53 protein-coding genes, 1 tRNA gene, 1 pseudogene and 2 riboswitches (2 of these 57 cut by a window edge) are annotated in these 57,671 nt (G+C 30.9%); of the genes and pseudogenes, 11 read left to right on the forward strand and 44 right to left on the reverse strand.

The window, feature by feature from the left end; translation table 11 throughout:
* The 6 genes from J2Z76_RS13810 to J2Z76_RS13835 form a co-directional block, all read right to left on the reverse strand.
* Positions 1 to 634: the 5' portion of a tRNA1(Val) (adenine(37)-N6)-methyltransferase gene (locus tag J2Z76_RS13810; RefSeq protein ID WP_209512778.1), read on the reverse strand. The gene continues 104 nt to the left of window position 1, outside the view; 634 of the gene's 738 nt are visible here — the first part of the coding sequence; its start codon is at positions 632 to 634; the stop codon falls past the left edge of the window.
* A 102-nt stretch (positions 635 to 736) separates the two neighbouring features.
* On the reverse strand, positions 737 to 1,540 hold the full coding sequence (locus tag J2Z76_RS13815) for an ABC transporter ATP-binding protein (protein ID WP_209512662.1): 804 nt from the start codon (positions 1,538 to 1,540) through the stop codon (positions 737 to 739).
* A gap of 25 nt (positions 1,541 to 1,565) precedes the next feature.
* The gene (locus tag J2Z76_RS13820) at positions 1,566 to 2,516 is read right to left on the reverse strand and encodes an ABC transporter ATP-binding protein (RefSeq protein ID WP_209512663.1); all 951 of its coding nucleotides are present in this window, start codon (positions 2,514 to 2,516) and stop codon (positions 1,566 to 1,568) included.
* A gap of 5 nt (positions 2,517 to 2,521) precedes the next feature.
* Positions 2,522 to 3,355, reverse strand: coding sequence for an ABC transporter permease (locus J2Z76_RS13825; RefSeq protein ID WP_209512664.1), 834 nt, complete (start codon positions 3,353 to 3,355; stop codon positions 2,522 to 2,524).
* A 3-nt stretch (positions 3,356 to 3,358) separates the two neighbouring features.
* Entirely contained in the window at positions 3,359 to 4,315 is a 957-nt protein-coding gene (locus J2Z76_RS13830; RefSeq protein ID WP_209512665.1) for an ABC transporter permease, read from the reverse strand.
* 18 nt (positions 4,316 to 4,333) lie between these two features.
* Entirely contained in the window at positions 4,334 to 5,845 is a 1,512-nt protein-coding gene (locus J2Z76_RS13835) for an ABC transporter substrate-binding protein (RefSeq protein ID WP_209512666.1), read from the reverse strand.
* A 393-nt stretch (positions 5,846 to 6,238) separates the two neighbouring features.
* Between J2Z76_RS13835 and J2Z76_RS13840 the strand changes: the two genes are divergently transcribed.
* Complete coding sequence (locus J2Z76_RS13840) at positions 6,239 to 7,957, forward strand: ABC transporter ATP-binding protein (protein ID WP_209512667.1); 1,719 nt, start codon at positions 6,239 to 6,241, stop codon at positions 7,955 to 7,957.
* 19 nt (positions 7,958 to 7,976) lie between these two features.
* Positions 7,977 to 8,708 (forward strand): MBL fold metallo-hydrolase, encoded by a 732-nt coding sequence (locus J2Z76_RS13845; protein WP_209512668.1) that lies wholly within the window; start codon positions 7,977 to 7,979, stop codon positions 8,706 to 8,708.
* A gap of 66 nt (positions 8,709 to 8,774) precedes the next feature.
* Here J2Z76_RS13845 and J2Z76_RS13850 read toward each other — a convergent pair whose 3' ends face one another.
* Both J2Z76_RS13850 and J2Z76_RS13855 read right to left on the reverse strand, forming a co-directional pair.
* Complete coding sequence (locus J2Z76_RS13850; protein ID WP_209512669.1) at positions 8,775 to 9,743, reverse strand: C39 family peptidase; 969 nt, start codon at positions 9,741 to 9,743, stop codon at positions 8,775 to 8,777.
* 16 nt (positions 9,744 to 9,759) lie between these two features.
* On the reverse strand, positions 9,760 to 10,206 hold the full coding sequence (locus J2Z76_RS13855) for a hypothetical protein (RefSeq protein ID WP_209512670.1): 447 nt from the start codon (positions 10,204 to 10,206) through the stop codon (positions 9,760 to 9,762).
* A 181-nt stretch (positions 10,207 to 10,387) separates the two neighbouring features.
* Here J2Z76_RS13855 and J2Z76_RS13860 point away from each other — a divergent pair, with 181 nt between their 5' ends.
* The gene (locus J2Z76_RS13860) at positions 10,388 to 10,606 is read left to right on the forward strand and encodes a hypothetical protein (RefSeq protein ID WP_209512671.1); all 219 of its coding nucleotides are present in this window, start codon (positions 10,388 to 10,390) and stop codon (positions 10,604 to 10,606) included.
* 113 nt (positions 10,607 to 10,719) lie between these two features.
* Here J2Z76_RS13860 and J2Z76_RS13865 read toward each other — a convergent pair whose 3' ends face one another.
* From J2Z76_RS13865 to J2Z76_RS13925, 13 genes are all read right to left on the reverse strand, one after another.
* A complete protein-coding gene (locus tag J2Z76_RS13865; protein WP_209512672.1) occupies positions 10,720 to 11,511 on the reverse strand; it encodes an ABC transporter ATP-binding protein in 792 nt (263 codons plus the stop codon).
* On the reverse strand, positions 11,511 to 12,404 hold the full coding sequence (locus tag J2Z76_RS13870; RefSeq protein WP_209512673.1) for an ABC transporter permease: 894 nt from the start codon (positions 12,402 to 12,404) through the stop codon (positions 11,511 to 11,513). The genes J2Z76_RS13865 and J2Z76_RS13870 overlap by 1 nt, the downstream gene beginning before the upstream one ends.
* A 34-nt stretch (positions 12,405 to 12,438) precedes the next feature.
* Positions 12,439 to 13,467: an ABC transporter substrate-binding protein gene (locus J2Z76_RS13875; protein WP_209512674.1), complete on the reverse strand. Its 1,029-nt coding sequence runs from the start codon at positions 13,465 to 13,467 to the stop codon at positions 12,439 to 12,441.
* Between the two features lie 41 nt (positions 13,468 to 13,508).
* Positions 13,509 to 14,495 (reverse strand): ABC transporter substrate-binding protein, encoded by a 987-nt coding sequence (locus tag J2Z76_RS13880; protein WP_209512675.1) that lies wholly within the window; start codon positions 14,493 to 14,495, stop codon positions 13,509 to 13,511.
* 330 nt (positions 14,496 to 14,825) lie between these two features.
* Positions 14,826 to 16,181: a CCA tRNA nucleotidyltransferase gene (locus J2Z76_RS13885; protein WP_209512676.1), complete on the reverse strand. Its 1,356-nt coding sequence runs from the start codon at positions 16,179 to 16,181 to the stop codon at positions 14,826 to 14,828.
* A 76-nt stretch (positions 16,182 to 16,257) separates the two neighbouring features.
* A complete protein-coding gene (locus J2Z76_RS13890; RefSeq protein ID WP_209512677.1) occupies positions 16,258 to 17,094 on the reverse strand; it encodes a DUF6544 family protein in 837 nt (278 codons plus the stop codon).
* A 7-nt stretch (positions 17,095 to 17,101) separates the two neighbouring features.
* The gene (locus J2Z76_RS13895; RefSeq protein WP_209512678.1) at positions 17,102 to 17,566 is read right to left on the reverse strand and encodes a MarR family winged helix-turn-helix transcriptional regulator; all 465 of its coding nucleotides are present in this window, start codon (positions 17,564 to 17,566) and stop codon (positions 17,102 to 17,104) included.
* A gap of 147 nt (positions 17,567 to 17,713) precedes the next feature.
* Positions 17,714 to 17,803: transfer RNA gene (locus J2Z76_RS13900), tRNA-Ser, on the reverse strand.
* A gap of 132 nt (positions 17,804 to 17,935) precedes the next feature.
* The gene (locus tag J2Z76_RS13905; RefSeq protein WP_209512679.1) at positions 17,936 to 18,295 is read right to left on the reverse strand and encodes a DUF3870 domain-containing protein; all 360 of its coding nucleotides are present in this window, start codon (positions 18,293 to 18,295) and stop codon (positions 17,936 to 17,938) included.
* Between the two features lie 248 nt (positions 18,296 to 18,543).
* Positions 18,544 to 19,362: a beta-keto acid cleavage family enzyme gene (locus J2Z76_RS13910; RefSeq protein ID WP_209512680.1), complete on the reverse strand. Its 819-nt coding sequence runs from the start codon at positions 19,360 to 19,362 to the stop codon at positions 18,544 to 18,546.
* A 23-nt stretch (positions 19,363 to 19,385) separates the two neighbouring features.
* On the reverse strand, positions 19,386 to 20,744 hold the full coding sequence (locus tag J2Z76_RS13915) for an aminotransferase family protein (RefSeq protein WP_209512681.1): 1,359 nt from the start codon (positions 20,742 to 20,744) through the stop codon (positions 19,386 to 19,388).
* 28 nt (positions 20,745 to 20,772) lie between these two features.
* Positions 20,773 to 22,053 carry a dicarboxylate/amino acid:cation symporter gene (locus tag J2Z76_RS13920; RefSeq protein WP_209512682.1) on the reverse strand — a complete coding sequence of 427 codons (1,281 nt, stop codon included), beginning with the start codon at positions 22,051 to 22,053 and terminating at the stop codon, positions 20,773 to 20,775.
* A 340-nt stretch (positions 22,054 to 22,393) separates the two neighbouring features.
* Positions 22,394 to 23,635 carry a hypothetical protein gene (locus J2Z76_RS13925; RefSeq protein WP_245210471.1) on the reverse strand — a complete coding sequence of 414 codons (1,242 nt, stop codon included), beginning with the start codon at positions 23,633 to 23,635 and terminating at the stop codon, positions 22,394 to 22,396.
* Between the two features lie 295 nt (positions 23,636 to 23,930).
* Here J2Z76_RS13925 and J2Z76_RS13930 point away from each other — a divergent pair, with 295 nt between their 5' ends.
* Positions 23,931 to 24,485 (forward strand): NADPH-dependent FMN reductase, encoded by a 555-nt coding sequence (locus J2Z76_RS13930; protein ID WP_209512779.1) that lies wholly within the window; start codon positions 23,931 to 23,933, stop codon positions 24,483 to 24,485.
* A 55-nt stretch (positions 24,486 to 24,540) separates the two neighbouring features.
* On the opposite strand, the gene J2Z76_RS13935 is transcribed toward J2Z76_RS13930, so the two are convergent.
* Positions 24,541 to 26,490: an HD domain-containing phosphohydrolase gene (locus J2Z76_RS13935; RefSeq protein WP_209512684.1), complete on the reverse strand. Its 1,950-nt coding sequence runs from the start codon at positions 26,488 to 26,490 to the stop codon at positions 24,541 to 24,543.
* Between the two features lie 428 nt (positions 26,491 to 26,918).
* Between J2Z76_RS13935 and J2Z76_RS13940 the strand changes: the two genes are divergently transcribed.
* Together J2Z76_RS13940 and J2Z76_RS13945 are read left to right on the forward strand one after the other, a co-directional pair.
* Entirely contained in the window at positions 26,919 to 28,082 is a 1,164-nt protein-coding gene (locus tag J2Z76_RS13940) for a pyridoxal phosphate-dependent aminotransferase (protein ID WP_209512685.1), read from the forward strand.
* An 11-nt stretch (positions 28,083 to 28,093) separates the two neighbouring features.
* Positions 28,094 to 29,452: a YjiH family protein gene (locus tag J2Z76_RS13945; RefSeq protein ID WP_209512686.1), complete on the forward strand. Its 1,359-nt coding sequence runs from the start codon at positions 28,094 to 28,096 to the stop codon at positions 29,450 to 29,452.
* A gap of 67 nt (positions 29,453 to 29,519) precedes the next feature.
* Here the strand turns inward: J2Z76_RS13945 and J2Z76_RS13950 are convergent, their stop codons facing one another.
* A complete protein-coding gene (locus J2Z76_RS13950; RefSeq protein WP_209512687.1) occupies positions 29,520 to 30,215 on the reverse strand; it encodes a FadR/GntR family transcriptional regulator in 696 nt (231 codons plus the stop codon).
* Between the two features lie 247 nt (positions 30,216 to 30,462).
* Here J2Z76_RS13950 and J2Z76_RS13955 point away from each other — a divergent pair, with 247 nt between their 5' ends.
* Genes J2Z76_RS13955 through J2Z76_RS13965 form a run of 3 tightly spaced genes read left to right on the forward strand, consistent with a single transcriptional unit; the run spans position 30,463 to position 33,634 of the window.
* On the forward strand, positions 30,463 to 31,263 hold the full coding sequence (locus tag J2Z76_RS13955; RefSeq protein WP_209512688.1) for an electron transfer flavoprotein subunit beta/FixA family protein: 801 nt from the start codon (positions 30,463 to 30,465) through the stop codon (positions 31,261 to 31,263).
* 4 nt (positions 31,264 to 31,267) lie between these two features.
* Positions 31,268 to 32,236, forward strand: a complete 969-nt coding sequence (locus tag J2Z76_RS13960) for an electron transfer flavoprotein subunit alpha/FixB family protein (RefSeq protein WP_209512689.1) — start codon at positions 31,268 to 31,270, stop codon at positions 32,234 to 32,236.
* A 12-nt stretch (positions 32,237 to 32,248) separates the two neighbouring features.
* Positions 32,249 to 33,634, forward strand: coding sequence for an FAD-binding oxidoreductase (locus tag J2Z76_RS13965; RefSeq protein WP_209512690.1), 1,386 nt, complete (start codon positions 32,249 to 32,251; stop codon positions 33,632 to 33,634).
* 176 nt (positions 33,635 to 33,810) lie between these two features.
* Here J2Z76_RS13965 and J2Z76_RS13970 read toward each other — a convergent pair whose 3' ends face one another.
* The 18 genes and pseudogenes from J2Z76_RS13970 to J2Z76_RS14055 all read right to left on the reverse strand — a co-directional run bounded on the left by J2Z76_RS13970 (position 33,811) and on the right by J2Z76_RS14055 (position 53,327).
* Entirely contained in the window at positions 33,811 to 34,482 is a 672-nt protein-coding gene (locus tag J2Z76_RS13970; protein WP_209512691.1) for a TetR/AcrR family transcriptional regulator, read from the reverse strand.
* 128 nt (positions 34,483 to 34,610) lie between these two features.
* Positions 34,611 to 35,810 carry an iron-containing alcohol dehydrogenase gene (locus tag J2Z76_RS13975; protein WP_209512692.1) on the reverse strand — a complete coding sequence of 400 codons (1,200 nt, stop codon included), beginning with the start codon at positions 35,808 to 35,810 and terminating at the stop codon, positions 34,611 to 34,613.
* Between the two features lie 65 nt (positions 35,811 to 35,875).
* Positions 35,876 to 37,102 carry an MFS transporter gene (locus tag J2Z76_RS13980; RefSeq protein WP_209512693.1) on the reverse strand — a complete coding sequence of 409 codons (1,227 nt, stop codon included), beginning with the start codon at positions 37,100 to 37,102 and terminating at the stop codon, positions 35,876 to 35,878.
* A 40-nt stretch (positions 37,103 to 37,142) separates the two neighbouring features.
* Positions 37,143 to 38,744, reverse strand: a complete 1,602-nt coding sequence (locus J2Z76_RS13985; RefSeq protein ID WP_209512694.1) for a xylulokinase — start codon at positions 38,742 to 38,744, stop codon at positions 37,143 to 37,145.
* Between the two features lie 26 nt (positions 38,745 to 38,770).
* Complete coding sequence (locus J2Z76_RS13990) at positions 38,771 to 39,973, reverse strand: class II aldolase/adducin family protein (RefSeq protein WP_209512695.1); 1,203 nt, start codon at positions 39,971 to 39,973, stop codon at positions 38,771 to 38,773.
* Positions 39,974 to 40,041: 68 nt separating this feature from the next.
* Positions 40,042 to 41,517: an aspartate aminotransferase family protein gene (locus J2Z76_RS13995; protein ID WP_209512696.1), complete on the reverse strand. Its 1,476-nt coding sequence runs from the start codon at positions 41,515 to 41,517 to the stop codon at positions 40,042 to 40,044.
* Between the two features lie 190 nt (positions 41,518 to 41,707).
* Complete coding sequence (locus J2Z76_RS14000; protein ID WP_209512697.1) at positions 41,708 to 42,256, reverse strand: NADH peroxidase; 549 nt, start codon at positions 42,254 to 42,256, stop codon at positions 41,708 to 41,710.
* A gap of 158 nt (positions 42,257 to 42,414) precedes the next feature.
* Positions 42,415 to 42,981 (reverse strand): annotated as a pseudogene (locus J2Z76_RS14005) (alanine:cation symporter family protein); the annotation flags it as partial.
* A gap of 65 nt (positions 42,982 to 43,046) precedes the next feature.
* The gene (locus J2Z76_RS14010) at positions 43,047 to 43,922 is read right to left on the reverse strand and encodes a MetQ/NlpA family ABC transporter substrate-binding protein (RefSeq protein ID WP_209512699.1); all 876 of its coding nucleotides are present in this window, start codon (positions 43,920 to 43,922) and stop codon (positions 43,047 to 43,049) included.
* A 79-nt stretch (positions 43,923 to 44,001) separates the two neighbouring features.
* The gene (locus tag J2Z76_RS14015; RefSeq protein WP_209512700.1) at positions 44,002 to 44,667 is read right to left on the reverse strand and encodes a methionine ABC transporter permease; all 666 of its coding nucleotides are present in this window, start codon (positions 44,665 to 44,667) and stop codon (positions 44,002 to 44,004) included.
* A complete protein-coding gene (locus J2Z76_RS14020; RefSeq protein ID WP_209512780.1) occupies positions 44,657 to 45,667 on the reverse strand; it encodes a methionine ABC transporter ATP-binding protein in 1,011 nt (336 codons plus the stop codon). The genes J2Z76_RS14015 and J2Z76_RS14020 overlap by 11 nt, the downstream gene beginning before the upstream one ends.
* A gap of 43 nt (positions 45,668 to 45,710) precedes the next feature.
* Positions 45,711 to 46,466 carry a tRNA threonylcarbamoyladenosine dehydratase gene (locus J2Z76_RS14025; protein ID WP_209512701.1) on the reverse strand — a complete coding sequence of 252 codons (756 nt, stop codon included), beginning with the start codon at positions 46,464 to 46,466 and terminating at the stop codon, positions 45,711 to 45,713.
* Positions 46,467 to 46,550: 84 nt separating this feature from the next.
* The gene (locus J2Z76_RS14030; protein WP_209512702.1) at positions 46,551 to 47,021 is read right to left on the reverse strand and encodes a YbaK/EbsC family protein; all 471 of its coding nucleotides are present in this window, start codon (positions 47,019 to 47,021) and stop codon (positions 46,551 to 46,553) included.
* A gap of 63 nt (positions 47,022 to 47,084) precedes the next feature.
* Positions 47,085 to 47,189, reverse strand: a riboswitch (SAM riboswitch).
* A gap of 229 nt (positions 47,190 to 47,418) precedes the next feature.
* On the reverse strand, positions 47,419 to 48,021 hold the full coding sequence (locus J2Z76_RS14035; RefSeq protein ID WP_209512703.1) for a bactofilin family protein: 603 nt from the start codon (positions 48,019 to 48,021) through the stop codon (positions 47,419 to 47,421).
* Between the two features lie 29 nt (positions 48,022 to 48,050).
* The gene (locus J2Z76_RS14040) at positions 48,051 to 48,992 is read right to left on the reverse strand and encodes a polysaccharide deacetylase family protein (RefSeq protein WP_209512704.1); all 942 of its coding nucleotides are present in this window, start codon (positions 48,990 to 48,992) and stop codon (positions 48,051 to 48,053) included.
* 220 nt (positions 48,993 to 49,212) lie between these two features.
* The gene (gene pflA, locus J2Z76_RS14045; RefSeq protein ID WP_209512705.1) at positions 49,213 to 49,938 is read right to left on the reverse strand and encodes a pyruvate formate-lyase-activating protein; all 726 of its coding nucleotides are present in this window, start codon (positions 49,936 to 49,938) and stop codon (positions 49,213 to 49,215) included.
* A 5-nt stretch (positions 49,939 to 49,943) separates the two neighbouring features.
* Positions 49,944 to 52,175, reverse strand: coding sequence for a formate C-acetyltransferase (gene pflB, locus J2Z76_RS14050; RefSeq protein ID WP_209512706.1), 2,232 nt, complete (start codon positions 52,173 to 52,175; stop codon positions 49,944 to 49,946).
* A gap of 46 nt (positions 52,176 to 52,221) precedes the next feature.
* A riboswitch (ZMP/ZTP riboswitch) is annotated at positions 52,222 to 52,305 on the reverse strand.
* Between the two features lie 83 nt (positions 52,306 to 52,388).
* On the reverse strand, positions 52,389 to 53,327 hold the full coding sequence (locus J2Z76_RS14055; protein ID WP_209512707.1) for a hypothetical protein: 939 nt from the start codon (positions 53,325 to 53,327) through the stop codon (positions 52,389 to 52,391).
* A gap of 234 nt (positions 53,328 to 53,561) precedes the next feature.
* Between J2Z76_RS14055 and J2Z76_RS14060 the strand changes: the two genes are divergently transcribed.
* The gene (locus J2Z76_RS14060; RefSeq protein ID WP_209512708.1) at positions 53,562 to 53,747 is read left to right on the forward strand and encodes a DUF1858 domain-containing protein; all 186 of its coding nucleotides are present in this window, start codon (positions 53,562 to 53,564) and stop codon (positions 53,745 to 53,747) included.
* Positions 53,748 to 53,945: 198 nt separating this feature from the next.
* Here J2Z76_RS14060 and J2Z76_RS14065 read toward each other — a convergent pair whose 3' ends face one another.
* Positions 53,946 to 55,019, reverse strand: a complete 1,074-nt coding sequence (locus tag J2Z76_RS14065; RefSeq protein ID WP_209512709.1) for a 1-aminocyclopropane-1-carboxylate deaminase/D-cysteine desulfhydrase — start codon at positions 55,017 to 55,019, stop codon at positions 53,946 to 53,948.
* 118 nt (positions 55,020 to 55,137) lie between these two features.
* Positions 55,138 to 55,362, reverse strand: a complete 225-nt coding sequence (locus J2Z76_RS14070) for a glutaredoxin family protein (RefSeq protein WP_209512710.1) — start codon at positions 55,360 to 55,362, stop codon at positions 55,138 to 55,140.
* 241 nt (positions 55,363 to 55,603) lie between these two features.
* Between J2Z76_RS14070 and J2Z76_RS14075 the strand changes: the two genes are divergently transcribed.
* Positions 55,604 to 56,479, forward strand: coding sequence for a hypothetical protein (locus tag J2Z76_RS14075; RefSeq protein ID WP_209512711.1), 876 nt, complete (start codon positions 55,604 to 55,606; stop codon positions 56,477 to 56,479).
* 28 nt (positions 56,480 to 56,507) lie between these two features.
* Here J2Z76_RS14075 and J2Z76_RS14080 read toward each other — a convergent pair whose 3' ends face one another.
* Positions 56,508 to 57,671: the 3' portion of an LTA synthase family protein gene (locus tag J2Z76_RS14080; RefSeq protein WP_209512712.1), read on the reverse strand. It continues 879 nt past the right edge of the window; only the last 1,164 of its 2,043 coding nucleotides appear in the window; its start codon lies off the right edge, out of view; it ends in the stop codon at positions 56,508 to 56,510.

A 57,671-nucleotide genomic window follows, 5' to 3' on the forward strand; every position in this document is an offset into this window, starting at 1 on the left:
CACGAATTAATACCATATTTGGCTTATCTCCAAATTTTGGGTGAACAAATCTAATTTGTTTCGGCTCTAGTTTATGTTTTCTTAACAAGCATATAATATCAACTAATCTATCTGGCCTATGAATCATATAAAACCTACCATATTGCTTTAACAATGACGATGCAACACTAATAACATCTTCTAGTGTGCATTTTATTTCATGCCTTGATATGGCCTTTTGATCGTTTGGATTAATTATTCCACTGTTATTCAGCTTATAAGGTGGATTAGATATTACAGCATCAAAAGAACCCTTTTCTAAATATTTAGTAGCTTCTTTTAAATCAATATTTAGTATTTTTATTTTTTTTTCAAGATTATTAAGCTCCACGCTTCTATTAGCCATTTCCGCAACTTCTTTCTGTATTTCAATTCCTACAGCTTCAGAAATATTTCTTTTACCACTTAGTAATATTGGTATAATTCCCGTTCCTGTACCTAAGTCAGCTACTCTAGAATTATTCTTTACATCACAATAATTTGTCAATAAAACTGCATCCATTCCAAAACAAAACCATTTTTTATTTTGTATTATTTTTAAACTCTTACATTGTAAATCTTCTATTTTCTCATTTTCTTTTAATATTATGTCTATCAATTTTTATTCTCTCCACAATAGGTAGTATATTTCTTGTTTTATAAAAAGCAAGATGCGAACTATATATAGTACTTAATAATATAACTATTCTAGCATCAACTATATGAATGAACTTTCAATTAGCTTCTTGGTATATTTTTCTTTAGAATTTGTCAAAATTTGTTTAGCTTCACCCATCTCAACTACATTTCCCATATTCATTACCATAATCTCATCAGCCATATAATTTACTACACCAATATCATGAGAAATGAATATATATGCTATATTATATTCTTTTTGAAGATCTTTTAATAAATTTAGTATTTGAGCTTGAATTGAAACATCAAGCGCTGAAACTGGTTCATCACATATTATAACGTGAGGTTTAACAACAAGTGCCCTGGCTATAGCAGCCCTCTGGCACTGTCCTCCACTCATTTCAAGCGGATATTTATTTTTAAAAGCGCTATCCAGCCCAACTTTTTCCAAAATATCATCTACCATTTTTTCAGCATCCCTACTATTTTTTGCATAATTCAAAATAAATAGTGGTTCTGAAATTATGTGTCCAATTTTATAATTAGGATCCATGGAACCTTTTGGGTCTTGAAAAATAAATTGCACATTTTTCCTATACTTTTTATATTCAGCATATGATAATTCTTCAATATTTCTTCCTCTGTAACAAACTTTACCAAAAGTAGGTTTAAGTAATCCACCAACAATTTCACCTGTTGTCGATTTTCCGCTGCCTGACTCTCCGACTATACCAATAGTTTTGCCTTGTATAACATTAAAACTAGAATTTTTTACTGCCACAACTTTATCGAGTGTTTTTCCAGTTATGAAATGTTTTTTTACAATAAACTCTTTTCTAATATTTACTGCTGAAAGTATTGAATTTTCGTTTTGACTATTCATATTATCCTCTTTCGCAAATGCAAAACTAACTTAAATTGCATTTGTAATAATGGTTATTTTCAATATTATTTTCTATAACTTTTTCCGAACATATATCCATCGCTTTGGGACATCTAAATCTAAAAACACAGCCTTTATTTCCTCTTCCAGTTTCTTGTACAAATCCAGGAATCTCAGAAAGACGTTCATTTTTTTTCATATTAAAGGTAGGTATTATTTTAATTAGCAACTGTGTGTATGGATGCTTTGGATTTTGAAATACATCATCAGAAAACCCAGATTCTACAATTTGTCCTGCATACATTACTGCGATTCTATTACTGTAATGCTTAACTAATGCTAAATCATGAGAAATTAGTATAATTGATATTCCTAATTCTTCATTAATTGTTTTGAATAAATCTATGACCTGCCTTTGTATTGTACTATCTAAAGCTGTCGTAGGCTCATCTGCAATAATAAGCTGTGGATCATTCATTAAGGCCATAGCGATGTTTACTCTCTGGCGCATTCCTCCGCTCAATTGCCAAGGATAATACTTCAAAATATCATCCGGATTTTCAAATCCAACTTTACTTAATAGCATTGACGCTTTTTCTAATGCCTCTTTTTTACTTTTATTCATATGATAAATATATCCATCACCTATTTGATTTTTTATTTTTATCATAGGATGCAGAAAAAAAATAGTGTTTTGTGGTATAAATCCAACATTTTTTCCTATTAGCTCTCTCTTTTCATTTTTAGTCATGTCAACAATATTTTTGCCAATAGTTTCTATTAAATCTACTTTATAATCCAAATTTTCTGGCAATAAATTAATTATTGATTTTGCTGTAAGGGTTTTACCAGATCCAGACTCGCCTACGAGTCCAAATATTTCTCCTTTTTCTATACTCAGAGAAACCCCATTAACCAAAATATTATTTTTATTATCATTTATAGTTAAATTTTTTATATTCACTATTTTATCCATTAATTTTAAGACCTCCTTTTAAGTAGGAAATCATTTAATCCATCACCAATTAGATTAAATCCTAGAACAGTTATTATTATAGCAATACCTGGAGCAACTGCTAAATAAGAATACTGTAAAAAAAACTGCCTAGCTTCACTTAACATTAAGCCCCAACTTGAATTTGGGGGTTGTATACCAAGTCCAAGGAATGATAGAGAGGTTTCTATCATAACAGCAGTACCAACAGCGGAACTAAATTGTGTGACTAACTTGGGAAGCATAGCAGGAACAAAATGCTTAATAAATATTTGCATGTTAGTGCTTCCATAACTCTTAGCTGCTTTAATATATAATAGGCTTTCAGTATCTAGCATCATTGAATTAACAAGCCTTGAAAATGTCGGTATCATAAAAATGCTAATTGCAATTATCGAACCAGCTATCCCCCTACCAACAACAGTTACAAGCATTAAAGCAAGCAAAATTCCTGGAAAGGCCATTAATCCATCTATAATCCTCATAATTGAAGATCCAACTACTTTCTTGAATTGAGCAGATATTGCGCCTAAAGTTATTCCAATCAATGCTCCAATAATTACCGAACTTATACTTACTAATAATACGGTCCTAGAACCCACCATTATTCTACTTAGTATATCTCGTCCAAAGTTATCAGTACCAAGTAGGTGTTCACGATCTGAATTAGGTTTAATAAACCTTTCTGATATATTCATTTCATTTGGAGCATATGGGATATGAATAAACGATAATATACATATAAACAAAATGAATAAAACAAGTATTATTCCTATCAACAAACTATAATTACTATATACAGAATTTTTCTTTTTCGACATTATTTATTCCCCACGTTCAAATGTTTTTATTCTAGGATTTATAAACATAATTAAAATATCAACTACTAGTGTTATTAGTATAACAAATGTAGTAATAAACATTACAAGTCCTTGTAAAAGAACTATATCTCGATGTTCTACAGCAGTTAATACTAACCTTCCTAAGCCTGGAAGTGCAAAAACTGTTTCAACAACAGTTGTACCACCTACAAGCTTAGCAAATTGCATTCCAATAATTGTTAAAGGGGCAACCATCGCACCTCTTAGAGCATATTTAAAATATATTGAAATTAAACTTAGCCCTTTAACTCTAGCCATTTCCATATAATCTTGACTAATTGATTCCTGCATAGAGCTTCTAACTATTCTAAGCAAAAGTCCAAACTCTCCTATAGCCAAAACAACAGAAGGCAATGTTATGCTTTTTAGAAATTTTATGAAATTTTCGCTAGCAGGCACATACCCTGATATTGGAAACCACTTTAGTCTAAGTCCAAAAAAAACTACAAAAACCATTCCTATCCAAAAGGAAGGAATGGCTGTTCCAAGCTGCATTATACTTCTTGAAAAATAATCTATAAAACTATCCTTTTTTACAGAGGACAATACTCCAAATATAAATGCTACTAATGTTGCAATAATCATGGAAAACAAAGCTATAGATAAAGTAACAGGCAAACAATTTAATATCAATAAAGAAACAGACTCTCCATATAAATATGATTCACCCATATCAAATCTTAAAAAATCTATTAACCAACTTCCATATTGCATATAATATGGCTTATCAAGCCCCATAGAAACATGAAGGTCTTTAACCATGTCCGGAGTAGCTTCTGTTCCAAGTATAAGCTGTGCAGGGTCTCCAGGTAGTATCATTAGTACCATAAATGTAATTATAGACACTAAAAATAATACTATGACTGCTCCCTTAATTCTATTTATTAAATAATTAAGCACAAAACCACCCCGTATATATTATTCAAAATATACATCCTTAAAATCATAAATGTCAATAGGGAATATATTCATTCCTTTTACATTATTTTGCATTCCTAGCATTGTATATGGCGTTTGAACATATATTGCTGGAAGTTTGCTAGCAAGTACTATTTGAATTTGTTTATAAATATCTTTTCTTTTATCGCCATCTAGTTCCTGTAATGCTTTATTTAATAGTTCATCTACTTCACCAGTTTTTAGGCTTATATAATCCTCGCTATCAGATTTGTATCTTGATAAGAATGCATATGAATCAAGTCTTCCTGTATGACCAACTACTGTCATTTCAAATTTTTTACCACTGTATACTTCACTTACCCATGTTCCCCACTCGACAAGTTCAATATTAACACGAATACCAATCTTACTCAGTTGGTCAGCTATTACTTGGCCAGCATCAACATGTATCTGATAATTCTTAGGAAGTGTTAACTTTATATCAAAACCATTTTCATAACCAGCTTCTTTTAATAACTCTTTTGCTCTTTCAGGATTATATTCCATAACATCATTAGTATCATAATAATCAGGAGACGTTGTAGGTAAATGTGAACCTATTTTATCACCATATCCAAACGATGATGCTTCTATTATTTCATCTTTGTTTATTGCCATAGACATTGCTTGTCTAACCTTCTCATTGGAAAGTATTTTATTGTCCGTATTTAACGACATAATTTGAACCGCATTCATAGGTTGTGCAAGAATACTATAATCTGTATTATCCTTAAGAGTTTTTACTTGATCTCCAGTCAATGGAATTATATCCAAATCACCAACCTGTAATCCGGCCATAAGAGATGTCGCATCTGGTATTAACTCAAGTTTTACAGTTTCAAGTTTTGGTTTAATTCCATAATAATTTTCATTTCTCTCTAAAATTATATGTTGCTGAGGAACCCATTCTTTTAATTCAAATGCTCCAGTTCCTACAGGTTTAGTTTTTAAATTTGCAACTTCCTCTTCAGGTACTATTGCAGCCCATGGATATGCAAAGTTTTTTAATAGCTCAACATCTAATTTTTCTGTAACAAATTTTATATTATAATCATCAATAATTTCTATCTTTTTTATGTTAGCATAATCTCTAGCTTTAGGACTTTCTTCATCTTTTAATCTGTTAAAAGAAAATTCTACATCTGAAGATTTTAATTGTCTGCCATTTTGAAAGAATACATCTTCTCTTATTTTAAATGTAACTTCCATCCCATCTTCTGAAATGTCCCATTTTTCAGCAAGTCTAGGTGTTATTTCCCAACCTTGTGTAACTCCAATAAGTGTGTCGTAAATATTGTTAGTTACTACAAATGTAGATGCCGCAGCAGTTCTTTGAGGGTCAAGACCTTCAGGGTCAGTTTGATATCCCATAGTCAATTCAGTTTTTTCATTTGAGATTTCGGATGGATTAGTTGGTTGTTCACCATTAGAACAAGCAGATAAGCTTAATAGCATAATAAATGCCATTAATAAAATTAAGAATTTTTTCATTTTAGTTTTTTCCTTTCAGTTAATAAAATTTTTTCTAATATCTTTTACTGAATATAGATAATAGTATATAGCATTTTCAAGCATTATAATCAAATCATATGTCTTTTATATTTATAACAAAGTATCTGTAATAACTTTTGAAAATAATATTATTATCTAAATTAAATTTAAACCCACCTATGTTTATCATAAATTCATTGCAATGTCAATAGATTTAAACAAAAAAAATAAATTAATTCGATTGCTTAATTTTATCTATACGGTTGCATATTAAAATTATTTGCTTTATAATATTTATATATTCAAAATTTTTATTACATAAAGTTTGTCAAACAACTTTTAATGTAATATAAAAAACAATAAAAGTTTAATAACAATTTAAGGAGTTAATAAATGATTAAAAGCTTTATAAGTTATTATAAACCCGTCAAAAAAATATTTTTCATTGACATGGTATGCGCACTAACTGTATCTATATGTGATTTATTTTATCCAATGATAACAAGAAATATAATAAATGATTATGTTCCCAATCAAAATCTTAATTTATTAATTACTTGGTTGTCTATATTAGGATTAATTTACATTGTTAAACTTGGACTAAATTTCTACATATCTTACTATGGTCACATAATGGGAGTTACAATGCAGGCAAATATGAGAAGTGATGTATTCGAGCATCTACAGGATCTACCTTTTGTTTTTTTTGACGAAAACAAAACAGGAACTCTTATGTCAAGAATTATAAATGATTTAATGGAAGTTTCAGAATTAGCACACCATGGACCTGAGGATTTATTCGTATCCGTTGTCATGATTGTTGGTTCATTTATTATGTTAAGCTCAATTAATTTACCTCTTTCACTCATCGTCTTTTCTGTTGTACCATTTCTAGTCGTTTTTGCCATGAAGCAAAGAATAAAGATGTCAGATGCTTTTATGGAAACTAGGGTTACAATAGGAGAAGTAAATGCAAGTCTAGAAAATAGTATATCTGGAATAAGGGTATCTAAAGCATTCAGCAATAAAGAAAATGAAATAGAAAAATTTGAAAAAAATAATAATGCCTTTCAAGTCGCTCGAAGGAAAGCATATAAAGTAATGGCATTGTTCTTTTCTGGCACATCATTTATCATGGATTTTTTAAATATTGTAGTTTTAAGTGCTGGTGGAATCTTTTTTTTCAAGGGAATAATAAATTTTGGAGATTTCGCTGCTTTTTTATTATACATAAGCATGTTTTTAAATCCTGTAAAAAAACTTACAAACTTTATAGAACAGTACCAATCTGGCATAACAGGCTTTCGAAGATTTACAGAACTAATGAATTCAGAATTAGAAACTGATGACCCAGATGCCAAAGATATTCCAACAGTTCAAGGTGATATCAAATTTGAAAATGTAACTTTTTCATACGATGACCACAAGCAAGTATTAAAAAATATTAACTTTAACATAGAAAAAGGAAAAACTATAGCTTTTGTTGGTCCATCTGGTGGAGGTAAAACTACACTTTGTCACTTGATACCTCGTTTCTATGAAGTTGAAGATGGAAATATTTTTATTGATAATATAAATATAAAAAACTTTACAAGAAAGTCACTTAGAAAAAACATTGGAATAGTTCAACAAGATGTATTTTTATTCACAGGCACTATTTATGATAATATATTGTGCGGAAAAATTGATGCCACAAAGGAAGAAGTTATCGCAGCTGCTAAAAAGGCAAATATTCATGATTTCATTATGACCATGCCAAAAGGATATGATACTTATGTAGGCGAAAGAGGGATTATGTTATCGGGAGGTCAAAAACAAAGAATTTCTATTGCAAGAGTATTTCTTAAGAATCCTCCTATACTAATATTAGACGAAGCAACTTCTGCATTAGATAATGCTACTGAATTATTAATTCAGCAATCATTAGAAGAATTATGCAAAGGTAGAACAACAGTTGTAGTAGCGCATAGACTATCTACCATAAAAAATGCTGATGAAATTATTGTAATTACAGCTAGTGGTATACATGAAAGAGGTAGCCATAATAAGTTAATTGAGTATAATGGCATTTATGCAGAACTTTATAACTCACAATTTAGAAGTATGAATTAAGAGAAATTGGAGGTATATTTTGAAAATTAATATAATAGGTCATTGGGGAGGATTTCCAAAGGTAGGAGAAGCAACTTCTGGCTATTTAATTGAACATGATGGTTTTAAATTGCTACTAGAATGCGGCAGTGGTGTTGTCAGTTCTTTACAAAAGAAAACAAATATATCAGATATTGATGCAGTTTTGATTTCTCATTATCATTATGATCATTTTTGTGACATTGGACCATTACAATATGCAAGATTGATAAAAACACAACTTGGTGAAATAAATAAAACACTCCCTATTTATGCTCCTAATAATAGTATGTATTTTGATGCTCTGTCACTTGAAAATTATACAAAGGGATATAAATATGATGACTCACAAATTTTAAATATAGGACCATTTAATATCACTTTTATTAAAAACATTCACCCTGTTGAAAGCTTTAGTATTAAAATTCAATGTGAAAATACGATATTTTCATATACATCCGATACATCTTATTTTGAAGAACTAAACGAATTTTTCAAAGGTTCAGATATATTATTATGCGAATGTAGCTTTTATGCAAATATGGACGGTTCAAATGCAGGTCATTTAAACAGTACTCAGGCAGGCATGATAGCTGAAAAATCAAACATTAAAAAACTAATTTTGACTCACCTTCCTCATTTTGGTGAAAAAGATAGATTAATAACTGAAGCAAAGGAATTTTTCAAGGGTGAAATAATACTAGCTGAATATTTATTAGAATTAAATATATAAAATAAAATGGTCGTATATCTTTTATAAAAGTTTACGACCATTGCTATATTCAAAATTAATTCTCATCTAGTATTTTGTTATTACATATATATAGTGTCTCCAAACATTAATCCATTGATCTAATTTATATTCTTTTCGAACTTCTTCATCACTATTTGCTGCAGGATCATTTACAACTATATATTCTACACCCTCATTAATAGTAAAACCAACTACGACCATTAAATGACCACTTGGAAAAGCTGAAATAGAACCATCTAAAGCTTCCTTTTCTTTTGATACAACAGATGCTACAACAGGTATACCTCTTGCAATAAAGTTTTTGACCACATTTATTGATGTACATTTCTTTGTATATGCTCTCATTCCTTGTTCACCTGCGTAGGCACAATTCTGAGGCCAATTTCCATATAGTTTGCTTCCTGTATCAAATGTTCCATTTGTAACATCATTTAATTCAACTGGTACTCCATAATATTTTAAAATCATAGTTACTGAGGTTGGGCTACATATAGAATGTGAATCCTTATGTCCACTTGCAATTTGCGATATCCTAGGTACATTATCTATTATTTGAAGATAATTATCTTCAACATCCTCTTCTTCACCTGAATCTGTAGTAAATGAAATTAACCGAAGTTTAGAACCATTACCCCTGAAGATAACCTTAAGCTGAACTGCTTCTGCATATTTATCATTAGATACAAAAATTCTATCTACAGTAACCTTAACTAAATCATCACTTTGTTCTTTATCTATTCCTATATTATTCCCATCCGTTGACCATATCCCGTAACTTATGTAACCAGTCCAATTTTCCCCTATTTTAATTCTTACTAAAAGCTCTATTGAACTGTCACTGGTTGTTTTCGAATTCCAAGATGGTGATATTTGAGTGAATTTAGGTACTTCAATTACAGGTGTAACTAAATAGCCTTCTTCACAATTTTGTGTTAACTTTAAATATTCACCACTCATAACTAGGTTTTGAATTTCATTTTCATACAAAGCTTTACCTTCGCAAAACCAATCCATAGTAACCTCCCATATGTCACTTTATTTTTCTATAAAACTTATGACTTATAACAGATATTATACCATATATAATGATTATAAAAATATCATATAATAAAATATTTGTTATACTAAACTCAATGTAATAACATGCAATTGCAATCAAAATAAAAAGTATTTGAGCAACTATATTTGCTGTTAAACATGCCTTATCTTTTAACAATTGATTGTGTTGATTGTTATTTTTTTCTTTACTCTCTTTAGTATTTTCATTATACCCTTTTAATAATAATCTCTTACTCAATTCTTTTAAACTAGTGCTGTGCATAATCAAACTAAACAAAATTACTGAAATCTCAATAGATAAGCCATCACTACCATACAAAAGAGAACATCCCTCAGTAAACAAAAAAATACCTGCCACCAATAGAGCATAGCTCCACCATGATTTTTTCATCATTGCTTTTACCTGCATTTTATTCATAGAAAACCTCATCATCTCTTGTTTTTAATTTCATGATATCATAATGTAGTATTATTTTCAATAACTACAAAAATAAATTAATTGCTTGATTATACTGATTATAAATATTATAATAAATAAGATTAACTAAGAGAATATAAACTATCCTACAAAATAGGATATATAGATAGGATGTGAAAAAGTGATAAAAGTTAAAGGAAGAAGAAAATGTTTAAAATGCGGGAAAAGATATAACTATTATTATGCAAAACAAGAAGAGGTAGGAAAAGTAAAATACAAAGGCAAAGAAGAAAATGCCAGTTTAGCTACAAATGTAAAAATCTTATCTATGTACAGCTATGAAGTAACCGTAAATTGCCCTGAATGTGGAGAAGAAGAAAAATTTATTTATACAGACTAGATAATAAAATAAAAATAAGGACAAATAATTTTTCATTATTTATCCTTATTTTTTACTAATCACTGTGTTCTCAGGAATAATTACAAATTCACTTCTAATGTTTCTATAGGTATTTACAAAAGTGCATTATCATCATCAAATTCCTTATTTTTAACTCTATTAAATTTAATTAATAAATCTTGTACAGACATATTTTTTCTTTCATCAGTATTGAGGTCTATGGCTATATCACCAGAGTCCATCATTATAGTTCGACTTCCCAAAGCTAAAGCTGAAGATATATTGTGAGTTATCATAAGCGTTGTAATATTGTTATCTAGTACGATTTTATTAGTTAAATCTAATACATTCTTAGCACTCAACGGATCTAGTGCTGCTGTATGTTCATCTAACAAAAGCAACTTAGGTTTAACAAGAGTTGCCATGGTAAGAGTGATTGCCTGCCTTTGACCACCAGATAGCAGTCCTATTTTTGTATTCATTCTGTCCTCTAAACCAAGACCAAGCTCAGCTAGATGTTCTCTAATAAACATCTTATCTTTTTTAGACGGATATTTCATAATGCTTTTTTTTGTGCTTCTCATATATGCAATAATTAAATTTTCACCTACTGTCATATTAGGTGCAGTACCCTTCATTGGATCTTGAAATATCCTACCTATAAAAAATGCCCTGCTATGTTCCGGCTCATATGTTATGTCTTCGCCCCCAAGTTCTATCATACCTGAGTCACAAAGCATAGATCCAGAAACAACATTAAATAATGTTGATTTACCTGCACCGTTTCCACCGATTATAGTTACAAACTCTCCTTCTGATACATTCAAGCTTAAGTTATCTAGACCTTTATGCTGGTCTGGAGTGTTTTTATTAAAAGTTTTACTTACAGAATTTATTTTTAGCATTATAACTTATACCCCTTTCTCATTTTACTAATTTCCATTTTTCTCTTAATATTTGGAAATGAAAGAGCTATAATTACTACTAAAGCTGAAATTAATTTTAAATATGAAGGAGGAAAGTTAGTAGTTAAAATCAATGCAATTATTAGTCTGTAAATTACTGAACCTAATATTACTGATAAAAGCCCAAGTGTTATATTTTTATTTTTTATTAATACACTACCGATAATTATGGATGCAAAACTTATTACAACCATTCCTGATCCCATGTTGATATCTGCTGATTGCTGCATCTGCGAAACTAATGCTCCAGATAGTGCTACTATAGCATTTGAAATAGCAAAACCTACTATCTTAATTGCATCAGTATCTATAGATGAGGCTCTACACATATCCTCATTATCACCTGTTGCTCTAACTGAAAGTCCAAGCTGTGTTCTAAAAAACCAACTCAAAATAGCAAATACTAACGATATAATAATAAGTAAAATAACTACTTTGTAAAATTTACCGCCGATTAAAGTTTCTGATAACGAAAAAATATTTGTTTTATTTAGCAAGGGTATGTTTGCCTTACCACTCATAACCATTAAATTAACAGAATATAATCCTGTCATGGTCAATATACCTGATAATATAGGCTGGATTCCTAGCTTAGTCTGCAATAGCGCTGTTACAATTCCCGCCAAAGCTCCCGACAAAATAGCCAATATTATGCCTGTATGTGGCATACCATTGTAAACGAAAACAGCAGACACTGCCGCTCCAAGTACAAAACTACCATCTACAGTTAAGTCAGCAATATTTAATATTCTAAATGATATAAATGATCCAAATGCTAGCAATGAATACACTAAACCCAATTCAATTGCGCCAATCAATGAAACTAAACTCAATTTTCTTCCTCCATATTCTATGTTATTACAAAAGTTACTCTATTATTTGAAAGTCTTTTAGTAATTCTTCTGGTATTTCAATTCCAATTTTATTTGCAGTAGTAGTATTAATTATTTTTGTATATTGGTTTAATACTTCTATAGGATTATCTGATATTTTTTCTCCATCGATAATTCTTTTTATTATAGAAGCTACCTGTCTACCCAAAATTTTATAATCAACTCCAACTGTTGCAAATCCACCATCTGCAACCATTGAATCTGCTCCTACAAACACCGGAATTTTTGCTTTGATTGCTTCTGCTGAAAGCACAGGCATTGCTGATGCTACAGTATTATCTGTAGGTGTAAATATTGCGTCCACCTTACTAACTAATGATTGTGATACTTGTAATAAATCACCTGAATTTGTAATAGTTGCTTCAGTGTATTTTAAACCTTTTGTATCACAGTATTCTTTAGCCTTTTCTATAGCTGCCACAGAGTTAACCTCTCCACTATTATAAACAAAACCAAAAGTTTTTATATTTGGTGTAAGTTTAAGTGCAAGATCTAATATCTCACCTACACCTATAGCATCTGACACCCCAGTTATGTTCCCTTCTGTTTTATCTAGCTGTTCTACCAAGCCTGCCTCAATCGGATAGCTTACTGCTGCAAATACTATTGGAATATCTTTTGTCGCTGCTGCTGCACTTTGAGCAGCTCCTGTAGCTATAGGAACTATTAAATCCATATCATCACCTACAAACTGTGATATGATTGTGTTTATATTTGAAGCGTCTCCTTGACCATCCTTATATGTTATTTCAACTTTATCTTTTAATCCTAGTTCTTCTAACCCTAATATAATATACTCTCTAATTTCATTTAATGAAGGATGCTCAACTGGTTGAACAATGCCTATTTTAATCATTTCGTTATTCTCAAGTTTTTGTTCTGCATTTTCGGATGGTGTACTTATTTCACCACTGTTTTTAGAATTTTCAGCATTTGTAGCACAACCTGTTAAAGATAATACAATCAACAACATAATTATAATTAATGAAACAATCTTTTTCATATAAATTCTCCTCATTATTTAATTTTTAAAATTTATAAAACTTATTCTATAATTTGAAAATCTTTTAAAGTTTCCTCATCAATATTAATACCCAAAGCTTTAGCAGTATTAATATTAATCATATTAGAATATTGATTAATAATTTCAACAGGATTATCTTTTATAGTTTCACCCTCCAAAATTCTCTTAGCCATTGCTGCAACCTGTCTTCCCAAAACTTTATAGTCTATTCCAACAGTTGCAAATCCACCATCCTTAACCATTGAATCTGCCCCAACATATACTGGTATACCTGCTTTAATCGCCTCTGATGACAACAATGACATTGCTGATGCCACGGTGTTATCATTTGGTGTAAATATAGCATCAACTTTCCCCACCAATGATTGAGTTGCTTGCAAAAGTTCACTAGAATTCGTTATAGTTGCTTCCACATATTTGTATCCTTTTTCATCACAATATGCTTTAGCCCTATCAATACCTGCTACAGCATTTACTTCACCTAAGTTGTATATAAACCCATATGTTTTAACATTTGGAGTTAACTTCTGAGAAAGTTCAAATATATCTTCTATAGCTATTGCATTTGATACACCCGTTATATTTTTATCTGTTACATTCATATCAGTAACCAACCCAGCTTTTACTGGATAACTAACTGCTGCAAACACTATAGGTATATCATTAGTAGCCGCCGCTGCAGACTGTGCAGCAGTTGTCGCTATTGGAATTATCATATCAATATTTTCTCCGACATACTGATTGATTATTGTATTAATATTTGCTGAATCACCCTGCGCATCCTTATAAATTACATCTACTTTATCTTTCATCCCTAGTTCTTCTAATCCTATAATTGTGTATTCTCTAATTTCATCTAGAGATGGATGATTCATAGTTTGAACTATTCCAATTCTTGCTTTTTCATCTGAAGTTGGTACCTTTTGAACTTCATTTTCTGATTTCGCGCCACATCCTGAAGCTAATAACATTGTTACTAAAGTTAAACTTGCAATTATTTTTTTCATTTTATTCTCCTTGTATTTCAAATGAATTATAATTACAAAAACAAAAAAACCCGTCCTATAAAAGGACAGGTTATAAATTCCTGCGGTACCACCTTAATTGATTGAACTAAATCAATCCTCTTAACAAAAATGCTAACACATTTTCTGCCTTGTAACGTAAGCACACGTTTCAGATACTCGGTTTTACCCTTTCACCTCACCCTCAGCGATCCATTTGCCATATTGCGTTCTGCAAGGCTCTCATCTTCCCTTGCTCTCTGTAAGTGCACATAGTGGTTTAATCTTCGCTTCAACAGTTTTGTTTTTGTATTATTGAAAGTTATACTAACACTATATTTTTATGTTGTCAAGATATTTTTTATTCATTACATAATTAGTGAGTACCTCTTTATTATTTTCTAACTCTTCATCTATTACTAAATCTAATAACTCATTTAATATAAGACCAATACATTTCCCCTTTGGCAAGCCAATTTCGATTAAGTCAGTACCGTTAACTTCTAAATCTCTTAAGTTATAACATTGATTATTTTCTATTATATTATTAAAAATAAACTCAATTTGTTTTATATCATATGATTTTTCATCTATTAAATTTTCTTGTAATTCTATATATGCTTTTTTTATTAACAATAATTTATTGAAAATCTCTATTCCAATTTTATTTAACCATCTCTTTATATCCTTTGATATTGGCTGTATTTTTGCATTATGATACAATACTAACATTCTTACAATCTCCACAGTTTCTCTATCATATTTCAAATTTTTCATAATATTAAAAGCTATATTCGAACTTTTTTTCGCATAATCTTCATTACAGGAGTAAATCTCTCTTTCATTGGTAGAATATTGAGTTATACCTATGCCATGAAACATCGTTGCAAGCCTCAAATGCAAATCATTTGTGACATTTGCCATAAAGTCTAATGTATTTTCCCACAAATCATATTCACTAGATATGCTTTTTTTATTATCATTAAATAATCTTTCAATCTCAGGTATAAATACTGCTAAAACATATCTATATTCATTCAATATATTTTTAAAATTATATCCTGTAATTAATTTATTCAACTCAATTACTATTCTTTCAGAAGAAATATTAGTTAACAAACTCTTATTTTTGTAAATGCTAGCTGATGTATTACATTCAATTTCAAACCCTAAAACAGAGGCAAATCTTAAAGCCCTAAGTATTCTAAGCCCATCTTCACTAAATCTTTTATCTGGCTTACCTACACATCTTATTGTTTTTAGCTCAATATCTTTTATTCCACCATATAAATCAACAAGCCCACTTTCATGATTATAAGCCATTGCATTTATGGTAAAATCTCTGCGTTCTAAATCATGTGCAATATCCGTCGTGAATTTAACATCCTCTGGTCTTCTATTATCCTTGTACTCACCATCAATTCTATATGTAGTGATTTCTAATATCATGTTACTTATTATTACAGTAACTGTACCATGCTTTATACCAGTTTCAATAACTTTGTAACCTTTAAAGCATTTTATGATGTCGTGTGGTTGAGCGGACGTGGCTATATCCCAATCCGATGGCTCAATTTCCAATATACTATCTCTGACACATCCACCTACTACATATGCATCAAAACAATTTATGTTTAATATATTTATTGCCGTTTCAACTTCAACTGGCATTTTTATCTTATATACCATACTCTACCTTCTTAATGTAACATGATTTTATATTTCAATTATATACTATATTGTAAACAGTTACAATATAACTATTCTAGTAGTATTCAATAGAAATACTAGCTTTATTTTCATTAAAATATATACTATCTCCTTCTTCATAATGCCATATCGATTGTAATTTATCTGGATATTTTAATCCATTTATTTCTTTATATTCACATATAATAGTCGACCATTCAGCTTCTCTGGTAAAACCATTCATATCTGTTGCAACTCTATCTTTAGTTCTAAAAGACAACATTGCTCCTTCTTCATTAAATGTAAATATCCCGCTAGCTGATATACCATAATAATTAATTGTTGCCTTTGCATGAGTGTCATCTATTGCTTCCCATTTTATATAGTCCTGTAATGCTATATTTGGAACTGCTAAGCATTCTGCAAGTATTGTTACAAGACATGCCTTATCCATTTCATCTCCTCTTTGATCAAATAATGTAACCACCTTGGCAATAGAACCTTTCATGCTTCCAACTCCATTATCATACGAATCAAATCCCTCAAATGGTATTCCATACAAAGATGAGTTGATAAGTGCAAATCTCTCTGGCTTTTCTACAAAATTATACTGTGTATAATCAATTTTTATAGTCTTATCTTTAGACATTTTAAAATCTACATCTTCAAAGGTTGCCTTCATATAAAACATTTTAGGTGTACCTATGTAACCACAAAATCTAAAATACCTTTGAACTGGCAATGGCATATCTTCAATATCCTTTTCTTCAAAAAAACCGGATTCACCTTTTGTATTTACAATATGTTGATTAATTACATTGCTAAACTCAGATACTGTCTTAGAATATGGTAACTTAAAAAAAATAACAACTAATACAACAATAATTAGTAAAACAAATAAAAATATCTCCATAATCTTTCTACTCCTTTTCTCTTTTATCATAATATCTCTCCATCTCTCCAATATTTTTTTCTAGTTTTGATATGCCTTTACATAAACTTTTTATTAAAGTGGAATCAAAGCCATCATACAACTGCTCAATAAATTTCAACTCCCTATTTTCCCTTTCTTCAAAATAACCTATACACTTTTCTGTAAGACTAATTCTTAAAATTCTTGCATCATCTTTGTCTTTTCTCACTGTTAAAAATTGTCGTTTTTCTAATATTGAAACCATTTTTTTTGCATTTTGCCTTGAACTCCCTATAATAGTTGCAACTTCACTAATCGTAGGCGAATCACTTCCACTATTACTAATACCCGCTAACAACAGCCATTGCTTTATAGTCAAATATTCATCAAATTTATCCCCCAAAATTTGTAACTTATTTGATAGTGTAAATATTGAGCCAAATATAAATGCTTTTTCATTTAAATCATCCATTTTTATCTCTCCTTTGTTATTAGACAACAAAACGTAACCGGTTACATTTATTATATGTAACTGGTTACGTTTTGTCAATATGATTTTTTAAAGATATTTTAAAAAATACACTTCTAATATAATATATTTAGAAGTGTATTTCAATTTTGGCGGAGAGATGGGGATTCGAACCCCAGATACAGTTCCCCGTATACACGCTTTCCAGGCGTGCTCCTTAAACCACTCGGACATCTCTCCGTATTGTGTTTTACGACAAAATACATTATAACCTGAAACAATTGGGATGTCAATGATTTTTTAAGGTAAGAAGAAAGCTGATTTACATTGCAAGTTATATTTATAAATATTATGCTAATCTGACAATAATATCTATTTTATATTATTGTCAACTTTCCACTTGTAGAATTTTTTATAAACATCTCTTAATATTGCAGCAATACATTTTTGTGATGCACCATAGAACCTTTTTTTTATTTTGTCAATTAATAATTCTATCCCATCACTTTCATAAATATTATATCCTCTTATTATATCTTTCAAGAACTTTTTTGCTTCATCAGTTACTAAAGTACAACTATTATCTTCAATTATACCAGTTTTATAGTTTATAATTAAACCAACACCAATATAACCATTAAACAATGCCGCTGGTATGTTTTCTGGAAGTCTCACGTATGATATAAAGTATACTGTATCTTCGCTATAATAAGTATCGTAATTTTCCTGCATATAAACCTCCAAAAGTTAATTATTTATAAGCTAATGATATATTTTTATACATGTTATGTCAAGATTTTAATTTAATTAAAACAAAGTTACAATAATTTTATTATTGTAACTTTGCATAATTATTTATTTTAAACTAAATAGAATGTATGTAAAGATTCTTATAATATACGATTACATAAGCAATGTTATAATTAGAGCGAGTATTGTAGATTAACTGCTTTGTTTAGCAATTTAATTTAACATAATTGTTAAACTAATCTCAATATTTTTCTTGCTTCATCCACAGTCGCTATTTCTCTACCTACTGCATTTGCAATATTTACTACTCTTTTAACAAGCATCTCATTTGTAGCTAAAGTATTTTTATCATATTTTATAACATCCTCAAGTCCAGTTCTTACATGTCCGCCCATAGCAATTGCCATAGTTATCATCTGTACCTGGGAGTTGCCTATGCCTGATATATTCCATGTAGCATCTTTAGGAAGGTTATCAACTAAGAACATTAAATTCTTAGGAGTAGCTGGCATAGAACCTTTAACATCTAATACAAAATTAAAATGAAGAGGTCCTTTTAATATTCCTTTTTTTTGATAGAACAAAGCTTGAAATAACATTGCTGTATCAAATACTTCAATTTCTGGTTTAATATTGTTATCTAGCATTTTCTTAGCTAATGCTTCCACCAAATCAAGTGAATTAGCATTTACTGCGCTGGGGAAATTTGATGAACCAGTTGATAAACTAGCCATATCAGCATTTGGCAAATCTAACATTTGGCTTCTCCACGCTATTGAGTTTTCTCCACCTCTAGCACCTGTCGACACTTGTTTAATTATATCTACCTTATCTTCATCAAGTGTATTTAGCACCTTTTCGAACAGCTTTCTATCACTTGTAGGCTTAAGGTTTTCATCTCTTACATGGATGTGTGCAACAGAGGCTCCTAAGTCCTTACACTTTTTTATATCTGCAACTATCTCTTCAACCGTCAATGGTGAACTTGGATTATTCTCTTTTGTTGGAACATTTCCAGTAGGTGCAATTGTAATAATTAGCTTATCCATAAGCCACCTCCTCAACTTTCTTTTTATAGTACTTCATCACAAGTTTTTTTAATAGCTGTTTCTAATCCGTCAAATAGTATGTCAACTTCTTCTTTTGTTATATTTATTGGTGGAGTTATTAATATATGATCTCCTCTAACTCCATCCACGGAACCTCCTCCAGGATATGGTACAATTCCTGCGTCTAAACAGTGATTAGTTATTTTACTATTTAATTTTACTTTCGTATCAAAAGGCTCCTTAGTAGCTTTATCTTTTACAAATTCTAAACCAATCATTAAGCCTTTTCCTCTAATATCGCCCACTATAGGATATTTGTACAAGTCTTGCATTTTATCAATTAGGTACTCTCCTTGTACAGCACTATTTTCAACATAGCCTTCTCTTTCAATAATGTTCATCACTTTCCACGCGATACCTGCTGACAATGGATTTCCAGCATATGTGTGTCCGTGATGAAAACTTCCAGAACCATTTATCATAATTGTATTAAAAATTTCATCCGTTACTGTTGCTGTTCCCATAGGCGTATAACCACAACTCATACCTTTAGCTGTACAAATAATATCAGGAACAACATTTCCAAAATGCTCAATAGCCATCTTTTTACCTGTTCTTCCACAGCCTGCCATAACCTCATCATCAATCCACAAAACATCGTACTTAGTACAAATTTTTCTAATCATCTCAAAATAAATTGGTGATGGATGAACTCCAGGTGCCGATGAGCCTACTACTGGTTCACTTATAAATGCCATTACATTTTCAGGTCCTTGTCTTAATATCTCTTCTTCTAATGCAAGTGCACATTTGATACTTGTTTCTTCTAAAGTGTCACATCCCCATTGGTTTCTGTAATGATAAAACTGAGGAATTTTAGGGAACTGTACTAAGATAGGATCATAAATTTTCTTTCTTCCAGTTATCCCAGTCATTGATAATGCTCCAATAGTATTGCCATGGAATGAATTCCACTTTGAAATTACTTTCCACTTGCTTGACTTGCCATCTCTTTCAACAAAATATTGTCTTGCAAGCTTTAGTGCTGATTCAGTTGCCTCCGAACCACCTGATACAAAATAAACATGATTCAAATCTCCAGGAGTCCATTCTGATAATTTTTGTGCACAATCTTCAATAGTGTCTACAGTCCATCTTGACAAGTGGGTAAAAGCTACCTTTTCCATTTGTTCTTTTGTATATTCTGCTATTTCTTTATTTCCATGACCAATGTTTGCTACTGCTGAACCTGAACATGCATCTAAATATTTTTTACCATTTTCTCCATAAAGGAAAACCCCATCTCCCTTTACAATTTTTGGATAGTTCCAATTTTGATTACGATAAAACACTTGGTTTTTTGGTGCTTTATTTAAACTCATAATATTTTCCTCCTAATTATGTATAATGCTATTGTGTGATATCAACTTTTTCCTTGTTAAATTGATTATAGTCAAATGTACCTTCAAGTTTTGAAACAACTGCTGCAACAATTAAATCTCCATGTGAATTTGTAGCAGTATGAATTTGGTCAACTATACGATAAATACCAGCAACCAATGCAATAGCTTCTAATGGAAGTCCCATGCTTTCAAGTAAAGTAATACTGATAACCAATCCAATAGATGGAACTGCTGCACAACCTACAGCAAGTAAAGTTGCTTGGAATACAAGCATAATTTGAGTTGCAATTGATAAGTTCATACCGTATAACTGACTTGCAAATACTACTATAATACCAAAGTAGATACAAGTACCATTCATGTTCATAGTTGCACCTAATGGAAGTACAAAGCTAGAATTCTCTTCAGGAATACCAATTTCTTTAGAAAGTTTCATTGATACAGGTAATGCAGCAGATGAAGTACATGTACTGAATGCAATTAACCACGGTTCAAAAGTCTTTTTAAAGAATTTAATTGGGTTTACTTTCACTATTAACCCTAAACATAAACCCCATAGTATTACAATAGTAAATATTATGGCTGATAAATAGTCAGTGATTATAAATTTAAGTATTGGTCCAAATATTTCGACACCAAATTGAGCAGTTGCATTTGCCATTAAACCAAAAACTCCATAAGGTGTAAATTTTACAACTATTTCAATTATTTTAAACATAGTCTCTGAGCAAATTTCGATAAATTCATTAACTGGTTTAGCTCTTTCTCCTACCATTATAAGTGCAATTCCAACAAATATCGAGAACGATATAACATGAAGCATCGTACCATCAGCCATAGAAGCTATTGGATTTTGAGGGAAGAAGTCTAAAAGCGAGTCAAGTATGCCAGGAAGTTCTTTCATTTCAACACTTCCAGCTGCAACAGTCCCTAAATCCATACCAGAACCTGGCTTAATAAGATTTGCTAATATTAATCCGATTGATACAGCTCCAGCTGAAGTAGCTAAAAACAAAGTAACTGTCCTTACACCTGTATTTGCCAATCTCTTTATATCACCTAAACTTATTACTCCACTAGTTATTGAGAAAAATACTAATGGTACAATACCCATTTTAATTAGTCTTAAAAATAAATTACCTACAAATACACAAACTTTTAAGATTTCTGCAATAATAGGGTTCTTAGGACCACCCATATTACTAAAAATGATTCCAACGATAACTCCTAAGATTAAGCCGATAAAAATTTTATGATACAATTTAAATTTAAAAACTTTCTTTTCCATAGAACCTCCAAATTTTTTATTTTATAAGCTTCTAAATAAAATTTTGTATGAACTATCCTCCTTTCCTTATTAATAGTGACAAGAAACAAAAACAAAAAACCAGCATAAATATGTCTAATTAATAGACCCATTTAGCTGGTTTACATTTGTTATATAATATTGTTGAAATTGCAATATTATCGCAAATAAAGCAGTCACATATTAATTTTTAACGTTTATTGTAAATGTTTTCATATAGATTTTATAATAAAAAATAATAGTTGTCAACATTTTTTTTAATGAATTAAATTAATAATGGTATTTTTAGAAATGTTTTATTTCAATTTGATATAATATTTCTTTACTTATTTAGAAATTTATTTATCTTAATCCATATCTCTTGTGTCTGAATAAATTGATTGTAGTGTTTTTCTACATTGCTATTATAGCGTTCCAATTCTTTTGAAATATTCATAAAGTCTTTTCTATTAAAATAAGCGCAAATTTTCGGAAGTGTAACTTGGAGTTGTTTTCTCATTTCTTCTATTTTAGTTTCATAGCTTTCTTTTTGTGTAATATAAATTAGTAGTGGTTTGTATCTAATCCATCCAATGCAGGCACGGTAAAAACGTGTTGCAATTTTTTCGGAATCAGCTTGTATATATTTTAATTTTGTTGGTAGAACTCCATCCATAAGATGATTATATGTAGAAAATCCATCATGAAATGCATAGCATGGTACTCGCAATACTTTTCTATTACTTAAACAGGTACTTAAAAAAGTATCTTCTCCTCTGGCTCCAGGTGGATTATAAAATGGCAATACGCGTTCTGATTTTCTTAAATTTATGCATAAATTAGCTCCAGATATAAACTTTGAATAATTAACTTCCTCCACCTCTTCTGCTTGTTCATTTACTAAAATCTTTGTATCAGCATATGTGACTCCTCCATTATTCATAACAGAACGTATATTATCCCAATTAATTATATCATTACTTATTGCCTCTATAAATTGTCTAAAATCATCCTCCGTCATAACATCATTAAACTTAATATATGGGATAGGTGAAATATAACCACAATGATGTCCATTTGTTATATCTGCACTATCTATATATTTTAGATGAGTTGATAACACTTGTTGTCCACCCCATATAACACTTGAACGAGTATTTGTAACTGCTATTGGATATTCATCGTCATCTAAAAAAATTAAGTAATCAATTTTATTTTTCATGGCTGTATAAAGCACAGAATTTCTCTTTGCCGCATAGCCACCTCTAAAAAACAACTGCGCTTCTTCTTCGTTTATGATATTGTTTTCCTTCAAATAATCAATTTCTCTTTGAATTGCGGTATTGCCTATAAAGTAAGAATCATCGACTAAATCAAGTATTTTTGTGTTTACATTTGTATAATCTGTTGATTTTGTATCGGAGTATTTTAAATCATATGCTACTAATAAGTTTAAGCTTACTTCTTCTTTGCCAGTTAATCCGCATTCCTTCCAATTGTATACATAAGTTTTTAAAACTTTTTGAAAGCTCTTTCTCCCAGTTGCAAATCCTATACCTACCCTAATGTTCTTGTTATTATCCAAACACTTCATCTCCCTTATTAGTAGAACGTCCGAGATTCTAACCCATGAAACCTTGAGATTTAACTGATTTCGAGTCAGTCTAGCTATAGCCCCTTCGACCGCTCCACTTAATTATTACAAGTATTCACTAATAATTATAACACAAAACACATATATATTTCAAATTTAATTTCCATTCCAATTTTATTAATTCTTATAATAATTTTTTTCAAAACATTGTTTTTTTAATGTTATATTGGGTATATATAAATTATAGAAATTAATTAGGAGGAAAAAAATTATGAGTAAAAAAATTATGAGTAAAATAGCAATCATTATTGGAAGCACACGTCCAGGACGCAATGGAAAAGCCGTTGGAGATTGGGTTTATGATATATCAAAAAAAAGAAATGATGCAGAATTCGAGCTAGTGGATATAAAAGATTTCGATTTGCCTCTACTTGATGAACCTATGCCGGCAGCAATGCATCAGTATTCTAAACAGCATACAAAAAATTGGGCAGCAAAGATAGAAGAATTTGATGGTTTTATATTCATAACACCGGAATACAATCATTCTACTTCAGGAGCTCTGAAAAATGCGATTGATTTTCTATCGACTGAATGGAACAACAAAGCAGCAGGTTTCGTAAGTTATGGTAGTGCCGGTGGTTCGCGAGCTGTAGAACAATTAAGACTAATAATGGCTCAATTGCAAATTGCTGATGTTCGTGCTCAAGTTATGTTATCTCTATTTTCTGACTTTGAAAATATGAGTGTTTTTAATCCAGACCCTCGTCATGAAGCAGAAGTAAATACTTTATTGGATGAAGTTATCGCTTGGAGCAATGCATTAAAAACTTTGCGTTAATACTTAAAAGAATAGAGCCTAGATGTAAACCACTTACATTTAGGCTCATATAATTTTAATTTATAAAACTCATATATAATTTATATATATCTTCTTTATGATTTATAAACGAATCTACTATATTTGGATCAAAGTGATTTCCCCTTCCCTCAACTATTAATTCAAATGATTCCTTAAATGGAAATGCTCTTTTATATGGTCGCTTACTTGTCAAAGCATCAAATACATCCGCAATCGCAACTATCCTAGCACTTAATGGTATATCTAGACCTGATTTCTTATAGGGATACCCTGTACCGTTCCACTTTTCATGATGACTCTCTGCAATTTCAATTCCCATTTTAAACATACTTTGACTTTGTTTAACTATATTACCTTCTGCTGTACGCAATACTTCTGCCCCATAAATAGTGTGCTTTTTCATTTGTTCAAACTCATCATTTGTAAGCTGACCAGGCTTTAAGAGAATACCATCTCTTATGCCCACCTTGCCGATATCGTGCATAGGGCTAAACCTCTCAATATCCTTAATAAAACTAACAGAAATTAAACCATCATAAACATGGTCCTCTAGCAAAAACTCCGCAATCTTAACAGAATACATTTTCATTCTATCCAAATGATCACCTGTATCTTCATCTCTTGCTTCGGCCATTTTAGTTAGCGCAAGCAATGTACTATATAACATCTCATCTATAAAAATGTTTTTATTAAGACTAATAGCTATACTATCTGATAAAGTCTCTAAAAATGCAATATGCTCTTGTTTATAAATATTTTTATGTATGCTGGAAAAAAATATAATACCAACTGGTTTTTGGTTTATCTTCAATGGTAAGGTTATGGATGATTTAATTCCTGATTGAATTAGTATCCGATTATATTCAGCCTTGCTACTTTTAGTGTAAAGTTCTAAGTCGTTTATAACTCTTGGTGTTTTATTCTTTATTATATTCTCAAGACTAGTACTACTCAATTCCTCTTTTATGCCAATAAGTCTTTTAGGTAACTCACAAAGCGATTCATCGGATATTCCATATGATGCCTCTAACATTTTGCCATCGTCTTTTAATAATGCTATTCCTATATGAGAATATGGTATGAACTCAGAAAAAGATAAATATATATAATTTAATATTCCATCAAAGGATACATCTCTATTTAAATTTCCAATTAAATTTATTAATCCATTCAGCTTGTTAAACATCGTGTTAATATCATTTATTACTGGTTTTAATTCCTTTTTTGTTGAAAAATAGTTTTTAATGTTTTTATTTGTAATACCAAAGTTTCTAATACCATTATACAGTTCATTTAAAGGTTCGATTATATATTTATTAATTTCAAAGAAAGAAACAAATAATAAGATAGAAAAAAAAGCAAAAATAAAAACTGAAATAACAAAATACTTATTCGCTATTTGTTTTTGATATTCAATTAATTCTCCTATAATTTGATTCCACTTATTTAATAATTTTTCGTTATTTGTATTAATAACAAAAATTGCCTTTTCGGTTTGAATACTTGCTACATTATTTTTAATTAAAAATTCAACTGGTACACTAAATTCAATTGATTCCATTTCTTCTATTGAATTATTAAAATGTTTATTAATTATTAAATGTTTCAATTTCAAAGTTTCGCCATGATATTGCAACATGCCACTTTTTAATGAATCTAAATTTGCTTCATACTCACTCATAGAACTATCAAGAGATTCATTGAGTAAATAAATTTTATTATTTAGCACATCTTTACTCTGAAGAAATATACCATCTGACATTGCCTTTAAAATAACTAATTTTCTATTTGAATTCTTAGTTATCATCTGAGTGAGCATTTGCTGTTTGCTCAGCACATTTATCAATATGTTGTGTTTACTATTATTATTTATAATAATGGAAATAATAATAATTAAAAAGCTAATAAGAAAAATAATAAAGATCTTTAATGCCTTAATTCTTTTTTTGATTATTTTTAAAAATTCATTTTCTGTATTATTCATTTTTGTCCTCGTCTTTATAGCATTACTAAAATAATAATTTAACTAAATGAAATGTATTTAATCGTAAACTTAAGAAAATTTTTACTTTAACATAATATATATATCGACATATATAAAAAAAATTTAACATTAAACTAAATATTTATGTTATTATGTAACAATAAAAAAATAAGTCATATATAAAACTCCATTTATATTGATATTATAAAGTAGAAAAATCATCAATAAAAGCAATTAATATCTGTCAGCTTATGTTTATTTATAGTATCTTAGGAATTAATATTAAACAGAAATAATCTTTTTTAAATTTTTTTTATAAGTATAATTTAACTATTATTACAGCAAAATAACGCTTGCATATTACGAATGATGTGGTATAATGTTATTGAGGTCTTACCACAAAATAATGAATAGAAATGAGGTGGAGTATGAAACATAAATTTATTTCAAAAAGATATTGGAAAGATCAATCTACCCCCATGGGTCAAGTTGATGAATTAGCTAAGAAATTTAATGACGTAATTGATTTGAGTTTAGGAGATCCAGATTTAACAACTCATGAGTTAATAATAAACAACTCTATGAGGGATGCTAAATTAGGTCATACTAAGTATACGGATTTTAGAGGTGATCCAGAACTTAGAAACGAAATACTTAAATTCTACAAAGAAGAATATAACCTGTCATTTAAAGATGAAGAAGTTTTTATTGCAGCAAGCGGATGTTTAGGTATGTATTTAGCTCTTGAGGCAATATTAGATGATGGAGATGAAGTGATAATACAAGCTCCATATTTTACACCTTACACGCAACAAGTAGAGCTTGCAAGAGGAATCCCTATTCCATTGAACACTTATGAAAATGAAGACTTTCAAATAAACATTGAAAGACTTGAAAGTTTAATAACCGAGCGAACAAAAGCATTAATCATTAATTCACCAAGTAATCCTACTGGAAATACATTATCTATGGAAACTTTGAAAGGTATTAGTAACATAGCTATTAAATACGATTTACTAGTTATTTCAGATGATATATATACTTCTTTTAGTTTTAAAGAACCATTCGTACCTATCGTTTCGATTGATGGAATGAAGGAACGAACAATAATTATTAATAGTTTTTCAAAAAATTTCACTATGACCGGATGGAGAATAGGAAATATAATAGCGCCTGACTTTATCATAAAGACAATTCAGCAAATTAATGAAAATGTTGTTTTTACAGCTCCTTCTATTTCACAAAGAGGTGCAATATATGCATTGAGAAATAGAAAAACAGTTCAACCAGACATGATTTCCGAATATAAAAACAGAGTTTATTATGCCGCTGAAAGGATAAATAAAATACCTAACATGTCCGTATTGGACCCTAAAGGTACATTTTATTTATTTGTAAATATTAAAAAAACTGGACTAAACTCCGTAGATGCAAGTGACGTTATACTCAAAGAAGCTCATGTGTTGACTATACCGGGAATTGCATTCGGTGAGTGTGGAGAAGGATATGTCAGAATAGCTTGCACTGTTGGTGTTGAAAAACTTAATGAAGCTTTTGACAGAATAGAAAAAATGAATATTTTTAAAATATAAGGAGGCATACTATGAACGAAAATAATAAGAACTTAGATAATAAAAGAATTATGAAATTTTTGATACCTTCAATTATTGGTGTGTTTTTATTTCTATGTCCTGTACCTTGGAAAGGATCAATAAACATCCCTATTGGAATAATTTCAGAATGGTTAGCTGCTACAATAAAACCTATTGCACCCATTTTAATAACAACTGTAATTTTAATATCTGCTATTTTCTCTATAATTACAACATTTATGAAACCCAAATTAATAATTGAGAACAAACTGTTGAGTAGACTTTTTATAACTAGCAATTTTTACTTAATTTTTAGAATTATAGGTGCTTTAGTAGCTGTTCTAGTATTTACTAAATCAGGTCCAGAGTTTATAACTTCTGGTGATACTGGTGGAACTATGATGTCCTTGCTTGCTACACTTATAGCATGGTTTTTTGCAGCATCATTTTTAATTCCTCTACTAATGGATTATGGCATTATGGATTATACAGGTACTATTATAAGAAATTTTACTAAACCATTATTCAAACTTCCGGGTAGATCTGCTATAGATTTAGTTGCTTCGTGGGTAGGAAATTGTAATGTTGGAGTTGTATTAACTACTACACAATATGAGCAAGGATACTATACTGATAGAGAGGCTATAACAATTGCTACATGCTTTTCTGCTGTTTCCCTTCCATTTTGCCTAGTTATAGCAGCAATGCTAAAAGTAGACCACCTATTTATACCATTTTATATTATACTAGCTATTACAGGAATACTCAGTGTTGTTATTATGACAAGAATTCCTCCACTGAGCAAATATCATAATAAATATTATGCTAAAGTAGGTAAACAAATAAATGAAGAAGAACCTGCTGGCATGACTAAATCTCAATGGGCATTACAACTAGCAGTATCAAAAGCTGAAACAGCACCTGGATTAGGCGGAACTTTGTACAAAGGTGTAGATATGTTTCTTGGAATCATATTTGCTCTTACACCACTAGTTATGTCATTTGGTACTATTGCATTAATTTTAGCAACTTATACACCTATATTTGATTGGTTATCACTTCCATTTGGATATTACCTTCAATTATTAGGACTAGAGGAAGCTTTTGCTGCCGCACCTGCTACAATAGTTGGATTTACAGACATGTTTATACCTGCAATATTAGCAGCTAATATTGTATCTTTAAAAACTAGATTCGTTATTGGTGTACTTTCACTAGTTCAGATTATATATATGACTGAAGTTGGAACTCTAATAATAACATCTAAAATGCCTATAGATTTTAAAGGACTTCTAATTATATTTTTAGAAAAAACAATAATAGCATTACCAATTATTGTTTTATTGACAAATTTATTTGGTATAGCATAATAAACGATTTGTATAAATACTAAGGGGAAGTTGAGGTACATATATCAAACCTCCTCTTATTTTTACATTATTGTATTAGCATACCTCTATTAATTTTATTTAGATGTAAAAAAATGCATTTAGAAGCTTTGTCAGGATCATGTTTTTCAATAGCTCTTATAATATTTAAATGTTCTTCATACAGGCTATCTATTGAATCTTCGCTACTAAAAGTCATACCTATAGTTTTACTTATAAAATTATCAAACAAATATGATGTACTCTCTAGCAAATTATTAATTAAGGTGTTTTTACTTATTTTAGCTATCTCATAATGAAACTCTTTGTCATAATGGGATTTAAGTTCTAAAGTTTCAGAATTAACTAAACTTTCGTATAGCTCGTACAATCTTTGAATATCTTCTTCACTTGCATGTATAGCAGCTTGACTAACTGTATAATTCTCTAACAAATGTCTAAGTTCAAGAATATCCTCTATATTTCCATTAGATAACTTAAATGAAAGTGAAAGAGGCTTAAAAAAGCTGTTTTCAGTATTGTTGACAATAAAATTACCTTGACCATGTCGGCTTTCAATTAAGCCTATAACCTCAAGTGCCTTTAGTGCTTCTCTGAGAGCAGGTCGACCTATATTTAAGGTTTGTGTCAACTCCCTCTCTGGTGGAAGTTTATCACCATTTTTTAGTTCCCCGCTCATAATCATATCTTGAATTTGTTCGATAACTACTTGTGATATTTTTTTATTTTCTATTGATTCAAACATAATATCTCCTTAGGCAAAATACTATATATACTATTTATATTTTACATCAAAAGAATCAATTATACAATGCATAAATATTTTATTAATATTTATTATACATTTTTTAATTGTTTTATATAACGATTTCCCTTGCAATAAAAACACTTATGTGCTATAATGAATTCGTGGTAAGACCTCTTTACCTTAATGTCGTTTAAAGCTTAATATAAATAAAAAACATAATACTAAAACAAGGAGTAAATAATAAATGGATATACTTGTTCTTATTAAAGAAGTTCCTGATATGCAAAAAGTAAAGTTTGATAGTGAAAAAGGCGTAGTCAATAGGTCTTCTGCTGAGTCCGAAATAAATCCTTTTGATATGAATGCACTTCAGACAGCAATTGACTTGAAAAGGAAATATAATGCAACAGTAACTGTTTTAACAATGGGACCTCCTAGCGCAGAAAAATCCTTGAGAGATGCATTTGCAAGAGGTTGTGACCATTTAGTTTTAATGACTGATAGAAAATTTGGTGGCTCAGATACCTATGCAACAGCTAAAACTTTAGCATCTGGTATTAAATATCTAGAAAAATACGATTTAATAGTATGTGGCGAAAAATCTGTTGATGGAGACACTGCTCAAGTAGGAGCAGAAGTAGCAGAGTTTTTGAATATACCTCATTCATACTATGTTGAAAAAATAAACAATATAAATGAATTAGAAGTAGAAGTTGTTGTTGAAAGTTTATCTTCAAGCAAGCAAGTAAGAAAAATGAAGCTTCCAGCTTTAATTGGAGTAACGAAAAATATAAATATACCGAAATTACCTACAGTAAATAGAAAATTAGAATCTCTAGAAGTCGACGTGAAAAAAATTTCTTTAGATGATTTATCTGAATATATAAGTGAAATAGACACTGGTTTCAAAGGTTCTCCAACTAAGGTTTCAAAAATTATTATTCCTCATCCCTTAGAGAGAACAAGTCAAATCTTCAAAGATGATTATATTTCTTTTAAAGAAGCTATAAAAAAAGAAATTAAAAAGAATAATATAGGGATGTGATATCATGAGTGAATATAAAGGAATTTTAGTAATTGCTGAACAAAATAACAATGTTATACACAAAGTAAGTTATGAACTTTTAAACAAAGCAAAAGAACTAGCACAATCACTTAATATACCATTAAATTGTTTATTGTTAGGTAATGATGGGATTAATGCTAAAGAACTAAATTACCGAGGTGCTGATACGGTATTTTTTATGAAGTCAGAAATTTTTTTAGTTGCTGAGGAATACCTCTATAAGCAAAATATTGTAAATTTCATAAATGAAAACAAACCAGAAATAGTTCTTATAGGTGCAACTAACTTTGGTAGATCCCTAGCGCCTAGGATAGCAGCAGCTTTAGAAACTGGACTAACCGCTGATTGCACTAATCTAAAAATAGATGAAGACGGTCACTTAATTCAGATTAGACCTGCTTTCAGTGATAATATACTAGCATATATTAAAACTGCTCATTATCCTCAAATGGCAACAATCCGATATAAAGAATTTTCAGAGGCTGAAAGAGATTTAAACAGAGAAATAAATATAGTTGAACTTCAACCATATTTTTGTAATTATGATAAAACTAATATAATTAAAACATTAAATGATAGTGATGTAAATATCACAGAAGCTGAAATAGTTGTTGCTACTGGCAGAGGAATAAAGAAAAAAGAAGATTTAAGGATGATTGAAACTTTAGCTCAAAAGCTAGGCGGAGTAATGGGTGTTTCTAGAGCTCTTGTTGATGCAGGAATGACAAGTAGTGCTTATCAAGTAGGATATAGCGGAAACAGAGTAAAACCTAAAATTTATATAGCATGCGGAATTTCTGGAGCTCCTCAGCATTTGGCAGGAATGAAGGAATCAGAATTAATAATAGCTATAAATTCAGACCCTTCTGCACCAATTTTTTCTATAGCTGATTACGGATATGTAGGAGATATATATGAAATAATTCCTAATCTCATAAGAGATTTAGACTAGGAGAGGATTTATATGAATAGTATTGTTAAAGATAATTTAGTTAGCATTGTAGGAGAAGATTTTGTAATAACTAATATTTCACAAAAAACATCATATTTATATGATGAAATTGAACATATTATGAGACCTAAAGCAGATGAAAATTCTATAGTTGTAAAACCTAAAGACACTGATGAAATATCTAAAATAATGAAATACGCAAATAAAATTAAAATGCCGGTTGTAGTTCGCGGAGGCGGTACAGGGCTTTGCGGTGGATGTATTCCAACAAAGGAAAGTATAATATTATCTACAGAAAGACTGAAGAAAATTGTCGAAATCGATGAGGATAATATGGTTGCAGTTCTTGAAGCTGGAGTTACTTTATTTGAACTTTTAGAAGAATTGGATAAGCATGAAGGGGTTGGTTTTCCTGTTCATCCAGGAGATGAGGGTGCCCAAATGGGCGGTATGGCAGCCACTAATGCTGGTGGAGCACGAGCAGTAAAACACGGAGTTATGAGAAAGCATATCCAAGGTATGGAGGTTGTTCTTCCTAGTGGTGAAATCATGGAATTAGGAGGAAAACTTATAAAAAATAATGCAGGGTACAATTTAATGCAATTAATAATAGGCAGTGAAGGAACCCTTGCAATTGTAACAAAGATTATTCTTAAAATATATCCTAAGGATAAATATTCAGCTACAATAATTGCTCCATTTAAACATTTTAATGATGCTTCAAATGCAGTAATGGAAATACTAAAAAGCGGAGTAACACCTCTTGCAGTTGAATATCAAGACAAACACTTATTTGTAGAAACAGCAAAGATGCTGGGAACAGAGTGGCAAGCAAAACAAGGAAATGCTGATTTAATGATTATAATTTCTGAAAAAACTGAGGATTTACTTTATGCAACATGTAAACAAATAAATGATATATGCCAGAAAAACAATTCATACGAAACTCTATTTGCTGGAAAGAAAAGCGAACAAGATGAACTATTACTAATTAGAAGTCAACATTATGAATATATTAAAGATATTATAGGTCACTCATTCGATACTGCCGTACCTGTTGCAAGTATACCCGCATATTTAAATGAACTTAAGGAACTTGCAAAAGAGTACAATACATTTACAAACATAACCGCTCATATAGCAGACGGCAATATTCATAGTGATATAGTTCTAGTTGATGGTAAAATGCCTCCATATGCAGAAGAATTAAAAGATAAAATATTTAAAACCTGCTTTAAATACAATGGGACAATAACCGGTGAACATGGTGTAGGTAAATTGAGAATAGATGATTTAAAACTTCAAAAATCAGAAGTGGAATTAAATTTAATGAAAAGTATAAAAAAAGTATTTGATCCAAATAATATATTGAATCCTGGTACAGTATTAGATATGTAATAAAAATACGAGAGATATACGAAAATTATTTTTATAGCTGGTTTATTAAATTAAAATTTTAGAAAATTAAAATTTTGTGTATTTTATTTTTACTAGGAGGCAGTTGAGCAGTTTTTAGCTTAACTGCCTTAGTTGTACATGAACCTATAATATAGTCAAACATTAAATTCATATCATTATTTTTTTATCATAGCCGCAAGAATAAAATTCACTATACTTTTTTCAACCTCAGCTATATCATTTAACTTGTCTTCACCAATGTATATTTTCAATCTCTCTTTATAATAATCTGATGAAAATGAAAATTGATACATTGTAAAAATATTATCCATACAGTATGCAGCCACTTTTTCATCGATATCCACGTTAACTTTCCCTTCATCTTTAGCTTTCTTTATAAGGTTATTGAGAAGCTGTGGAGTAATTATCTCTAGCTTATCTGACAGCCTAATGGAAATGTGAGAAAGTGCCTGAGTTGTAATATCAAGATAAATCCTATTTAACTGGGGATATTCGATAGCAAATTTTCTAGATGCCACCACCATTTTTTCTATGCAATCAAATATATCTCTGCTGTTTTCTTCCACGTCCTTTAAAATTTTATCCATCAAGAAATATGCATTGTTGACTATTGATAAAAACAAATCTTCTTTAGATGCAAAATAACTATACATGGCGCCAATACTTATATTAGCCTTCCTTGAAATATCGTTGATACTAGTAGCAGCATAGCCATTAGATGCAAATTCATTTATTGCGACCTCAAGTACCTTTTGTCTTCGTTCTTCTGTTGTTTTATCAAAAGTATCTTTGTGGAATTTATTATTTTTTATTTCAATCTCTACCATAAATACATTCCTATTCTTATCAAATTAGTATTTATTTCATAATATAGCCATATCGTATTAATGTCAACTGAGTATTTGAAATTAGCCTAAACAATCCAGATATCAAAGTATCAGCAAAAGTTTAGTATTTACATCATGATGAGTCTATATATACACTCCAATTCTTTCCTGTTCATGACCTTCGGAACTGGATATAGCGGATTTCCCTCTTTGTAGGCACGCTCAACCATCAACGGAATATCTTCGCTGCGAATACCCTTAATTTTAGCAGGAATACCCATATCTCTATTCAATCGTTTTATAGTTTCAATAAATTTATAAGCTTTTTGTTGTTTATTATCAGTTGAATTTGTTATTTCAACAGCATCAGCCAGCTCTGCAAGCCTATCATGCGCGGCTTTTCCATAAGCCTCAAGTACATAAGGCAGAATTACTGCATTGGCAAGTCCATGCGGAACCTGATAAAACCCGCCAAGCGTATGCGCTATTGCATGAGCATATCCAACATATGCTCTGGTGAATGCCACACCTGCATAAAATGAAGCTCTTTGCATATTTTCTCTAACAAGCAAATCACTCCCATCAGAATATGCATTGTAAATGTTGTCTAAAACTAGTTTTGAAGCTTTAACTGCCATCATCTTTGTCTCTTTAGTATTGCTTCTTCCTATATATGCCTCCACTGCATGAGTTAAGGCATCCATTCCTGTTTCAGCAGTAATATGAGGCGGCAGCCCAGCTGTCAATATAGGATCAAGAACAGCAATCCTCGGAATTAAGGCTGTATCATTGATAGCATACTTTTCATGAGTAGCTGGATTACTTATGACAGCAGCAATAGTCGTTTCGCTGCCCGTACCAGCAGTCGTAGGTATAGCAATTAAAGGTGGCAGTTTTTTTCTAACTTTTAGAAGCCCTTTCATTTGTGAAATTGCCTTTTGGGGTCTTGCCACACGACACCCGACACCTTTAGCACAGTCCATCGGAGAACCACCACCAAAAGCAATGATTCCATCGCAATTATTATCTTTGTAAATAGAATAAGCTTCCTCAATGTTATCAATAGTAGGATTGGAAACTGTTTTATTATATATAAAAAATTCTACTGCTTCCTCTTTCAAACCCAAAAGCAATGGATCCATAAGTCCCGAAGATGAAACATTGGGTCCTGTTACAATAACTACCTTATTTACCCCCATTTCCTTAATAATTCCTGGTAACTTCTTTAGACAATTTTTTCCCGAAACCAAATCTGGTTTTCTCCACGGAAGTAAATAAGATGACAATTTTAAAGCATTTTGAAAAATTCTACAATATAATCTATACATGGTTGCTCCTCTAATGTAAGTATACTATACATGCTATTTTTTATACTAACAAATCTAAGTAAATTCTAACTTAAGCTTTCGTGCTTTTGATTTAAACCTGATTCTTTCATTTTTAAAATAATTGGCAGTTCTAAAATAGTAGCTGCAACAATCAACAACATCGGCATCACTACTGAATTTGAAGCATTCTTTAAAACCTCAAATAAATAAACAAATAAAACTCCTGATATCTGCCCCATAAGAAGTACTATACCAAGAGATGTGCCTTCCTGTATAGGATACGCAACCTCCGACCCATGCTGAAAAAGTATAGGGGCCACACCCATGATTGAAAAACCTGCTATGGCTGCCATCAAAGCAAGCAGTATGAAACTGTTTAAAAATGTAAATCCGAGATAAACAGGAATTAATATTAAGGTAGAAATTATAAAAAATGGAATCCTTATGCCAATCTTATCTGATATCATAGGAACTATAACTGCACCGACTACCCCTGAGACTACAAATACAGCGCCTACTATTCCTGCATCTGCTGATGTGATTTGGTGAGGTATCAAAATTGACTCAAGCAATGTTAAAACTGTATTGAATATTCCAATTGATATAAAACAAATTATCAGGATGTTAATATATGCTTTATTTTTAAAAAGCTTCTTAATGGAATTCAAACTAAAATCCTCTTTAGGTGCCTTCGGCCCCGGAGGTGCAATCAACGGTTTTTCCTTTGTAAGGGAAATACAAAGGATTGAAGATATTACAGCTATTATTGCAAATATTTTAAGAACATATGGAATTCCCATTTTTTCTGCTAAAACAGGCGATAAAAGCATCGGAATTGCAAAACCAACATACTGCGCCATAGTCAGTATCCCGGCAGCTGTCGCGCGTTCATTAACAGGAAACCAATTAGCCGGAACTTTTGTGGATATATTAAGTAAAAATGGCTGTCCTACAGCAATCATAAATTGAGCAATTAATATAACAGTAAAATCATCAGAAAAACAAGCCCTAACTATTCCAAAAACAGCTGTTAGTGAAGCTCCAATAATAAGCGAACAGCGGTAACCGAATTTATCAACAACCCAGGAGGCAGGCAACGAGAATATTATAAACATTATCATATAGCTCATTGATAACATGTCAATACTTAAACTGCTGACTCCATAATAATTCTTCGCCATGCTGCTAACTGGTGCCAATGAAAGCCACATCATTTCTGTCGAGATAATAATAGGAAATATAGCCAGTAAAATAATCCATCGGTAATTTGATACTTCGCTTTTTCTATACATATTTCTCCCCTTCTCTTTATATGAAATATTAATATTGAATTTATTCTACGTAATTAAGTGTATGAAAAATGCTTTTATTATTCTTATAAAGCATTTTAAATGCTTCATAATTTCTATCATGTACAAGTTTATTATCATGGTTTGGATAATATGTTTTATCAAGCTTAATCATCTTATTTGCCTCCTCAACATTTAAAAGTATACCAAGCCCAACAGCCACAATTACTGCCGCCCCTAAAGCACCTACATTCTGAGGATTTTCTACAGTTTCAATTTTACATCCCAGAACATCTGAAATTATCTGACATGTCAAAGGAGCTAAAGCGCCTCCACCAACAAAACGAATGGTTTCCGAAGCATTAACTTTTTTTCTTTGAGCTTCAAGCTGCCACCTCAAATGATAACAGATTCCCTCGATAACCGCATGGATCAAATCCCTTTTTCCTGTATCCAAATTGATATTAAAAAACATTCCTCTGGCATTAGAGTCTTCAAAAGGGCAACGATTTCCATGAAGCCAAGGAGTAAATATAACACCATGGCTGCCTGCAGGTATGTTTTTTATTTCCTCCAGCATAAAATCATATAGATTTTTATAAATCGATTCAAACGAGTCAGAAATGCACACCTTTTGCAAATAAATATTAATTTCATCTAATGCAAGATGATCTTTTACCCATTCCAAACATTTGCCCGCTGTTTCTAATTCTGCAAAATAATTGTAAGTACAATCATCAGCTCCTACAATGGATGCTATCATAGAAAAAAGATCTATTTTCCTTTTCTTCACCACCGTTGATACCCATCCTGATGTTCCTAAATATATATGTGTATCGCCTGTTTCTGAGGCACCTGCACCGATTCCTATCAGAGAAGCATCCCCTCCTCCTCCAAATACAGGCGTTCCTGCCTGCAGCCCAAGTTTAAATGCAGCTTTTTCTGTCAACAGACCTACCTGATCCGAAGAATTTACTATATCAGGTAGATGCTCTATATCAACGCCAAGCATCTTGCACATTTCCCTGCTGAAGCAATTCTTTCCATCTCTTATATCATACAACATAGTACCGAAAGCGCTATCCTTTGTCATAACAAACTGATCTGTGCACTTTAATATGAGAAACTCTTTAACATCTAGCCATTTATATATTTTTTTATAATTTTCAGGCTCATTGCACTTTACCCAATTATACTTCCAAACAGGATCCTTTACACTAGCAGCAACTGCACCGGTAATTTTGATGGATCTAATAAGTTTGAAAATATTTACCCCTGAAATTTTAATACCATTTGCAATCCCGTCTCTCATCTCATGATATGACCTTTGATCCATGTAGCTCATAATACGTCGCACAGGTTCACCGTTTCTGTCCACAAGAACCAATCCCTGCATTTGGGAACAAAATGAAATACCTTGTATTCTTTCACTGGATATATTGCTTGATTGAATTACCTTATACGTCGTGGTGCACATAGCATTCCACAACTCATCGGGATTTTGTTCTGCACCGCCGTTCTCTTCGATATAAAGGTTATACCCTTCAACAGCTGATGCAACCAGTTTTATGGAGTTAGCAATTTCAAAAATACAGGTCTTTATTCCTGTTGTTCCTACATCATATGCAATGACATAAACACCCATAGGAGCCCCCTCATATTAATTATAAATTATATTTCTATTTTATTACTTCTAATCTGTTTGGAATATTTTTTCAGGTAAACAACTCTCATCAATTTGCTGTCAAACCAGCTAATAGGCTTAACCTCTCCAAACAGTTCTCCAAAAATATGCGCTTTACAATTTTTCTTCATAATCATCTCAACCGCCGTCGCATCACCCTCAGATACTCCGCAACAAAATGCTCCATCATCTTTGATAATAACTGCAAAGGTGTGTTTTAATGCATTCGCTATTTCATCAGGTTTTTTTACAATAGTTTTGACTTTTGTTCCAACTATCTGTGCAAAGTCATCTAATAGAGGATATAATGTTATATATGCACGAGATATAGGCAAAATATCAGAAGAATACGTGTGTATTATATAGTTTATATCTTTGTTCTTTGCGTATATTTCATTATGAATTTGTTCTTCTTCGTTAATTTTCTCCATTGACTGCCCATACCTTACAAAAACCGATTCACTGTCTTTTAAGTGTAATATAAAACCCTCAACTTTACGTTCGCTACTGCAATATGTACTAATTAAATCAACGCTACCTTCATGTTGTGCATTCTGCATCTCTGAAGGCATAATTTTTCCTATTTTATCTGCATCAAAGCTATCAACACCCTTTATTTTCTTGTATTGCCTCGATATAAAATCAAGACATGCTTTCTCAAGATTAGATGCAGTCTTAAACGCTTCCTCATCATCGCATCCAAAGCAAACAGCTCCATGGTTTTTCATAATAATAGCATTACCCTTTGAGCGTTTCAAAGCCTCGGATACACCCCTTCTAAGTTTTTTGGTCCCGGGCAAGCCGTATGATGCACATATTATTTCATTTCCGAGAAAAGTATAATCACAATTCATAGTTATTTTATCTAATCCAAGTGTGCTTACTACTGAAGCATTCTCTTGATGAGTATGAATAACAAAGTTTATGTCCTCACTGTATTTATAGATTTCAGCGTGGATTCCCTTTTCTGATGATGGTTTAATATTTCCTGTATAATTCAAGTCCTTTATTGCTACCGTAACAATATCATCTGCTGTCAATGATAGATAATTTCTTCCACTTGGAGTTATGACAAAATGGCTATCGCTTATACGACAGCTTACATTACCCCATGTACGTGCAATAAGCCCTGATTTTACAAGTCTAATACCAGCATCTACAACTTTTTGCTTCGCTTGTATTTCGTTCATGATTCACCCCCTATTAACACTAAAGAAATTTGACTTTAGCTAATATCTATTATTTTCAGAAACTATTGCTATTCCTGAATTCCTATATTTTCAAATACTCTTTCGAATCTACATAGTACGTCATCAATCATCTCATTTGTATATGCAGCACTTATATAAAGCCTGCTGCCAGCTAGCGTTACTAGTCCTTCTGCCATATAAGCTGCTCCCATATGTTCCATTTCTTTTTTTCTTACGGAAGTTTCATTTATTACACCTGGAATTGTCCAAGGCCTAGACCAGTTAAGTGAATAATGTGTTGTTCCAACAGTTTCCAAATGACAAATTGAGCCTTGGTTAAATGCTACAAATGGAAGATTATATTGTTTTATTAGTTTCTGTAATCCTGATGTTAGTATATCACCCATTTCACCAGCCCTTTGTGCAGCATTTGTCCTCTCAATCTCGCATAAGGTATAATAGCCAGCAACACAGCTAAGCGGATTTGCTGCCATAGTACCACCAACAAGAGCCTTTTTCTGCTTGGGTCCACCTGCAATTCCTGCCGATAGAAACCTCATATAATCTTTCTTACCGCCAATTCCACCTGCCCCAGGATATCCACCGGCAATAACTTTTCCAAAAATAGTTAAGTCAGGACTCACACCAAAATACCCTTGTGCTCCAGACATACCAACTCTAAATCCTGTCACAACCTCGTCGAATATGAAAAGTGCTCCATATTTATGGCACAGCATTTCTACCCCCTTATTAAACTCCCTGTCAACTGGGGTAGTTCCACTTTCAGGTCCCAGCGGTTCAATTATAACTGCGGCAGTTCCGCCATGCATAGTGTTGCGTTTCAATTTTCTCTCAAGATCATTTAAGTCATTAGGGAAAAATTCTTGCGTATGTTTAAATATGTAACCTGGAACACCATGTGCCTGTGTTCCTTTGGAACCCGGTATACGAATTCCATATGCTAGCTGGTCACTCCAGCCATGGTATGCTCCACCCATTTTAATAACGTTTTTCTTTTTTGTGGCAAGACGTGCAATTCTGATTGCGCCCATACATGCTTCGGTACCTGAACCAAGCATCCTGAACATCTCAACTGTTTTAATATTATCGTAAATTTTCTTTGCAATCTTATATTCATATTCATGAAAAAGACCTGTACTCGGACCGCAATCATTCAACAGTTCTATTACTTTATTGCGAACCTCAACTGGGTTGCTACCTAAAACGGTGGGACCTCCCGCTTGAAGAAAATCATAATATCTGTTACCATCAATATCATGAAGATATGCTCCCTCAGCCTTTGTAAACACTAAAGGAAATGGATAGTTAAATGCCAAGTTATGTTGCACTCCCCCAGGTATTACATTTTTTGCTTCCTCAATCATAGCTTTCGATTTGGCGCATTTTTTATCATAATATTCATCTTCATAAGTTTTTAAAGCACTCGGTCTCACTGAGTAAATCGGTTTAGAAATTAATACATCCAGCTGCCTGTTGACTTCTGCAGCATTTGGATAATTTGAAATTGAAAATCCACTATTCATAATACCCTCCTGGTCTAAAAATTTATTAAAAAACAATATAATCGTCTCGTCGAGCGACCGCTCGTTCTATGCTAATTTGACTATATCACTTATCTTTTCTGTTGTCAACGTTTTCTTTTTTTATTCTAGAGCACAAAAAAAGCCCTCAACAGTTGTTTTACCAACTGTCACGGGCTGTATTTTGTAATTATTATTTACCAAAATATCTATTTAACATTCCTTCAAAAGCACAACCGTGTCTTGCTTCGTCTTTGCACATTTCATGAACTGTGTCATGAATCGCATCAAGGTTTAATTGTTTTGCCTTTGTAGCTAAATCTTTTTTACCTCTACAAGCTCCATTTTCTGCTGCTACTCTCATTTCAAGATTAGTTTTAGTTGAATCAGTTACAACATCTCCTAAAAGTTCAGCAAACTTAGCTGCATGCTCAGCTTCTTCAAAGGCTATTCTTTTATACGCTTCTGCAATTTCTGGATATCCTTCTCTGTCAGCTACTCTTGACATTGCTAAGTACATTCCAACTTCTGTGCACTCCCCTGTAAAATTTTGCTTTAACCCCTCTATAATTTCAGGATCAACACCTTTTGCAACTCCTACAAAATGTTGATCAGCCCATTCTCTTTTCTCTAAGTTCATTTCCTCAAATTTTTCTCTTGGTGCTTTACATTGCGGACATTTTTCCGGTGGCATATCACCTTCATGAACATATCCACATACTTTGCAAACAAATTTTTTCATTATAATATTCCTCCTGAGATATAAGTATTATGTTGTATTACCCTTACTTCGTATATATACCACAAAAAACAGAAATCAAACATTTTATTTATTAAATAATTGTAAAAAAACGAGACTATTAAATATAAAGATTTAAATAGTCTCGTCTTATATAAAATTTACATATTACCATTTTTATCCGGTAACTTATCATCATAGAAAACTTTAAATTCAGGATCAACTTTTCCTACTCCTAAATATCTAGCTTTGTAATCTTTAAGTAAGTCTTTAAATTTAGGAGTTAAAATCATAAGTGCAATTATATTCGCAAATATTGGAAGAGCTATAGATGCGTCTGAAAAAATCCAAACTGTAGCTCCTGGAAACTCATAGTATACTGCAATCATAACCATTATTAAACTAGGAATTGGATATGTCCATTTATAAAAAGACAATATCATATCCTTCTTTGGTGTATTACCTATCAAATAACGTATAACAACTTCGATTTGAGCATATACACCGCTTGATGTTGTAACACCAAACAAAAATACACCTAATGCCAAAATTACTCTACCTGACCTACCAATCCCTAACTCAAAAGCACTTAAAGTCAATGTTGCACCATCTAAGCCATTTGACCATGCTCCAGTTATTATAATAACTATTGCAGTTATGCTACAAACAATAAACATGTCTACGAATACCTCAAATATCCCCATTAGTCCTTGTTTAATAGGATGGTCTACTTTGGAAGTATCATATCAAAATCAAGCTACTCATTATTTTTTATAAAATATTTATCATTGTATTAATCTATCGCTATAACAGCACCTTGATATGTATCAGCTATATATTTTTTCACTTTATCACTTTTTAATGCTTCAACTAATGCTTTAATATCCTCTCTATTTTCATCGCCCTCTTTTACACATAAAATATTTGCATATGTTTGTGCAGCTTCCGAATGTTGTTCTTCTTTAGCAACTGAATCTGTTGCTACATTAAAGCCTGCATTAAGTGCATAGTTACCATTTAAAATAACAAAATCTACTTCATCTATAACTCTAGATACTTGAGCTGCTTCAAGTTCGACAATTTCTATATTTTTTGAATTTTCAACAATATCATTTTTTGTAGCTGTTAATCCAGCTCCTTCTTTCATTTTAATCAAACCATTTGATTGTAGTAATAAAAGTGCTCTTGCTTCATTTGTTGTATCATTAGGAACCGCTATTGATGCTCCATCAGGAATATTAGATAAATCTGTTGACTTTCCAGGGTAAATTGCAAGTGGTTCATAGTGAATTGATGCTACTGAAACTAATTTAGTTCCTTGTTCTACATTAAATTCATCTAAATATGGTTGATGTTGAAAAAAATTAGCATTTATATCGCCACTATCAACAACTAAATTAGGTTGTACATAATCTGTAAATTCTGTTACTTCTAATTCATATCCCTGTTCTTTTAAATCTTCTCTAACTTGTTCTAAAATTTCAGCATGGGGTGTTGGAGATGCGGCAACAGTAATTTTACCTTTACTTTCTATTTGAGCATTATCACTTTCTGCTTTTTGTTCATTTTGGTTATCACTATCTTTTTCATTGTTTTGGCATCCTACAGCTGTAACTAATGCAAATATAATAACTAATCCTACTAATAATAATCTTTTAATTTTTTTCATTTTTTTCTCCTTTATTTATATGTTTTTTTATTTATTTTTCATATTTCCGCTTTTTTAAGTGGAGTTCAAACTTTTTATTTTACCTTATTACTCTTTTATCTGTTTTGCTAGCAATTTTCATTCCTAATACCTGCAAAAACTGTACTAGTACAACTAAAAGAACTACCGTAACTATCATTACTTCTGTTTGGTACCTATGATATCCATATCTAATAGCAATGTCTCCTAGTCCTCCACCACCTACAGCCCCTGCCATGGCAGAATAGCTTATTATTGTGCTTACGGCAATAGTTGCACCTACAATTAAAGAAGTCTTTGCTTCTGGAATCATTACTCTTAATATGATTGTCCATATTGATGCACCCATACTTTGTGCCGCTTCAATAACCCCATGATTTACCTCTTGAAGTGAAGATTCTATTAATCTAGCAATAAAAGGCACAGCTGCTATTACAAGTGGTACAATTGTTGCTGTAGTACCATAACTTTTCCCTGCAATTGCCTTTGTTACTGGTATTACCAAAACAACTAATATTATAAACGGTATTGAACGTCCTATATTAACTATTACATCTAATATTCTATTCAAAGTTACCATAGGATATAAATTATCCTTTTTTGTTACTACTAACAAAATGCCTAATGGAAGTGCAAATAAGTAAGCAAATAAAGTTGAAAAAGCAGTCATGTATAGGGTGCCACCAATACCTACTAAAATTTCACTAACAATTTTTTCACTTAACATAATCTAACAACTCCTCTACTACTACTTTTTTATCTTTTAGATAATATATAATTTTATCAGCAAGCAAATTATCTTCAGGCAATTGAAGCACCATTTGCCCAAAAGCTTTTCCATTTATATCTCTGGTATCTGCAAATAATATATTTACCTGTGCTTTGCATTCTAAAACCATATTCGCTATAACTGGTTCATAAGAAGATTTTCCATCAAATACAATTCTTATACATCTTTTACTATTCATCTCTGCAACAGAACTATTATTGTGGTAAACAAGTTTTTTAGCAGCATCTGTTTTAGGATGTGAAAATACCTCTTCTACTGCTCCATGCTCCACTAAACTACCGTTGTCAACAATTGCAACATAATCACATATTTCTTCAACTACTGACATCTCATGAGTAATTATTACAATTGTAATTCCTAGCTTTTTATTTATTTCCTTCAACAAAGATAAAATCGAACGTGTTGTAGTTGGATCTAATGCACTTGTTGCTTCATCACATAGCAATATCTTAGGATTCGTGGATAATGCTCTTGCAATAGCTACTCTTTGCTTTTGACCACCACTTAATTGGGATGGATAAGATTTTCTTTTATCAGCTAGTCCAACTAATTTTAGTAACTCTTCTGCTCTTTTTCCACATTCATTTTTATTCATTCCACTAATTTCTAGCGGAAAGCATATGTTATCTTCTACATTTCTTTGCAAAAGTAAATTAAATTGCTGAAAAATCATCCCAATATTTTGTCTAACTTTTCTTAGTTCTTTATCATTTAGTGATGATAGATTCTTATTTTCTATTATAACCGAACCATTGGTTGGTTTTTCTAGATAATTTATACATCTAACTAATGTACTTTTTCCAGCACCACTCATTCCTATTATTCCACAAATATCACCTTCATTTATATCTAGGTTGATACCATTTAACGCTGTCACTATATTATCTTTGCTTATATACTTTTTCTCTAAATTTTTTATTTCTATAATTGGTTTTATTTTTTACACCTACTCTCACTTATTACTCTTTTAAAACAACAATTTAATTAGCAACTATATCTTTTACAACTTCACTAGCTATAATCAATCCAGCAACTGACGGAACAAATGAAATACTTCCAGGTACAGATCTCCTATCTGTACATTTTCTAGTTGCACCTGGAGGGCAAATACAATTTGACTTACAATTCGTACTGCTATCATCTATTGGTTTTATTGGTTTTTCCTTGGAATAAACTACCTTCAAATTTTTAATTTCACGTTTTTTAAGTTCATGTCTCATCACTTTAGCAAGTGGGCAAACTGATGTCTTGTATATGTCCGAAACTTCAAACAGTGTTGGATTTAGCTTGTTACCAGCTCCCATAGAACTAATAACTGGTATGTTTTTCTCCTTAGCACGCATTATTATTTCTAGTTTTGCTGTAACAGTATCTACTGCATCTACTATATAGCTATATTCTGCAAAATCATATTCATCTGCATTTTCCGGCAAATAAAAGCATGCATTTATTTCAACTTCAGCATTTGGATTAATATCCATTATCCTTTCACACATAACCTCAACTTTTTTTCTTCCAATTGTTTTTCTAGTTGCAATTAATTGTCTATTAACATTAGTTAGACAAACCTCATCATCATCAAACAGTACAAATTTTCCTACTCCACTCCTAGCAAGTGCTTCTACTACATATGAACCTACTCCACCAACTCCAAATATGGCTACAGTTGATTCTTTTAACTTTTTCATTGCTTCTTTGCCTAATAATAATTCAGTCCTTGAAAATTCATTTAACATTTAGATTCTCCCATATATATTCTTTAAAAAATATTATTTGTTTTTTAGAATAAAACATACTTTAAAGTATGATTATTGTATTATTTATTCCCAACCCTTACAAACATTAATCCATTTTAAAGAAATTGAATATTCTTCTAGTTCTCCCAAGGTTAACTCAATTGCAGAATTACTGCTACCACATGCTGGAAACATAGTTTCAAATCTTTTCATAGATTCATCTAAAAAAACTTTTACATCATTAGGTAATGCAAATGGACAAACACCTCCAACCGCGTGTCCTGTAAATTTTATAGCATCTTCTGGTGAAAGCATTTTAGCTTTAAATCCAAATTCATTTTTAAACTTTTTATTATCTATTTTTGCATCACCTGCAACTACTATAATCATTGCACTTTCACCATATTGAAATGACAAGGATTTAGCTATTCTTGCTGGAGCTGTTCCTAATGCTTGAGCGGCTAACTCAACCGTAGCTGTTGAACTTTCCATTTCAAGTATGTCCTCTTCTCTATTGTACTGTTTCAAATATTCTCTTACTTTTTCTATAGACATTTTATTACTCCTTTATAAAAATTAAAGCCCTCTACAAAGAGAGGGCATCATATACAAACCATCTCCTCATCTTTCAAAGACTAACCTTTGACGGAATTAGCACCTTACAACATACTGTAGGTTGCCGAGATTTCATAGGGCCGCTCCCTCAATCTCTCTTGATAAGAAGTTACTATTAAATTGTTAATGTTTACTTTATACCATTTAGATAGCTTTGTCAATCAAATTTAATAAAAATTATTTTTTTGTTCATTTTCTTAGAAATTTTCCTGTGTATTCGATTATATGAAAAATAGAGGTTATGTCATAATGATGTTTCAAAAATTATCATGGCACAACCCCTATTGATCTAATTTATATTGTTAGAGGGACTATTATTGCAATTTTGATTTAAGTATTATAAAATTTCCATACTTCCTTTTATCTGGGCACCCTCTTTTACAGTTATTGACTTTGAAATTATATTACCTTTAACTATTGAATTAGGCCCTAAATAAACAGAATTAGAAGCGTTAACATTACCGGTTACACTTCCATCACATTCTAATTCTTGACCATTTATATCGCCTGTTACTTTTGATTCTTTTATCAAAGTTAACAAAATATGGCCCGATACATTTCCATTTATAGAACCTTTTAAGAAAATTGTGCTATTTCCTTTTACATTGCCCACTACATTTCCAATTATTTCAATATCTTTTTCACTTTCTACATCTCCATTGATATCGCCACGAATAATTAAATTGGCCTTTGTTTTAATTGAACCTTCTATAATAGTTTCTTCTGAGATAATAGTGCTGTCTGAATTCGAATTATGTTTAAAGTTTATTTCCAAGTTATTAACCGCTTTATCAGCAACTGGTAAGATAGGTTCAATTTCTTCAAATTTCTCAGATGATTTTTCCTCTTTTAGATTGTTAGAAGATGTGTTTACTTTACCTTTAATAATTTCATCAAATGCAACCTTAAAATTATTTTTCTTCTCTGTGCTCTTTTCCATAATATCTCCTCTATATAAATTTTATTTACTTACTGAATATAACTGAATATATATGGTTTTATTGTACCATCAAGCTTGTCAAAACTAAAACCTCTATTTTGAAACATTTCGATTACATTAGACAGTGACTCTGATGTATACTTTTTTTCAAAACTGTCATGCATTAAAATAACAACTTTATTATAATCTTTAATACCATTTATTACACAATTAACTATACTATCTTTTGTAGCACCTTTTATAGTATCACCCGAAACCACATTCCAGTCATGATAAGTAAACCCTCTTCTAATCATTTCAGCGATTATTTCTTGATAATTATCCGAATTATATGCATTAATACTTCCTCCAGGAAATCTAAACAGCTCTGGCTTTACTCCAGTTGTTTCATAAATATATTTAAACATTTTATAAAAATCATCAAGGTAATCTTCTACAGAATTATAAATTTTTATATAATCATGGCTATAAGAATGAACTCCTATTGTATGTCCTCTATTAACTATTTCTTTATATGTTTCCGAACTAGCCTCACTATCTTTATATATTACAAAAAAAGTGGCTTTTATATTATATTTATCTAAGTTATCTAATATTTCCAGAGTCCTTTGTGACGGACCATCATCAAATGTAAGGTAAACTATCTTATCATTACTATTAGATTTAACTTTCATTTTTCTTTCAACATATAAATCGTCATATTTTAATTGGTAAGGAGAAATTTCTTGATTTGTAGAAATATCTTTTTCCTTAGAAATTTGTTCCGAAGCTTCTACTGTTTTTAAAAGAAGTTCATCTAAATTAAAATGATTTTCGTTACTTATATTGTTATACGTACTATTTGTTTGGTTTTTAAGTTCCTTATTTTCTAAGACTAAGTAAACAGATAATATGTATGGAAAGATGATAATTAACAATCCAACTGTCAAGATTAGATGTTTAAAGAACTTAACGCTTCCAAAGTATGACATTTCTAAGCCTCACTAACATTAATAAAGTCAATTCCATCTACTAAATTCTTGCATATTCTTACGATATGCTTCCCTTCCTTATATATCGGCATTTTTTTAATATAATTTATCTACATATTTATAATTTTTAAAATAATTTTAATTTTTTTATTATTAATTTATAAATTATATTTATTTGTAGTAAAAATAATGCATTGAGGACCCTCCCCAATGCATTAAATTAAACTAATTTTTCTATATGCAAGTATGCTTTTAATTTCTCAAGCCTTTCCTTTGATAATATTGGTACATTTTTTAATCGATAAGCAAGATTTAGGTTATCATATTTGAATACTCCCAAGGTGTGATATGGCAAAATCTCAACTTTTTGTATTATATGAGTAGGGAATGAGTTAACTTCATTTTCAAACTCTGTCATATCCTCATAAGTATCGTTGATACCTGGAGTTACAACTTGTTTTAACCATATATTCTTGTTATTTTTAATTATATGTTTCTTAAATTCATAATAAGAGTTAATGTCTAAGCCAGTAATTTTTTTATATTTCTCTTTATCTGAATGCTTTATATCCAATATCACAAGGTCTGTATATTTTAATATTTCGTCATAATTTCCATAACCTACACCTGAAGTATCTAAAACGGTATGAATCCCTTCTTCACTACATTTTTTTAAACATTCCAGTAAAAACTCAGGCTGCATTAATGGTTCTCCACCAGAAAAAGTTATTCCTCCACTGTTGAATTTGAAGTATGGTTTATATTTTTTAGCTTTATTTATTATCTCATCAGAGCTTATGGTTATACCTTTGGTTGTAAGCCATGTATCAGGATTATGACAATATAAACATCTTAAATTACAACCTTGAAAAAATACTACCATCCTAATTCCAGGCCCATCTAGTGTCCCTAATGTTTCCATTGAATGTATTTTACCTTTTATCATAGCTTCTACATCTTTTCATGAAATGTTCTACTTATTACATCCATTTGTTGTTCACGAGTCAATCTATTAAAATTAACTGCATATCCTGATACTCGAACTGTCAAGTTCGGATATTTTTCTGGATTTTCCATAGCATCTTGTAATGTACTCTTATCCATTACATTTACATTTATATGATGTGCTTTTTGAACAAAATATCCATCTAATATGTTTACAAGATTATCTACTCTGTGTCTATCTAACTTTCCAAGAGTCTGAGGTATTACTGTAAATGTATTTGATATTCCATCCTCACAAATATTTTCATATTTTAATTTTGCTACCGAGTTTAATGATGCCAAAATTCCACTCCTATCTCTTCCATTCATAGGATTTGCACCTGGAGCAAATGGTTCACCTGCACCTCTACCATCTGGTGTAGAACCTGTTTTTTTGCCATATACTACATTTGATGTAATTGTAAGAACAGAAAGTGTATGATGTGCATTCCTATATGTTTGATGTTTTTTTAGTTCCGATGAAAAGATTTCTAATATTTCTTCAGCTATCATATCTACTTTATCATCATCATTCCCATACATAGGAAAATCACCTATTATTTCAAAGTCTACTGCTATACCATTTACATCATATATTGGTTTTACTTTTGCATATTTTATTGCACTTAGAGAATCTGCAACAATTGAAATTCCAGCAACACCAAATGCCATATATCTTCCTACATTGTAATCGTGCAAAGCCATAAGACCTGCCTCGTAAGCATATTTATCATGCATATAGTGTATTATATTCATTGTATTAACATAAAGTTTTGCAACATAGCACAAAACATCTTTATAGTTGTTTAGTACATCTTCATACTTAATTACTTCTGTATTTATTTTTTTTATACCACTAATAACTTTTATTTTAGTTATTTCATCTACCCCTCCATTTATAGCCATTAATAAAGATTTGGCTAAATTGCATCTAGCTCCAAAAAACTGCATATCCTTGCCTATCCTCATAGCTGATACGCAACAAGCAATGCCATAGTCATCACCATGTATAGGTCGCATAATATCATCATTTTCATATTGGATTGCTGATGTTTCTATTGATATTTTAGCGCAATATTTTTTAAAATTTACAGGTAAATCATTGGACCATAATACAGTCATATTTGGTTCTGGTGCAGATGATAAATTGCTTAATGTATGTAAGAACCTAAAGCTTGTTTTAGTAACTAATGTTCTTTTGTCACTACCCATTCCCCCAATTGATTCTGTAACCCAGTTTGGATCCCCAGCAAAAAGTTCGTTGTATTCAGGCGTTCTAAGATGTCGAACCATTCTTAACTTCAAAACAAACTGATCAATTATTTCTTGAATTTCTGACTCAGTCACTTTGTTATTACTAATATCACGTTCTGCATATATGTCAATAAAAGTGCTAACTCTGCCCAGTGACATCGCTGCGCCGTTATTTTCTTTCACTCCTGCTAAATATCCAAAATAAATCGCTTGTACCGCCTCTAATGTATTATTTGAAGGTTTTGATAAATCAATGTTGTATTTTAATGCCATTGACTTCATTGATTTTAAAGCTTTTATTTGTTCTTTAATTTCTTCTCTAGCTCTAATATTTTCTTCTATCATTGGAAAAACTATATCATTATATTCTTCTTGTTTCTTTGTTATTAAAAAATCTAACCCATAAAGTGCTATTCTTCTATAATCACCAATTATTCTTCCCCTTCCGTAAGCATCTGGAAGTCCCGTAAGTAGTCCAACACTTCTTGCTGTTTTCATTTCAGGTGTATATACATCAAAGACCCCTTCATTATGAGTTTTTCTATATTTATGAAATATATCGTTTAGTTCTTTAGACATACTGTAGCCATAAGCCTCAAGTGATGATTCTACCATCCTTATACCACCAAAAGGATTCAACATTCTTTTAAGTGGCAAGTCTGTTTGAAATCCAAATACTATTTCATTTTCCTTATCAAGATAACCTGCATCAAAATTATCTATACCTGATATATGCTCAGTATCAATATCAAGCACCCCTTTTTCAATTTCTTTTTTCATAAGTTCAGATGCTTTTTTAAATAGAATTTTTGTTCTTTCTGTAGTTCCAGTTAAAAATTCTTCATTCCCCTCATAAAGTTCATAGTTTTTTTGAATAAAATCTCTAACATCGATATTTTCTGTCCAATTACCTTCAACAAAATTTGACCACTGTTCTTTTAACATTCTTTTCCTCCTAAGTATTTTTACTCAGGGACGCAAAAAACCGCCTGAGCTCTGCCCAGGCGGTCGACTTCTAATTTTTTCACACTCCCTCGTGGTATACTCCACAATTCCGCCAGTCGTGTGATTATTTATTTATATTACATTATATTAATCCGATTGTCAACTAATTTTTTTACTCGTGCCCTCGTTACATCGGTGACGTGGGCGAATAAATTATGATTTCTCTATTATGTTTTTTATTTGTTCTTCTATTTGTTGAAGTAAAAATTCTTCTGTAACTTTTTCTTCATATAACTTTGCTACAGCTTTATCTATCTGATTTTTTGTATTTTTAACAGCATCTAACGACTTACCAATCTCAGATTGTACTACCCAATCAAATATTAGTCCATCAAAAAAATAATCTGCAAATGTTTCAAATTTACCTACACAAATTTCAATATTAGTTACCATATTTATATCAGATATTTCTCTTTTAAATATATCTAATTTTCTTTGTGTTTCCTCTGCATATGTTCTAGCTTTGTCTACATTATCATGCTTAATAGCAGTTGTGAGTAATCCTCCTCCAAGAATATCCCATACACCCCAATTTTCAGCATTACTCAGTGCTCTTATTGCTTTTTCCACTGTTTCTAGCGCATCTTCTCCAGCTTTAATAGCTTCATCAACTTCTTTTATATTCGCTCTTATATTTTCTTTTTTCTTAATCATTTTTTTGAGAACTACATTCGTCTCTTCGTTTTCAATTGATATAGTTTCCATCTTTTTATTAATTAATTCCTCATATTCAGTTTCACAACCCTCAATTTGAGAAAGCTCATCAACAAGTTTTTTTGTTTCATTAACTAAAAATTCAACATCATGTTTACATTGATCATATTTAAGTTTTGCTCTAAGAGCCTCTTGTTTTTCCTTTTTAAGCTGTTCTTCTTTATTGCCTAGTATTGTGTAGAATAATGATGCTGTACTAATTGTTTCTAAATTTAAAACATCTTTATACTCTTTCTCATATTCACTGAGAAGTTTGTTCAATTGTAATTTTTCATGAATCAAATCTTGTTCAGTTTGTTTAAGAAGTCCAGTCAACCTATTTTTCTTTTGTATACACTCTTTCATGTAACTTATCTTATCATTATATTCACGATGCATATTAGTCTCTCCTTTACCTTGGGTATAACAATAAAGTTCATATGTATAAATATATTCTATCTAAATCATATCACAGTTTAATACATCATTCAAACAGTTTTTCATATATATTTCCTTGAATGCGTTAACATTTTTTTATATAAAGTTTAATAAAATTTATTGAATATCCTTTTTGAATAATGTATAATATTCTAAGTAATAATTTCTTTGCTAAATTATAAAGGAGGAAATACAATGGCAATTACAAAAGATATGATTATACATGAAATTCTTATGGCCAGACCAGATGCTGCTGAAATTCTTATGGCTCATGGTATGGGATGTGTAGGTTGTCCAGGATCTCAGATGGAATCATTGGAAGAGGCTGCTGCAGTTCATGGAATGAATCTTGATGATTTAATGGCTGCATTAAATAAATAATATATAACAAAAAACCGGCTTATAGCCGGTTTTTTGTTATATACATATACGCATTATATTTAAAAAGCATACATCAAACAGCTGTTAAATGTTTTGCTTGATAGTTATATTATTTACATTTTTTTAGAATATAGTATATAAATTATTTATCTTTTATGGTAATAAAAGTAATTTTTAAATTTTATTATCAAATTTTGCTTAATTCCTTAAAATAAATTCTTTATGACCTTCTCCCCAAAGCTCTTGCTGCATAGCTTCTGAATGACCTTCTGAAAATAAACCTGGTGCTCCACCTGTATGAATCAGCATTATATTACTATTTTCCTTAATTTTTCCTGATTCAATCATCTCGATCATTCCTCTAAATGCTTTTCCTGTATAGCATGGGTCAAGTATAATGGCTTCCTCTCTAGCCATCATATATACATATTTCCTAGTTTCTGAATCAGGTACATTGTAACTTATACCTACATACTCCTTTTCAATCCACATATCATCCAATTTAACATCTACATCTAACTCCAAAAACTCATTAGCTTCTTTAATATAATCTACTTTTTCCTGAATTTCTAGATCATTTTTATGCGATACTGCTATTCCTATTGGTGTAAATTCGGTATTAAAATATTTGGCTCCAAGATATAATCCTCCAAAGGTTCCTACTGAACCAAACCCTGTAAAAACGTAATCCATATTTATTCTCATTTCTTGAAGCTGATCTTTGATTTCTTTTGCTGCCATTACATAACCAGCAGCGCCTAGTTCTGAACTTCCACCAACTGGTATAACATATACCTTATCACCACTTTCTTCATACATTTTTATTACTTTTTTTGTGGTTTTATTTAACAATTGTTTGTATTTTTCTGCATAAATTTCTTTTGATTTTTTTTTAAAATTAGAATCATCCATAAAAAATAAATCTGCACCTAACATTTTATCAAGTATAAGATTTCCTGAAGCTTTTTGGGGTGCAGGTCCATCCATAATTATCCCGCACTTTAAACCAAATCTTGCTGAAACAGCTGCGGTTAGTCTTCCATGATTTGTTTGAGGCCCTCCATAGGTTAAAAGCACAGTACATTCATTGTCTAGAGCATCTTTTAACAAATAATCTAACTTTCGAATTTTGTTGCCCCCTAAAGCAAATCCAGTTAAATCATCCCTTTTAATGTAAATATTAGTATTATATTTTCTACTTAGGTTTTCAAGTTTATGTATAGGTGTATTTAAAAAGCCTGTATTAATTTTTTGTAATTGCTCAATTTTCATTGATTTTTCCTCCTATTAACCAGATGTATGATTGCATGCGATAAAAGAGCAATTATTAAACTGCTCTTTTACTTTTCAAATATACTTTTCGGAAGTTTTTCTTATAGTCGCTTTTATATTATAATATCTCATCTAATTTATTTTTATTGAACCCCTCTATTACATCATCATCTACCATGATTATTGGAACTCCCATATATCCCATTCCTATTAATTCTTTTTTAGCCGAAGGATCAGTTGAAACATTTCTTTCTTCGTAACTTAATTCTTTCTCTTTTAAGTATTCTTTTGCTGCTGAACAATGTGAACATGTATTGCTAGTATAAATCTTTATCTTTGGCATATTGATTCCTCCTAATTTTTTATTTAATTTATATTATTATGTCTGCAAATATAAAGTATATTATCTCTCTGTTGCTTATATTAGAATTGTATCATAAGCATATATAAATTTCCATATTTTTTTATTCTTTTTTTATTCTTCATGCTAATTTAGCTACATTAAAAATCACCAAAAACACATAAAGGAATATTATAGAATATAGTTTCATTTTTAAAAGAAATTATGAAAGGAATGAAATAATATGAATGACTGCAAAATTTCAATTGATGCTCCTAAAATATTTCTCAAGGGAGCAGGTTTTCCAAATACCTCGTTTCTACCTGCATGGATATATAAAGTAAAAATTACACTTAAAAACTCTAGTGATTTTCCACAGTTATGTTCCTTTAGTGCAACTATGGGTAATGGAATTCGTTACATAAAAAAATTACAACTATCCGGTCCTGACACCAATATATACGACTCAGTAAACATAGTAGAACCAACTCAATCTGTAGGAAATAATAATGTAATAATTTTCGCAAATAATTTTACTCTTTCTGCTAATTCAGAAAATATATTGAGTTTAAATACATGTTTATGTGATAACCTTACAGAAAAAAGCATAGAAAATTCAGGTGCTAAAATCCCACATAATGAAAAAATATTTTTCTATGGTCATTTGATTAATGGAGAAAATGTTGATTCATGTAGTTACGTAACGAAAGCATGTGATTATAAAATCCAAGTAAAGTGCGAAGATAATAAAATTTGCAAAGATGATACCACTAAATTCTACATAGAATGCTGCACTGGACAATATGATATGGTTAGAAGTGTATATGTTAGAAGTATACTCGACGAAGGACTTGAATTTATTGCTGACTCCTCTAATATGGAACCAAGAAATATATATACATTTGATAAAAAAACAATACTTAAATGGAATGTAGGTAGTTTACAACCATGCGAAGTAAAAAAAATAGGATATAAGGTTAATATAAATGAAGCGAATCTAGAAAATGGATTAATGAAAAAGGGATCTATATTAAAAAATAAAATTAACTCAAACTGTATAAATAACTCTACATATACTCAATGTCCTTCTAGTTGCGAATATGAATTATTAATTGAATAGTATGAGAAAGGGGCAGATTATACTGCCCCTAGTTTAATATCAACCCATAATAATCGTTATCAAGAATTAAAGTTGAATATTTAAACTTATCTTTAATTTTTTTTGTTATTTCTTCTTCATATCCATCATTTAGTATACAATTATTTTTAGTCTTTAGTTCCCCTGTTGATGAATTATAAGTTGCTTTATCTGTGATCCAACTTCTATTAGAAAACAAAACTAGTGGTTCTGAGTCAGACATAATATCTCTTCCCATCAGCAACCTTGAATCATATTCTATGCCCATTAGATTTGATAATGTAGGTAAGATGTCTAAGCTAGAACATGGTTTATCAATATTCTCAGATTCTATCCCTTTAAACCATAAAATAAAAACACCTTTATATAATTCAAAATTTGTTTCTACTTCATGCCCCGCAAGCTCACTTATTTCTTGTATTTCTAATCCATATGGATAATGGTCTGGACTTATGGCAATTAAGGTATCTTCAGCTATACCTGCGTCTTCAAGCTGATTAATCAAAGATTCCATAGCCTTATCAAGTTCTATATTGGCTGCAAGATATGCCTTAACGTTATCTGAATAATCCAAATCTTTAACTGCATCTTTATTTTTATTAGACATAGCATTACCTTCAAATGTATACCTCAAATGTCCACTAACAGTCATATAATAAGTGTGAAACGATTGTTTCTCAATATATTCAGGAACCGTAACATCTATCATTTCAAGATCTGATTCTGGCCATGTTTCTTTTATATCTAATCCATTTCCAAGACCCTTGTAATTATAGCCCATATTTGGATGAGATTGGTCTCTTTTATAGTAGCCAAAATAATGATTATGATATGCAAAAGTATTATATCCTATTATTTGCATTTGATTACCCATACAAAATGGCATGTAATTTTTTGATGACTCATACATACTCCATACTCCTGCTTTTGGTATTAAGCCAGTGCAAGCCACATACTCTCCATCAGATGTACTTACACCCCACAGTGGAGTATAAAAATCTTTAAATTTAAAACCTTCTTCATACATTTTGTAAAGTGTAGGTGTAAGATTTTCATCAATTGCATATGGAGAAAATCCTTCAGCAGTTATTAAAATTAAATTTTTATTTTTAAACTTACCAGTATATTTATTTTTATTTGTAGGTTCAACTTTGCTAAAATACTCATTCATATT

This window comes from Sedimentibacter acidaminivorans, assembly GCF_017873955.1.
GTDB lineage: Bacteria > Bacillota > Clostridia > Tissierellales > Sedimentibacteraceae > Sedimentibacter > Sedimentibacter acidaminivorans.

Excerpts from the sequence above, each read along its gene's own strand:
- J2Z76_RS13815 (WP_209512662.1), bottom strand. The coding sequence starts at position 1,540 with ATGAATAGTCAAAACGAAAATTCAATACTTTCAGCAGTAAATATTAGA.
- J2Z76_RS13820 (WP_209512663.1), bottom strand. The coding sequence starts at position 2,516 with ATGGATAAAATAGTGAATATAAAAAATTTAACTATAAATGATAATAAA.
- J2Z76_RS13825 (WP_209512664.1), bottom strand. The coding sequence starts at position 3,355 with ATGTCGAAAAAGAAAAATTCTGTATATAGTAATTATAGTTTGTTGATA.
- J2Z76_RS13835 (WP_209512666.1), bottom strand. The coding sequence starts at position 5,845 with ATGAAAAAATTCTTAATTTTATTAATGGCATTTATTATGCTATTAAGC.
- J2Z76_RS13840 (WP_209512667.1), top strand. The coding sequence starts at position 6,239 with ATGATTAAAAGCTTTATAAGTTATTATAAACCCGTCAAAAAAATATTT.
- J2Z76_RS13850 (WP_209512669.1), bottom strand. The coding sequence starts at position 9,743 with ATGGATTGGTTTTGCGAAGGTAAAGCTTTGTATGAAAATGAAATTCAA.
- J2Z76_RS13855 (WP_209512670.1), bottom strand. The coding sequence starts at position 10,206 with ATGAATAAAATGCAGGTAAAAGCAATGATGAAAAAATCATGGTGGAGC.
- J2Z76_RS13865 (WP_209512672.1), bottom strand. The coding sequence starts at position 11,511 with ATGCTAAAAATAAATTCTGTAAGTAAAACTTTTAATAAAAACACTCCA.
- J2Z76_RS13875 (WP_209512674.1), bottom strand. The coding sequence starts at position 13,467 with ATGAAAAAGATTGTTTCATTAATTATAATTATGTTGTTGATTGTATTA.
- J2Z76_RS13880 (WP_209512675.1), bottom strand. The coding sequence starts at position 14,495 with ATGAAAAAAATAATTGCAAGTTTAACTTTAGTAACAATGTTATTAGCT.
- J2Z76_RS13885 (WP_209512676.1), bottom strand. The coding sequence starts at position 16,181 with ATGGTATATAAGATAAAAATGCCAGTTGAAGTTGAAACGGCAATAAAT.
- J2Z76_RS13890 (WP_209512677.1), bottom strand. The coding sequence starts at position 17,094 with ATGGAGATATTTTTATTTGTTTTACTAATTATTGTTGTATTAGTTGTT.
- J2Z76_RS13895 (WP_209512678.1), bottom strand. The coding sequence starts at position 17,566 with ATGGATGATTTAAATGAAAAAGCATTTATATTTGGCTCAATATTTACA.
- J2Z76_RS13905 (WP_209512679.1), bottom strand. The coding sequence starts at position 18,295 with ATGCAGGAAAATTACGATACTTATTATAGCGAAGATACAGTATACTTT.
- J2Z76_RS13910 (WP_209512680.1), bottom strand. The coding sequence starts at position 19,362 with ATGGATAAGCTAATTATTACAATTGCACCTACTGGAAATGTTCCAACA.
- J2Z76_RS13915 (WP_209512681.1), bottom strand. The coding sequence starts at position 20,744 with ATGAGTTTAAATAAAGCACCAAAAAACCAAGTGTTTTATCGTAATCAA.
- J2Z76_RS13920 (WP_209512682.1), bottom strand. The coding sequence starts at position 22,053 with ATGGAAAAGAAAGTTTTTAAATTTAAATTGTATCATAAAATTTTTATC.
- J2Z76_RS13930 (WP_209512779.1), top strand. The coding sequence starts at position 23,931 with ATGAGTAAAATAGCAATCATTATTGGAAGCACACGTCCAGGACGCAAT.
- J2Z76_RS13935 (WP_209512684.1), bottom strand. The coding sequence starts at position 26,490 with ATGAATAATACAGAAAATGAATTTTTAAAAATAATCAAAAAAAGAATT.
- J2Z76_RS13940 (WP_209512685.1), top strand. The coding sequence starts at position 26,919 with ATGAAACATAAATTTATTTCAAAAAGATATTGGAAAGATCAATCTACC.
- J2Z76_RS13945 (WP_209512686.1), top strand. The coding sequence starts at position 28,094 with ATGAACGAAAATAATAAGAACTTAGATAATAAAAGAATTATGAAATTT.
- J2Z76_RS13950 (WP_209512687.1), bottom strand. The coding sequence starts at position 30,215 with ATGTTTGAATCAATAGAAAATAAAAAAATATCACAAGTAGTTATCGAA.
- J2Z76_RS13955 (WP_209512688.1), top strand. The coding sequence starts at position 30,463 with ATGGATATACTTGTTCTTATTAAAGAAGTTCCTGATATGCAAAAAGTA.
- J2Z76_RS13960 (WP_209512689.1), top strand. The coding sequence starts at position 31,268 with ATGAGTGAATATAAAGGAATTTTAGTAATTGCTGAACAAAATAACAAT.
- J2Z76_RS13965 (WP_209512690.1), top strand. The coding sequence starts at position 32,249 with ATGAATAGTATTGTTAAAGATAATTTAGTTAGCATTGTAGGAGAAGAT.
- J2Z76_RS13970 (WP_209512691.1), bottom strand. The coding sequence starts at position 34,482 with ATGGTAGAGATTGAAATAAAAAATAATAAATTCCACAAAGATACTTTT.
- J2Z76_RS13975 (WP_209512692.1), bottom strand. The coding sequence starts at position 35,810 with ATGTATAGATTATATTGTAGAATTTTTCAAAATGCTTTAAAATTGTCA.
- J2Z76_RS13980 (WP_209512693.1), bottom strand. The coding sequence starts at position 37,102 with ATGTATAGAAAAAGCGAAGTATCAAATTACCGATGGATTATTTTACTG.
- J2Z76_RS13985 (WP_209512694.1), bottom strand. The coding sequence starts at position 38,744 with ATGGGTGTTTATGTCATTGCATATGATGTAGGAACAACAGGAATAAAG.
- J2Z76_RS13990 (WP_209512695.1), bottom strand. The coding sequence starts at position 39,973 with ATGAACGAAATACAAGCGAAGCAAAAAGTTGTAGATGCTGGTATTAGA.
- J2Z76_RS13995 (WP_209512696.1), bottom strand. The coding sequence starts at position 41,517 with ATGAATAGTGGATTTTCAATTTCAAATTATCCAAATGCTGCAGAAGTC.
- J2Z76_RS14000 (WP_209512697.1), bottom strand. The coding sequence starts at position 42,256 with ATGAAAAAATTTGTTTGCAAAGTATGTGGATATGTTCATGAAGGTGAT.
- J2Z76_RS14010 (WP_209512699.1), bottom strand. The coding sequence starts at position 43,922 with ATGAAAAAAATTAAAAGATTATTATTAGTAGGATTAGTTATTATATTT.
- J2Z76_RS14015 (WP_209512700.1), bottom strand. The coding sequence starts at position 44,667 with ATGTTAAGTGAAAAAATTGTTAGTGAAATTTTAGTAGGTATTGGTGGC.
- J2Z76_RS14025 (WP_209512701.1), bottom strand. The coding sequence starts at position 46,466 with ATGTTAAATGAATTTTCAAGGACTGAATTATTATTAGGCAAAGAAGCA.
- J2Z76_RS14030 (WP_209512702.1), bottom strand. The coding sequence starts at position 47,021 with ATGTCTATAGAAAAAGTAAGAGAATATTTGAAACAGTACAATAGAGAA.
- J2Z76_RS14035 (WP_209512703.1), bottom strand. The coding sequence starts at position 48,021 with ATGGAAAAGAGCACAGAGAAGAAAAATAATTTTAAGGTTGCATTTGAT.
- J2Z76_RS14040 (WP_209512704.1), bottom strand. The coding sequence starts at position 48,992 with ATGTCATACTTTGGAAGCGTTAAGTTCTTTAAACATCTAATCTTGACA.
- pflA (WP_209512705.1), bottom strand. The coding sequence starts at position 49,938 with ATGATAAAAGGTAAAATACATTCAATGGAAACATTAGGGACACTAGAT.
- pflB (WP_209512706.1), bottom strand. The coding sequence starts at position 52,175 with ATGTTAAAAGAACAGTGGTCAAATTTTGTTGAAGGTAATTGGACAGAA.
- J2Z76_RS14055 (WP_209512707.1), bottom strand. The coding sequence starts at position 53,327 with ATGCATCGTGAATATAATGATAAGATAAGTTACATGAAAGAGTGTATA.
- J2Z76_RS14060 (WP_209512708.1), top strand. The coding sequence starts at position 53,562 with ATGGCAATTACAAAAGATATGATTATACATGAAATTCTTATGGCCAGA.
- J2Z76_RS14065 (WP_209512709.1), bottom strand. The coding sequence starts at position 55,019 with ATGAAAATTGAGCAATTACAAAAAATTAATACAGGCTTTTTAAATACA.
- J2Z76_RS14070 (WP_209512710.1), bottom strand. The coding sequence starts at position 55,362 with ATGCCAAAGATAAAGATTTATACTAGCAATACATGTTCACATTGTTCA.
- J2Z76_RS14075 (WP_209512711.1), top strand. The coding sequence starts at position 55,604 with ATGAATGACTGCAAAATTTCAATTGATGCTCCTAAAATATTTCTCAAG.